This is a genomic window from Bacillus sp. AR13-1, from assembly GCF_008042285.1.
Taxonomy (GTDB): domain Bacteria; phylum Bacillota; class Bacilli; order Bacillales; family Bacillaceae_G; genus Bacillus_A; species Bacillus_A mycoides.
Window position 1 is genome coordinate 112,640 of sequence record NZ_QNUA01000006.1, and the last position, 57,671, is coordinate 170,310.

General features: G+C 36.4%; 60 protein-coding genes (1 of these 60 cut by a window edge). 48 read left to right on the forward strand and 12 right to left on the reverse strand.

Translation table 11 applies throughout. The features are described from left to right. On the reverse strand, positions 1-989 hold the 5' portion of the coding sequence (locus tag DN408_RS03335; RefSeq protein WP_078178463.1) for a zinc-dependent alcohol dehydrogenase family protein. It extends 4 nt beyond the left edge of the window; the window shows 989 of its 993 coding nt (coding positions 1-989); it begins with the start codon at positions 987-989; its stop codon lies off the left edge, out of view. A 361-nt stretch (positions 990-1,350) separates the two neighbouring features. Between DN408_RS03335 and DN408_RS03340 the strand changes: the two genes are divergently transcribed. The 4 genes from DN408_RS03340 (at position 1,351) to DN408_RS03355 (ending at position 4,339) form a co-directional block, all read left to right on the forward strand. Continuing rightward, the gene (locus DN408_RS03340; RefSeq protein ID WP_147739955.1) at positions 1,351-2,568 is read left to right on the forward strand and encodes a sensor histidine kinase; all 1,218 of its coding nucleotides are present in this window, start codon (positions 1,351-1,353) and stop codon (positions 2,566-2,568) included. After that, a complete protein-coding gene (locus DN408_RS03345) occupies positions 2,558-3,202 on the forward strand; it encodes a response regulator (protein WP_002087211.1) in 645 nt (214 codons plus the stop codon). The genes DN408_RS03340 and DN408_RS03345 overlap by 11 nt, the downstream gene beginning before the upstream one ends. A gap of 163 nt (positions 3,203-3,365) precedes the next feature. Then, positions 3,366-3,800, forward strand: coding sequence for a hypothetical protein (locus tag DN408_RS03350; RefSeq protein ID WP_147739956.1), 435 nt, complete (start codon positions 3,366-3,368; stop codon positions 3,798-3,800). A gap of 122 nt (positions 3,801-3,922) precedes the next feature. After that, the gene (locus DN408_RS03355; protein WP_147739957.1) at positions 3,923-4,339 is read left to right on the forward strand and encodes a hypothetical protein; all 417 of its coding nucleotides are present in this window, start codon (positions 3,923-3,925) and stop codon (positions 4,337-4,339) included. A 40-nt stretch (positions 4,340-4,379) separates the two neighbouring features. Here DN408_RS03355 and DN408_RS03360 read toward each other — a convergent pair whose 3' ends face one another. Beyond that, a complete protein-coding gene (locus tag DN408_RS03360) occupies positions 4,380-4,520 on the reverse strand; it encodes a YflJ family protein (protein ID WP_000273535.1) in 141 nt (46 codons plus the stop codon). A 152-nt stretch (positions 4,521-4,672) separates the two neighbouring features. On the opposite strand from DN408_RS03360, the gene DN408_RS03365 reads away from it, so the two are divergent. Further along, positions 4,673-5,035 (forward strand): hypothetical protein, encoded by a 363-nt coding sequence (locus DN408_RS03365; protein ID WP_002064091.1) that lies wholly within the window; start codon positions 4,673-4,675, stop codon positions 5,033-5,035. A gap of 27 nt (positions 5,036-5,062) precedes the next feature. Here the strand turns inward: DN408_RS03365 and DN408_RS03370 are convergent, their stop codons facing one another. Then, the gene (locus DN408_RS03370; protein ID WP_000539551.1) at positions 5,063-5,248 is read right to left on the reverse strand and encodes a YhzD family protein; all 186 of its coding nucleotides are present in this window, start codon (positions 5,246-5,248) and stop codon (positions 5,063-5,065) included. A gap of 353 nt (positions 5,249-5,601) precedes the next feature. Between DN408_RS03370 and DN408_RS03375 the strand changes: the two genes are divergently transcribed. The 3 genes from DN408_RS03375 to yhaM are packed head-to-tail and all read left to right on the forward strand — an operon-like array spanning position 5,602 to position 10,750. After that, positions 5,602-6,843, forward strand: a complete 1,242-nt coding sequence (locus DN408_RS03375; protein WP_016094616.1) for a metallophosphoesterase family protein — start codon at positions 5,602-5,604, stop codon at positions 6,841-6,843. Further along, positions 6,840-9,764 carry an ATP-binding protein gene (locus DN408_RS03380; RefSeq protein WP_147739958.1) on the forward strand — a complete coding sequence of 975 codons (2,925 nt, stop codon included), beginning with the start codon at positions 6,840-6,842 and terminating at the stop codon, positions 9,762-9,764. Before DN408_RS03375 ends, DN408_RS03380 begins: the two co-directional genes overlap by 4 nt. A 41-nt stretch (positions 9,765-9,805) precedes the next feature. Beyond that, entirely contained in the window at positions 9,806-10,750 is a 945-nt protein-coding gene (yhaM, locus tag DN408_RS03385; protein ID WP_002030183.1) for a 3'-5' exoribonuclease YhaM, read from the forward strand. A gap of 354 nt (positions 10,751-11,104) precedes the next feature. Here yhaM and DN408_RS03390 read toward each other — a convergent pair whose 3' ends face one another. Then, positions 11,105-11,284, reverse strand: coding sequence for a DUF4177 domain-containing protein (locus DN408_RS03390; protein ID WP_000272495.1), 180 nt, complete (start codon positions 11,282-11,284; stop codon positions 11,105-11,107). A gap of 643 nt (positions 11,285-11,927) precedes the next feature. Here DN408_RS03390 and DN408_RS03395 point away from each other — a divergent pair. The 19 genes from DN408_RS03395 to DN408_RS03485 all read left to right on the forward strand — a co-directional run bounded on the left by DN408_RS03395 (position 11,928) and on the right by DN408_RS03485 (position 28,787). Beyond that, a complete protein-coding gene (locus tag DN408_RS03395) occupies positions 11,928-12,872 on the forward strand; it encodes a ring-cleaving dioxygenase (protein WP_078178150.1) in 945 nt (314 codons plus the stop codon). 43 nt (positions 12,873-12,915) lie between these two features. Then, complete coding sequence (locus DN408_RS03400; protein WP_002186504.1) at positions 12,916-13,893, forward strand: ring-cleaving dioxygenase; 978 nt, start codon at positions 12,916-12,918, stop codon at positions 13,891-13,893. Positions 13,894-14,149: 256 nt separating this feature from the next. Continuing rightward, entirely contained in the window at positions 14,150-15,244 is a 1,095-nt protein-coding gene (locus tag DN408_RS03405; RefSeq protein ID WP_078178149.1) for a response regulator aspartate phosphatase, read from the forward strand. After that, positions 15,244-15,489, forward strand: coding sequence for a Phr family secreted Rap phosphatase inhibitor (locus tag DN408_RS03410; protein WP_063226412.1), 246 nt, complete (start codon positions 15,244-15,246; stop codon positions 15,487-15,489). Before DN408_RS03405 ends, DN408_RS03410 begins: the two co-directional genes overlap by 1 nt. A 239-nt stretch (positions 15,490-15,728) precedes the next feature. Then, on the forward strand, positions 15,729-16,601 hold the full coding sequence (locus tag DN408_RS03415; RefSeq protein WP_002186501.1) for an alpha/beta fold hydrolase: 873 nt from the start codon (positions 15,729-15,731) through the stop codon (positions 16,599-16,601). 77 nt (positions 16,602-16,678) lie between these two features. Then, positions 16,679-16,879, forward strand: a complete 201-nt coding sequence (locus tag DN408_RS03420; RefSeq protein WP_002087191.1) for a sporulation YhaL family protein — start codon at positions 16,679-16,681, stop codon at positions 16,877-16,879. A 212-nt stretch (positions 16,880-17,091) separates the two neighbouring features. Beyond that, positions 17,092-18,288, forward strand: a complete 1,197-nt coding sequence (locus tag DN408_RS03425) for an oxalate decarboxylase family bicupin (protein ID WP_050001273.1) — start codon at positions 17,092-17,094, stop codon at positions 18,286-18,288. A gap of 273 nt (positions 18,289-18,561) precedes the next feature. After that, complete coding sequence (locus tag DN408_RS03430) at positions 18,562-19,011, forward strand: helix-turn-helix domain-containing protein (protein ID WP_078178147.1); 450 nt, start codon at positions 18,562-18,564, stop codon at positions 19,009-19,011. A gap of 80 nt (positions 19,012-19,091) precedes the next feature. Further along, complete coding sequence (gene glpP / locus DN408_RS03435; protein WP_078178146.1) at positions 19,092-19,652, forward strand: glycerol uptake operon antiterminator GlpP; 561 nt, start codon at positions 19,092-19,094, stop codon at positions 19,650-19,652. 228 nt (positions 19,653-19,880) lie between these two features. Then, on the forward strand, positions 19,881-20,702 hold the full coding sequence (gene glpF, locus DN408_RS03440) for a glycerol uptake facilitator protein GlpF (protein WP_002125755.1): 822 nt from the start codon (positions 19,881-19,883) through the stop codon (positions 20,700-20,702). Between the two features lie 12 nt (positions 20,703-20,714). Then, positions 20,715-22,205, forward strand: coding sequence for a glycerol kinase GlpK (glpK, locus tag DN408_RS03445; protein ID WP_078178145.1), 1,491 nt, complete (start codon positions 20,715-20,717; stop codon positions 22,203-22,205). A 133-nt stretch (positions 22,206-22,338) separates the two neighbouring features. Beyond that, positions 22,339-24,021 (forward strand): aerobic glycerol-3-phosphate dehydrogenase, encoded by a 1,683-nt coding sequence (gene glpD / locus DN408_RS03450; RefSeq protein WP_002125759.1) that lies wholly within the window; start codon positions 22,339-22,341, stop codon positions 24,019-24,021. 115 nt (positions 24,022-24,136) lie between these two features. Then, entirely contained in the window at positions 24,137-24,469 is a 333-nt protein-coding gene (locus tag DN408_RS03455; RefSeq protein ID WP_061674045.1) for a PadR family transcriptional regulator, read from the forward strand. After that, positions 24,462-25,235 carry a VanZ family protein gene (locus DN408_RS03460; protein ID WP_078178144.1) on the forward strand — a complete coding sequence of 258 codons (774 nt, stop codon included), beginning with the start codon at positions 24,462-24,464 and terminating at the stop codon, positions 25,233-25,235. The genes DN408_RS03455 and DN408_RS03460 overlap by 8 nt, the downstream gene beginning before the upstream one ends. Positions 25,236-25,770: 535 nt before the next feature. After that, a complete protein-coding gene (locus DN408_RS03465) occupies positions 25,771-26,106 on the forward strand; it encodes a nucleotidyltransferase domain-containing protein (protein WP_078178143.1) in 336 nt (111 codons plus the stop codon). Continuing rightward, a complete protein-coding gene (locus DN408_RS03470) occupies positions 26,090-26,482 on the forward strand; it encodes a HEPN domain-containing protein (RefSeq protein WP_078178142.1) in 393 nt (130 codons plus the stop codon). Before DN408_RS03465 ends, DN408_RS03470 begins: the two co-directional genes overlap by 17 nt. Before the next feature lie 95 nt (positions 26,483-26,577). After that, positions 26,578-27,111, forward strand: a complete 534-nt coding sequence (locus DN408_RS03475) for a sigma-70 family RNA polymerase sigma factor (RefSeq protein WP_078178141.1) — start codon at positions 26,578-26,580, stop codon at positions 27,109-27,111. Positions 27,112-27,115: 4 nt separating this feature from the next. Further along, positions 27,116-27,523: a PadR family transcriptional regulator gene (locus tag DN408_RS03480; RefSeq protein WP_078178140.1), complete on the forward strand. Its 408-nt coding sequence runs from the start codon at positions 27,116-27,118 to the stop codon at positions 27,521-27,523. A gap of 7 nt (positions 27,524-27,530) precedes the next feature. Beyond that, positions 27,531-28,787, forward strand: coding sequence for an FtsW/RodA/SpoVE family cell cycle protein (locus DN408_RS03485; RefSeq protein ID WP_078178139.1), 1,257 nt, complete (start codon positions 27,531-27,533; stop codon positions 28,785-28,787). 6 nt (positions 28,788-28,793) lie between these two features. Here DN408_RS03485 and helD read toward each other — a convergent pair whose 3' ends face one another. The 3 genes from helD to DN408_RS03500 form a co-directional block, all read right to left on the reverse strand. Continuing rightward, complete coding sequence (helD, locus tag DN408_RS03490) at positions 28,794-31,130, reverse strand: RNA polymerase recycling motor HelD (protein ID WP_078178138.1); 2,337 nt, start codon at positions 31,128-31,130, stop codon at positions 28,794-28,796. A 294-nt stretch (positions 31,131-31,424) separates the two neighbouring features. Next, positions 31,425-32,288: a peptidylprolyl isomerase PrsA gene (gene prsA / locus DN408_RS03495; protein WP_016119763.1), complete on the reverse strand. Its 864-nt coding sequence runs from the start codon at positions 32,286-32,288 to the stop codon at positions 31,425-31,427. A gap of 447 nt (positions 32,289-32,735) precedes the next feature. Continuing rightward, positions 32,736-32,930 (reverse strand): hypothetical protein, encoded by a 195-nt coding sequence (locus DN408_RS03500; protein WP_000172693.1) that lies wholly within the window; start codon positions 32,928-32,930, stop codon positions 32,736-32,738. Between the two features lie 118 nt (positions 32,931-33,048). Here DN408_RS03500 and DN408_RS03505 point away from each other — a divergent pair, with 118 nt between their 5' ends. Continuing rightward, the gene (locus DN408_RS03505) at positions 33,049-33,384 is read left to right on the forward strand and encodes a YhaI family protein (protein ID WP_002087170.1); all 336 of its coding nucleotides are present in this window, start codon (positions 33,049-33,051) and stop codon (positions 33,382-33,384) included. Between the two features lie 5 nt (positions 33,385-33,389). On the opposite strand, the gene DN408_RS03510 is transcribed toward DN408_RS03505, so the two are convergent. From DN408_RS03510 to DN408_RS03520, 3 genes are all read right to left on the reverse strand, one after another. Further along, positions 33,390-33,947 carry an HTH-type transcriptional regulator Hpr gene (locus DN408_RS03510; RefSeq protein WP_002011118.1) on the reverse strand — a complete coding sequence of 186 codons (558 nt, stop codon included), beginning with the start codon at positions 33,945-33,947 and terminating at the stop codon, positions 33,390-33,392. 299 nt (positions 33,948-34,246) lie between these two features. Continuing rightward, positions 34,247-34,609, reverse strand: a complete 363-nt coding sequence (locus tag DN408_RS03515; protein WP_002011120.1) for a YtxH domain-containing protein — start codon at positions 34,607-34,609, stop codon at positions 34,247-34,249. Positions 34,610-34,818: 209 nt separating this feature from the next. Then, positions 34,819-35,253: an HIT family protein gene (locus DN408_RS03520; RefSeq protein ID WP_001016832.1), complete on the reverse strand. Its 435-nt coding sequence runs from the start codon at positions 35,251-35,253 to the stop codon at positions 34,819-34,821. A gap of 581 nt (positions 35,254-35,834) precedes the next feature. Here DN408_RS03520 and ecsA point away from each other — a divergent pair. The 10 genes from ecsA to DN408_RS03575 all read left to right on the forward strand — a co-directional run bounded on the left by ecsA (position 35,835) and on the right by DN408_RS03575 (position 46,157). Beyond that, positions 35,835-36,578, forward strand: a complete 744-nt coding sequence (gene ecsA, locus DN408_RS03525; protein ID WP_001292616.1) for an ABC transporter ATP-binding protein EcsA — start codon at positions 35,835-35,837, stop codon at positions 36,576-36,578. After that, complete coding sequence (locus DN408_RS03530; RefSeq protein ID WP_063226417.1) at positions 36,571-37,782, forward strand: ABC transporter permease; 1,212 nt, start codon at positions 36,571-36,573, stop codon at positions 37,780-37,782. Before ecsA ends, DN408_RS03530 begins: the two co-directional genes overlap by 8 nt. Before the next feature lie 13 nt (positions 37,783-37,795). Continuing rightward, on the forward strand, positions 37,796-38,503 hold the full coding sequence (ecsC, locus tag DN408_RS03535; protein WP_002011122.1) for an ecs operon protein EcsC: 708 nt from the start codon (positions 37,796-37,798) through the stop codon (positions 38,501-38,503). A gap of 295 nt (positions 38,504-38,798) precedes the next feature. Continuing rightward, complete coding sequence (locus tag DN408_RS03545; RefSeq protein WP_000216156.1) at positions 38,799-39,002, forward strand: DUF1657 domain-containing protein; 204 nt, start codon at positions 38,799-38,801, stop codon at positions 39,000-39,002. A 313-nt stretch (positions 39,003-39,315) separates the two neighbouring features. Further along, positions 39,316-40,683 (forward strand): APC family permease, encoded by a 1,368-nt coding sequence (locus tag DN408_RS03550; protein WP_078178137.1) that lies wholly within the window; start codon positions 39,316-39,318, stop codon positions 40,681-40,683. Between the two features lie 13 nt (positions 40,684-40,696). Beyond that, a complete protein-coding gene (locus DN408_RS03555) occupies positions 40,697-42,313 on the forward strand; it encodes an amidohydrolase (protein WP_147739959.1) in 1,617 nt (538 codons plus the stop codon). Between the two features lie 16 nt (positions 42,314-42,329). Further along, positions 42,330-43,187, forward strand: coding sequence for a carbon-nitrogen hydrolase (locus DN408_RS03560; RefSeq protein WP_078178135.1), 858 nt, complete (start codon positions 42,330-42,332; stop codon positions 43,185-43,187). A 117-nt stretch (positions 43,188-43,304) separates the two neighbouring features. Then, on the forward strand, positions 43,305-44,042 hold the full coding sequence (locus tag DN408_RS03565) for a (Fe-S)-binding protein (protein WP_078178134.1): 738 nt from the start codon (positions 43,305-43,307) through the stop codon (positions 44,040-44,042). 2 nt (positions 44,043-44,044) lie between these two features. Then, positions 44,045-45,475: a LutB/LldF family L-lactate oxidation iron-sulfur protein gene (locus DN408_RS03570; RefSeq protein WP_078178133.1), complete on the forward strand. Its 1,431-nt coding sequence runs from the start codon at positions 44,045-44,047 to the stop codon at positions 45,473-45,475. After that, entirely contained in the window at positions 45,456-46,157 is a 702-nt protein-coding gene (locus tag DN408_RS03575; protein WP_078178132.1) for a LutC/YkgG family protein, read from the forward strand. The genes DN408_RS03570 and DN408_RS03575 overlap by 20 nt, the downstream gene beginning before the upstream one ends. A gap of 193 nt (positions 46,158-46,350) precedes the next feature. On the opposite strand, the gene DN408_RS03580 is transcribed toward DN408_RS03575, so the two are convergent. Continuing rightward, positions 46,351-46,494 (reverse strand): sporulation protein YjcZ, encoded by a 144-nt coding sequence (locus DN408_RS03580; RefSeq protein WP_103458299.1) that lies wholly within the window; start codon positions 46,492-46,494, stop codon positions 46,351-46,353. 156 nt (positions 46,495-46,650) lie between these two features. On the opposite strand from DN408_RS03580, the gene DN408_RS03585 reads away from it, so the two are divergent. The 8 genes from DN408_RS03585 to DN408_RS03615 all read left to right on the forward strand — a co-directional run bounded on the left by DN408_RS03585 (position 46,651) and on the right by DN408_RS03615 (position 53,561). Next, complete coding sequence (locus DN408_RS03585; protein ID WP_078178131.1) at positions 46,651-47,235, forward strand: TetR/AcrR family transcriptional regulator; 585 nt, start codon at positions 46,651-46,653, stop codon at positions 47,233-47,235. 2 nt (positions 47,236-47,237) lie between these two features. After that, positions 47,238-47,408: a hypothetical protein gene (locus DN408_RS31295; protein ID WP_002011131.1), complete on the forward strand. Its 171-nt coding sequence runs from the start codon at positions 47,238-47,240 to the stop codon at positions 47,406-47,408. Between the two features lie 83 nt (positions 47,409-47,491). After that, positions 47,492-47,968: a PH domain-containing protein gene (locus tag DN408_RS03590; protein ID WP_078178130.1), complete on the forward strand. Its 477-nt coding sequence runs from the start codon at positions 47,492-47,494 to the stop codon at positions 47,966-47,968. Next, entirely contained in the window at positions 47,961-49,400 is a 1,440-nt protein-coding gene (locus DN408_RS03595; RefSeq protein ID WP_002186475.1) for a PH domain-containing protein, read from the forward strand. Before DN408_RS03590 ends, DN408_RS03595 begins: the two co-directional genes overlap by 8 nt. Positions 49,401-50,057: 657 nt before the next feature. Next, positions 50,058-51,053 carry a hypothetical protein gene (locus DN408_RS03600; protein ID WP_078178129.1) on the forward strand — a complete coding sequence of 332 codons (996 nt, stop codon included), beginning with the start codon at positions 50,058-50,060 and terminating at the stop codon, positions 51,051-51,053. A 249-nt stretch (positions 51,054-51,302) separates the two neighbouring features. Continuing rightward, a complete protein-coding gene (locus tag DN408_RS03605) occupies positions 51,303-51,599 on the forward strand; it encodes a hypothetical protein (RefSeq protein WP_002168952.1) in 297 nt (98 codons plus the stop codon). A 74-nt stretch (positions 51,600-51,673) separates the two neighbouring features. Next, positions 51,674-52,150: a PH domain-containing protein gene (locus DN408_RS03610; RefSeq protein WP_002186468.1), complete on the forward strand. Its 477-nt coding sequence runs from the start codon at positions 51,674-51,676 to the stop codon at positions 52,148-52,150. Continuing rightward, entirely contained in the window at positions 52,143-53,561 is a 1,419-nt protein-coding gene (locus DN408_RS03615; RefSeq protein WP_078178128.1) for a PH domain-containing protein, read from the forward strand. Before DN408_RS03610 ends, DN408_RS03615 begins: the two co-directional genes overlap by 8 nt. Positions 53,562-53,681: 120 nt before the next feature. Here DN408_RS03615 and hmoB read toward each other — a convergent pair whose 3' ends face one another. Beyond that, complete coding sequence (gene hmoB / locus DN408_RS03620) at positions 53,682-54,185, reverse strand: heme-degrading monooxygenase HmoB (protein WP_002011151.1); 504 nt, start codon at positions 54,183-54,185, stop codon at positions 53,682-53,684. Between the two features lie 127 nt (positions 54,186-54,312). On the opposite strand from hmoB, the gene DN408_RS03625 reads away from it, so the two are divergent. Continuing rightward, complete coding sequence (locus DN408_RS03625) at positions 54,313-56,430, forward strand: transglycosylase domain-containing protein (protein WP_002011154.1); 2,118 nt, start codon at positions 54,313-54,315, stop codon at positions 56,428-56,430. A 189-nt stretch (positions 56,431-56,619) separates the two neighbouring features. After that, a complete protein-coding gene (hemE, locus tag DN408_RS03630) occupies positions 56,620-57,666 on the forward strand; it encodes a uroporphyrinogen decarboxylase (RefSeq protein WP_002011155.1) in 1,047 nt (348 codons plus the stop codon). Positions 57,667-57,671: the final 5 nt, after the last annotated feature.

Here is a 57,671-nt window from a genome sequence, read left to right on the forward strand (position 1 = left end):
TAACTCGTCAAAAACACTTTCCCTTTCGTTTTCTCAGCAGACTGTACGACATCAACCGCACTTTTCACATCCGCTAAGTCATACGTAGAATGTACCGTCATAAAATATAATTGCTTATTTTCCACTAAACGAATTAAGTGATGAAACGTTTCTTGCCATTTATATGGTGACACTTCATTACTCCAATGTCGTAAATGAAATATATTCGCGTGCACTTTTGCTTTCGTGATAATCTCTGACCAGTTTACTTGTATACCTGATAGAAGGCCGATAGTTAAAAAGCACCCATTTGGACGTAAGGAGAAAGCTAATTCATTTCCATCCGGTCCCCCGATAGAATCAATCGCAGCATCTGCACCAAGCCCGTTTGTTAACTCCATAACTGTTTCATAAAGCGGGGCAGTGGAAGTATCTATTACATATTCGGCACCAAGCTGAAGTAATTCCTCTGTATGTTTACTATTTCTCGTAACTGCAATTAATCGGAAGTTTAAAATTTGTGATAACTGAGCAAAAAGATGACCAATAGCGGATCCACAAGCATTTACTAATAAAACGTCATTCTGTTTTAAGTTTAGCGTTTCTGTGCATGTGACCCACGCCGTAAGGGGATTAATATACATTTGCGCCGCTGTAAAATCATCGATGGAATCAGGAATAGGCACTACAAAGTCAGCTGACGTCTTCACATATTCTTGCCAAGTACCTTCTCCGCGTAACGGTAAAACCCGTTTACCGATAAGGTCTCTAGTAACGCCCGCGCCAACATCTTCTACAATACCAACACCTTCATAACCAGGAATGTTAGGTAAAGGGATTCTATGTGCATACGCTCCTGTTACGGGAATTAAGTCAGATGGATTAATCGGTCTAACTAACATACGAACTAAAACTTCATTATCTTTTAATGGTTCTATATTTTTATATTCAACCTGTAACACATCTTTTGGATTGCCAAACTCATGAAATTGAATGTGTTTTCCGTGCAAGATAAATGTTCCCCCTTAGTTTGATTGGGTTAATTATAGCATTTTTGGTTTAAATGATTATTTCATTAGCACTAAATAAAAGGGAACAGAAAGTCGGCGTTTATACTTTGAGGAGATTTTGATTGTGCAAACTTTTAAAATATACATTAATTATGTAGCATTGTATGGATTGCTGAATAATAATCTTACATAAACATCAATGCATTTCGATATACAATATTTCATATTTGTATTTGGTAATGAGGATGAAGAGGAATAAGTGACTTATCCCGCTATTTGTGGGAGTCGGGCTGTATGTAAAAGCCTTCACTTTATCAAAATGTAAGTTGCATCTTGTATAATGTAATAGTGGAGGTCAGATATGAAAAAAATAAGTTTAAATATAGATTTGGATACAAATGTATTGGAAGTGGTATTTATTCCAAGAAGGTTTATTATTTTATGGGTTACACTCGTATATATAGCTTCAATGCTTTTAGAATTTCGTAATAATATTTTCTCTATGGATAGTTTTTTCTTTACAATAGTCATTGTTATTCATACTATTTTTCATTGGTATGCGAGTTCATTAAAAAATAGGCAATTGTTGTACTTCTTTTTTGTACAACTTTTCATTGTGTTTTTGGCTGCGTTTATTGCAACAAATGCTTCGATAGCGATTTTTGTTGGATTAACTCCTATTTTAATCGCCCAAAGTTTATATGTTTATAACAATATATTTAAAGTAATGGCAGTTTTTACTCTTATGTATGCAATATTTTGTGCTGCAATTAGTATCAATTATGGTGTGAATAAATTAGCTATTCTTATCTCTATGTTTCTTTTAGTGTTAGCAATTATTATTCCTTTTTCTTATATTAATAAGCAGCAATTTGATGCACGTAATCGTATACAGAGCTATATTCAAGAGTTAGAGTCTGCATATATGAGAGTGGAAGAATTGACATTAGCTAATGAAAGGCAGCGTATGGCAAGAGATTTACATGATACGTTAGCGCAAGGTTTAGCAAGCTTAATTATGCAATTGGAAGCGATAGATGCCCATATGCAAAAAGGGAATACAGGACGATCTCAAGAGATTATGAAACAAACTATGATAAGAGCGAGACAAACTTTACATGATGCAAGGTCGGTTATTGATGATTTGCGTCATACTACTAATTCATTTAATGGAGCAGTAAAAGAAGAGATTCAACGTTTTTCTGAAGCTACGTCTATACATGTGAGATTTACTATCCAAAGTCCACCGTATATTTCAAGCGTAGTAAAAGAGCACTGCTTATATGTAATTAGTGAATGTTTAACGAATATCGCAAAACATTCGCAGGCAGCAGATGTAAATTTAAATGTTGAATATATCGATGATCTTGAAAAACTTACTATTGAAGTTGAAGATAATGGAATTGGTTTTGACACTAGATATATCGGTAAGAATCCTGGACATTATGGTTTAATTGGTCTAAATGAGCGTGTTCGATTGATTAAGGGAGAAATACATATATTGAGTGAAAAGATGAAAGGTACGAAAGTGTATATTCAAGTGCCTATAAATAAAGAAGGAGATAGCCATGAAACATAACGTATTAATTGTAGATGATCATTTCGTTGTAAGAGAAGGTCTGAAATTAATAATAGAAACGAGTGATTCATTTCAAATTATAGGTGAGGCTGCAAACGGAGAAGAAGCCCTTTCTTTCATAGAAAAGAAGAAACCTGATGTCATTTTAATGGATTTGAATATGCCTAAAATGAGTGGTTTAGAAACAATTGAGGCTTTGAATGAAAAACAAAACCATACGCCGATTATTATATTAACTACTTATAACGAAGATGAATTAATGTTAAAGGGAATTGAGTTAGGGGCAAAAGGATATTTGCTAAAAGATACGGATCGAGAGAATTTGTTTCGAACATTGGAAGCGGCTATTCGAGGTGAGATTTTACTACAACCAAATATTATGGAAAAGATAGTGAAGTATAAAAGGAAAGAAGTACATGCTGATAAGGTTGCAGAAAATAACTTAACGGTTAAAGAATTGTTTGTGCTGAAAGCTATTGCGCGCGGATATAAGAATAAAGAAATTGCATTTGATATGGGAATAGCTGAGCGAACGGTAAAAGCATATTTAACAAATATATACAATAAATTAGGTGTTAATTCACGGTCAGAAGCAGTAGCTGTATCTATTGAAAGGAAGTTAATTCATTTTTAAAACATTATATATGCCCAATCGTACATTATAGGCTTGCCCTTTTGTACGATTTTTTTATTTCTTTCTCATGTTATGCTTCAGAAAGTATGAGAGATTTAAGAACAATTTAATTGCATTACAATTATAGACGTTTCTAATGTAGGAAAGGAAGAAGAATAATTAAATGGAAACTTTGCTTTTAATTTCTGTATTAATTTTCTTTATTTGGCTGCAAAGCAAACAAAGAAAATTAAACTGGATAGATATTATAACTTTTCTCATGATGATAGGGATTATTACTTATACGGCGCCGCAACAAATGACTAGGGATTTACAAGCAGAGTTACTGGCAGTTACGCTTATTTCTTTCGCTATTGGTGTTTGGCAAGGTGGGGGAATTACAGTCTGTTATGAGGATGAAATTTTATATATTACAAATGGAAAACAGTATTCCATTTCATGGATTCTCTTAATAATTGGCAACATAATTATTATTAATATATTTGAAGGTGGATTTACATTTAATGGATCGTGGTTTCTTTTATGTGGTGTTGTCATTACATCTGGGGTGAAAAACAGTATTCTATGTGTTCTGTACAAATTAACAGTGCGAAATTGAATGGAAAACCAAAGCTATTTTCTTTTACCCCAACATAAAACGTATTGCTGTAAGTTCATTAAAAGACCGTAGTTGATAAAAAATGAGATGGAAGTATTGGAAGAATGGGGGAGTTAACGTAGATGTTTCTACCTATTACTACATTTGATAGGTTTAGTTGGCTGGGGAATGTTGCTTTCTCTTCAGAAAAGACTAGTAGGAATCGAGCGCTATCGAGGGCTGAAGAAAGCAATGTTAATTTGTGTGAAAATAAATGTAGAGATTCAGTTAATAATATTCATCAAAAAATAAATGTGGATGCTTTGGACTATAGTAATAATCGTATATTGGGCCGTGCAGAATCCCATTCAACAATTGTCATAACAAGTAGTGATATGTATGTTGGAAGCGGACGAGTTAATAAGTATGGAGAATTTAAAATATATACAAATGATTATCTGGAAGAGTATTTGGTACTAGAAATTCAGTTGATAATGGGCGGTTTCTATCAAGGAAGTATAACGGTAAAGTTAAGGGATGATGATTTCCTTTTTATTTAGTAAATAAAAAGGAAGCAACCGTAGTCGCTTCCTACATCTATTAAGCCGAAGCTTTCTTCATTCTCTCAAGTAAACTAGATAAAATATGTGTACGATAAGATTCTAGTTTTTTACCTTCGTAAGTACGAATCCCTAATTTTTTAAGTTCTTTTACATACCAACCTTTGCTTCCGAAATACATGTGATCGCTCCCCTTCAACTTTGTTTATTTGTCCTGATTGTACTTGGAGGTACGGGTAATATAATGAAGGAAATGAATTTCGCGCGAAAATGGTTAACTTTGTTGCAAAAGACATATATACTAAGGGTAGTATATAACGAGGTGGGCAAGACGTGATTATAGAGAAGCACGAAATTCAAATTGACCAAATTACGAGCGGTAAAGTGAATATCTTTACTTTCTATAGAAATAGAAAGCAAGTTGATGATCATTTTTTACGATTGCAAGAACCATCGCTTACAGCAAACTACTTCTTCCATTTTCATTTTGATGCAGAGAGCTTGCATCTTCTGCAGGAAGAGTTTCCGGGCGTATATCCGTACGACCGTAGTGACACGATTCACGACTGGACGGAAAAGATGAAAGCGGAATTGCAACATCAGATCCAAACAGGTAAATGGAATAAACGCGTACGTATCGGTAATCGCATTCTAGATGTGGTGTTTACGTGGTGTGACGAAGATATAGTAGAGTGAAAAAGAAGCGGATGACGCTTCTTTTTTTTAGCGCTGGAATAAAACGAGCTTACCTGCAGAAGATGTGCAGCGATGTGTTTTTTCATACAATCCTTTTTCTTGTAAAATAGATTCACCTTTTGCTTTCGCTTCTTTTTCAGTTGCTGCCTCGAATGATTCGTCTAATGCTTTTGAACCATCTTTTTCAAAGACTGTTAGAACGTATACTCCCATGAAAATTCCCTCCAATAATAAAAATCAGAATCTTATAACTATTTTGGCATAAATCACTAGAATATGCAAAGAAATATATGACATTGCGTGTTACAATAAAGTGAAACTTTAACTAGTGGGGAGTCTTTTCATCCCCACTAGTTATTAGCCTTCACCAATCGGGTATTTATGGGCAGTTTACTTTCAGATTGGCTTCTTTGCCTACTGCCCGTTAATACGGGGTAAAGTGAAACTTTAATCAGTGGGGGATTTTTTATTTCCTGCTTATTACTAGTTTTCGCCAATTGAGCATTTATTGTTTGTGTTCATGCGGATAAGATGAAACTTTTGAACTATAGAAAGGATCGTTATTTGTGAAACAAGTGAAGTTTATACATGCGGCTGATTTGCATTTGGATAGTCCGTTTAAAGGGATGGAGATGAATGTACCACAGTCTGTTTGGGAGAGAATGAAGCAGAGTACGTTTGAATCGTTCGAGCGTATTGTTGATAAAGCGATTCAAGAGCGCGTTGATTTCGTATTACTAGCCGGGGATTTGTATGATGCGGAGACGAGAAGTTTGAGGGCGCAAGTGTTTGTGCGTGAGCAAATGAAGAGACTTTCGCAGTACGATATTCCCGTTTTTATTATTCATGGTAACCACGATCATTTAGGGGGAAGCTGGGCAGCGATTGAGTTTCCGGAAAATGTTCACGTGTTTACGGAGCCTTATGTGGAAGAGAAGTCATTTTATAAAAATGGTGAGCTTGTAGCTTCTATTTACGGGTTTAGTTATTTGCAGCAAGCGGTAACGGATAATATGACAGCGCAGTATACGAAAATGAGTGATGCGCCTTTTCATATTGGAATGCTTCACGGAAGTGTGGAAGGGGATGCAGAGCATAATCGCTATGCACCGTTTCAAATTCGTGAGCTGAAGGAAAAGCAGTTTGATTATTGGGCTCTTGGCCATATACATAAACGTGAAATTTTATCAGAAGAGCCATGCATTATTTATCCAGGTAATATACAAGGGCGTCATCGTAAGGAGACGGGCGAGAAGGGTGCGTACCTTATTGAACTCACGAAACAAGGATCGCAGTGTTCATTTTTCCATACGGCGGATGTTGTGTGGGATGAGATAGAAGTGAATATTGATGGACTTGAAACTGTTGATGATCTTATGACGAGCGCGTCAAGTGCGATGAATGAATGCAGAAGAGAAGAGGAAGGTACGCTTTTAACTGTCATATTTACAGGACAGGGACCACTTGCTCCTTATTTGCGTGAAGACAAGCGCGTGGAAGAGATTTTTCATATTTTAGCAGCGGGAGAAGAGCGAAAAGACTTTGTATATGCGATGAAGTGGAAAAACGAGACGGTTTCTTTTGCGGAAATTGAACGTTTGAAAGAAGAAAATCATTTCGTCGGTAGTGTGCTGAAAGAGTTAGAAGCTTTCACAAATATGGACGGAGTGTTGCGCACCATTTGGACATCTCCTGTAGCGCGTAATAGCATTGAAGCTTTTACGGAAGAAGAGAAGAAAGAGATTCAAAAGGAAGCGGAAAATATTATTTTAGAGCAATTATTCCAGCAAGAGAGGGATAAAAAATGAGAATTGAAAAACTCCATATTTATGGCTATGGAAAACTAGAAAATGTGGAAATGGATCTGTCAATGCTGACGGTACTGTACGGTGAAAATGAAGCGGGGAAATCGACAATTCGCTCGTTTATGAAAAGTATTTTATTCGGTTTTCCGACGAGAGGACAGCGCCGTTATGAGCCGAAAGAAGGCGGGAAGTACGGCGGAGCGATGACTGTTCAAACAGAGAAGTACGGCCGTTTGAAAATTGAACGATTGCCAAAGACGGCAGTAGGCGCGGTGACCGTTTATTTTGAAGGCGGGAAAACTGGCGGCGAAGATATTTTAAACGATATATTAAGCGGTGTGAATGAAAGCTTATTTGATTCTGTTTTTTCATTTGATATGCATGGTCTTCAAAATATTCATCAGCTCGGCGAAGCGGATATCGGCAATTATTTATTTTCGGCCAGCGCAGTCGGAAGTGATGCGTTATTGCAGTTAGATAAAAAATTAGAAAAAGAAATGAATCAGCGCTTTAAGCCGAGTGGTCGTAATCCTGAAATTAACGTGTCACTGCAAGAGATGAAGAAAATTGAGGAAAAGATGAAAGAATGGCAAGGGAAAATTGGCACGTATGAAAAACAAGTCGAGCAGTTAAAAGAAAGTGAAGAGAAACTTGCTTCTGTTCGTGCGGAAAAAGAGTCAGCCGAAAGACGAAAGCAAGACTATGAAATATTAGTGGCGCTTGAGCCTCTTGTTATTGAAAAGAGTACGCACGAGAAAGTGTTAGAAAACGAGAACGGGCAGTTTCCTGTAAACGGAATGGCGCGCTATGAGGCGGTAAAGGCAAAGATAGAACCGCTCCAAGTACAAGTAGATTCACTTCAAAAAAAGATAGAAACAGTGCAATCAGAAATTGATTCCACAGAAATAGATGAAGCATTTTTACAAAAAGAAAGTTACGTAGAAGAACTTCGTATGCAGCATATGTCTTATGAAAATGCACGCCAAGAAATGCGTGATATGACGGGAAGTATTGCGAATATAAAAGAAGAAATCGCAGAACTACAGAAACAAATTGGCGCTACTTTTGAACAAGAGACTGTTCTTTCGTTTGATATAAGTTTAGCGACGAAAGAATTAATTATGCAAACTGTGCAAAAGGCGCGTGAATTAGAATCGCAAAAAGCACAACTAGATGAACGTTTTAAAACGGCTCAGGAGCAATTAGAAGAGCAAGAAGAAAATATAAGACAAATCAGCCAGCAAATGTTAGCTGATGAAGAAAAAAATACGTTAGTTGAGAAAGAAAAATCATTTCAGGATGCGGCATTTTTAGGAATGGGCGCAGAGAGAATGAAGCGCAAGTATGAGGAAAAAGCAGGGACGGCTATGCAAAAGAAAAAACAGTGGCAAAGAATTTGTCTTCTGTTACTTCTTATTAACACGCTTGTTTTATTCACGAGTCTATTTATAGATAACCGCGTGCTGTTATTTATTAGTGTGATTGTGTTTGTAGGGATTGTTTTAGCACTCGTTTTATATAAAGATCCTTCGGGTGGATTACAAGAAGAGCTTCTTACTCTTCAGCAAAGTGCTGGCGGACGACAAAGTGAAGAAGCGATGTCTGTTCGTTATCAGTTAGAAAAAGATGAAGAGATTCGTAAGCTATTTGAGCGTGAGTCGTATAAGTTGCAGCAAATGGAACGTGCTTATGATAAAGTCGTTTCATCTTATGAAGAATGGGAGAGAGAAACTTTCCAAATAGGAGAACAAGTAGGTGCGTATAAAACGCGCTATATGTTCCCTGAATTTTATACGTATGCACACATATTGCCAGCGTTTGAGCGTATTGAAAAAATGCAGCAATTATATCGTGAGCTAGATAAACAAGGCGAGCGGAAATCTTCATTGTATGAAATGATTTCGCACTTTGAGCATAAACTAGAAACTGTTATCGGTAGCACGGAGTATAGCAATTTGCATGAGGCGCAAAGTCGTATGCAAAATGAAAAAGAGAAGCGTCAAACTTGTAAGCAGCTGAAAGAGAAGCTGGCGGAATGGCAAGAAGAATATGAGTTCATGCAGCAGCAATTAAAACAACTACTAGTAGAGCGAGATGGGTTATGGCATATCGCAGAATCTACAGATGAAGAGATGTTTTTAGAAGCAGGAAAATTGGCAGAGAAACGTGAAGACGCGGATAAGCAAGTGGGGCGTTTATTACCTCAAATTGATTTGTTAGAACAGCGCTTAACGAGTTTGTCATTAGCTGAGCATTATGAGGCTGACGGTTATGATGAAAAATTAAAGCAAGAAATTACAGCCGCGCAAAACTGTCTGGCGCAAGAGAAAGAACTGACAGAGCGTATTGCGAAGCATCGAATAGAAATTGCGAATTTAGAAGAAGGCAGTACGTATGGTGATTTACTACATGAGTGGGAAATGAAAAAAGCGCAAGTGCGTGAACAAGTGAAGAAGTGGGCTGCATATGCGGCCGCAAAGACAGTATTAACGAAAACGAAGCAATATTATCATGAAGTGCATTTGCCGCGTATTTTACAAAAATCCGAAGAGTATTTCGTGTATTTAACAGGCGGGAGATATAGTAAAATATTCTCACCGTCAGAAGCGGAACCGTTCATTGTCGAACGTAACGATGGTATGCGTTTTTACAGTCATGAACTAAGCCAAGCGACAGCGGAGCAGTTATATTTATCATTGCGATTCGCGCTAGCGAAAACGTTTGAGCATGACTATCCATTTATTATTGATGATAGCTTCGTACATTTTGACGCGGTAAGGACGAATCGAACGATTGAACTTATAAAAGAAATTGCGAAAGATAGACAAGTTATCTTCTTTACATGCCATGCGCATTTATTAACGTATTTTACAGAAAATGAGATTATAAAATTAACACGTAAGCGTAAAGAAAATGAGTTGTAGTATGCTATACTAAAAGTAACTGATTTGGTGGAGGAATTCGAATGAAAAAGAAAATTGTAGAATATGAAGTTGGTGAACAAGTCGATGTTTTCTTGTTAATTAAAACAGCGACAAAAGGTCTCGCAAGCAATGGCAAGCCGTTTTTAACAGTAATCTTACAAGATCCAAGTGGAGATATTGAAGCAAAGCTATGGGACGTATCGCCAGAAGTTGAGAAACAATATGTAGCGGAAACAATCGTTAAAGTAGCTGGAGATATTCTAAACTATAAAGGACGTATTCAATTACGTGTGAAACAAATTCGTGTTGCGAATGAGAATGAAGTAACAGACATCTCAGACTTTGTAGAAAAAGCTCCAATAAAAAAAGAAGATATGGTTGAGAAAATTACGCAATACATATTTGAAATGAGAAACCCGAACATACAGCGTCTAACAAGACATTTGTTAAATAAGCATCAAAATGAATTTTTAGAATATCCAGCAGCGACGAAAAATCATCACGAGTTCGTATCTGGACTAGCTTATCACGTTGTATCGATGTTAGATTTAGCGAAAGCTATCTCGGCTCTGTACCCATCGTTAGATAAAGACTTACTATATGCGGGCGTTATTTTACACGATCTTGGTAAAGTATTTGAGCTATCTGGACCAATTTCTACGACGTATACGTTAGAAGGAAATTTACTAGGCCACATTTCTATCATGGTGAACGAAATTGGTAAAGCAGCAGAGGAACTACAAATCGATGCAGAGGAAGTATTAATCCTTCAGCACATCGTCCTTTCCCATCACGGAAAAGCAGAATGGGGTAGCCCAAAACCACCATTAGTGAAAGAAGCAGAAATTCTGCACTACATCGATAACTTAGATGCAAAAATGAACATGATGGACCGCGCATTAGGACGCACAAAACCAGGCGAATACACAGAACGTGTCTTTGCGCTTGATAATCGTTCGTTCTATAAGCCAACTTTCCATAATTAAGATTGTGAATAGAATGGCCTCATTAAGTGTTAAGAGCTTAGTGAGGCTGTTTTTGTATTGAAAATGAAATGAAATAGTTAAGAAGTAGGCATGGGTGTAACGAAGAACTAATAAAACATATCTTGCCACTAGAATGGGAGCATATCAACTTTTTAGTTGAGTAACGCCAGCATTTCAGAAAAAATACAATAAGCTGTCCATATGGGCAGCTTATTTACATAATTCTCGTTATTGGAAGTTGATTAATATTAGCTTATTTGTCTTATAAGTTAAATTGAGAACAATTAGATTCCCAAATATTTCAGTTCTTTTTGTATGTTATTCAAAGCAAATCCCTCTCGTTCTCGAAAGGGGTTATTTGATTCGTTCGAAGATAATCTCAAAATATTGCGCGTATCCTGCGATTGATGGTGCAAAGATTTGAACAAATTTCCAACCGTCTTCAGCATGTTCGGCAATAATACGCTTATAATCTTCTTTAGGTTCCCCTTTCCAGTTATTAACTTCGACTTTCACGAATTTGTAATCGTACATATCCTTTCCCCCTTTTCCTAATTGTACCATTTCGGAGAATCGATTTGTTATGATTTTTGGATGTATATGGTATTCGCATTCAGTTAATATAACGTAACATTATCGGTAGCAAGGACAAGGAGGAACCCTGCTCTCACAAGGGAACCTCCTTTTTACGTTCTATGGATCTATACATTTTTTTATACATTCCTATCCTGAAGGGGATTTTAAGATTTCTGTTTGTTACTGAATTAGCTGAAAAACTGTATAAAACCTTGCATACTTCTTAGCGTGTTTTTTAATGCTGGCGATATCCTACATCCATCAACTTATGAATTTTATAATGTCTCCAAACCAAGAATTTCTTGTGTTTTTAGTCCAAAATTTTATGCAATAAAAAAATATCTCGAATTTGAGATAAATAACTTGCTTTTCAATCACTTGAGTTGTAAAGTGATAGTAACGAAAGTGATTGAGTCATATGAAAAACATACACTCACTTGCTTTCGATTTACAAAACAAAGTAACTTATTCAGTAAAAACTAAGATGAATTTACAAAAACATAATGAGCATAAATTGAAAATCTAAAAACCATATTATTTGTGGGAAATGTTATTTTTTTAGTTATCACTTGACTAGTAAAACGAAATGGAGGAATAAACAATGTATGAAATTAAAGGGCATCATCACATTTCAATGGTTGCGAAAAATGCAAATGAAAATAATCACTTTTATAAAAATGTACTTGGTTTACGTCGTGTGAAAATGACGGTAAACCAAGATGATCCATCCATGTATCACTTATTTTACGGAGATAAAACAGGAAGTCCAGGTACAGAACTATCATTTTTTGAAATGCCTTTAGTAGGAAAAACGTACCGTGGTACGAATGCAATTACGCGAATCGGATTACTCGTTCCTTCAGAGGAAAGCTTACATTACTGGAAAGAACGATTTGAGAAATTTGATGTGAAACATAGTGAAATGACAACATATGCAAATCGTCCTGCTTTGCAATTTGAGGATGCGGAAGGTCTTCGTCTCGTGCTACTCGTTTCAAACGGAGAAAAAGTGGAGCACTGGGAAACGTGGGAGAAATCAGAAGTTCCAGCTGAACATCAAATTCAAGGAATGGGTTCAGTGGAAATGACAGTGCGTAGACTTGATAAACTGGCGAATACATTAACAGATATATTTGGTTATACAGAAGTTAGCCGAAGCGACGAAGAAGCGATTTTCCAGTCCATTAAAGGAGAAGCCTTCGGAGAAATCGTTGTGAAATATTTAGATGGTCCTACTGAAAAGCCAGGCCGCGGTAGCATTCACCATTTAGCGATTCGCGTGAAAAACAGTGAAGAGCTAGCTTATTGGGAAGAACAGGTAATACAAAAAGGTTTCCATTCTTCAGGCATTATCGACCGTTTCTACTTTAAAAGCTTATACTTCCGTGAATCAAACGGAATCCTATTTGAAATTGCGACAGATGGACCAGGATTTACAGTTGATGGAGATGTAGAACATTTAGGAGGAAAACTTGATTTACCGCCGTTCTTAGAAGATCAGCGAGCAGAAATTGAAGCGAAATTAGCACCTATTGAAGAGAAATAATAGAAGAGAAAATATAACTTTAAAACCATTGGAGGAATATAAAATGAACCAATTAAAAGGAATTCACCACGTTACAGCAATTACAAGTAGTGCAGAAAAGAACTATGAATTTTTCACTCACGTTTTAGGAATGCGTTTAGTTAAAAAAACAGTAAACCAAGATGATATTCAAACGTATCATTTATTCTTTGCAGATGATAAAGGTAGTGCAGGAACAGATATGACATTCTTTGACTTCCCAGGTGTTCCAAAAGGAGTACACGGTACAAATGAAATTTCAAAAACTTCATTCCGCGTTCCGACTGATGCAGCATTAGCGTATTGGGTGAAACGTTTTGATCGTCTTGAAGTAGAACATACAGGCATTAAAGAGCAATTTGGTAAGAAAACTCTTTCGTTCGTTGATTTTGATGATCAACACTATCAATTAATCTCAGACGAATTAGATAACGGGATAGAATCAGGTACACCGTGGCAAAATGGTCCAGTTCCATTAGAATATGCAATTACTGGCTTAGGACCTGTATTTATTCGTATCGCGAACTTTAGTTATTTCAAAGAGGTGCTAGAAAAAGTTCTATTATTTAAAGAGATTGATCAAGAAGGAGAGTTCTACTTATTTGAAGTAGGTGAAGGTGGAAACGGTGCCTCTGTCATTGTAGAACATAATACAGTTCTTCCTGAAGCACAACAAGGTTTTGGTACAGTGCATCATGCAGCATTCCGCGTAGAGGATCGCGCTGTATTAGAAGAGTGGATTGAGCGACTAAGTCGAGTTGGACTCCCTTCATCTGGTTATGTAAATCGTCACTTCTTCGAGTCATTATACGCAAGAGTTGCGCCACAAATTTTATTTGAATTTGCGACAGATGGCCCTGGTTTTATGGGAGATGAGCCATACGAAACACTTGGGGAAAAATTATCTTTACCTCCATTCTTAGAGCCAAAGCGTGAAGAAATCGAAAAATTAGTTCGTCCGATTGATACAGTGAGAAGTACGAAGGAATTTATTAAAGAGTAAAGATAGAAATAATAAGTAGAAGAGTAAGTAGTTTTAGCTGATAGCTGGAATTGCTTGCTTTTTTATTTGGTCTATAAAATTTTCTGAAAAATGTTTCTCAAGTTTTTAAAATAGAAATATTTGGTATAATTCATTTAAATTATAAATTTTCTGACAATTATTTTTCAATACATAGAAAAGGGGTGATAATATACAATTTGAATAATTGTATAAATATCCTAATTTTGTAAGTTTGGAGAAAAGGGGATGCGAAGGTATGGGAACAGATGTAGTAACGAAGGAGCAAATGAAACATTCTTTAGATAATTGGTATCGTGTAATGTTGCAGCAAAACATAGAGAAAGCAACGGAAATGAAAGAGGAGATTGATAGTAAGATTAGTGGTTTGGAAGTGGATCAGGAATTATCTTTGTATTTTACGTTATTAGATTTTAGATATAAAATGCTGACGGATTGGTTAAATATAAAAGAAAATAGTTTTGAAAGAATAGAATCTTTTGAAGTTCCAACTGAAGGATTTTTAGCATATTATTATCATGTTTTTAAAGGGATATATTGTACTTCAATGTCTAAATATAATGATGCGAAGGAAAGTTATGAAAAGGCAAATATACTACTGAAATACGTTTCGCACTCTTTAGAGAATGCTGAGTTTGATTATCGTATGGGTAATTTTTACTATCAGACGTATCAACAAGTTAATGCAATTGATTATTTGAGAAAAGCAAAAGAGGAGTTCAAAAAACATATAGGTTGCGAAATAAATATAGCGCTATGTGAAAATGCTTTTGGTCTGTGTTGTATTGATTTGAAAAATTACGAACTCGCGGAAGAAAGCTTTAATGCTGCTATGGATATTTTCCAAAAGGTAAATTATGAAAAATATATTTTAATGGTGCGTCATAATTTAGCCTTTTTGTATGCCAGTCAAGATTTATCGGAACTTGCAGTTCGTCATGCATCCGAAGTTACAAAAAAACAGCCGAAATTCTTTAAAGCGCTATTTGTTGAAGCTCGTGAATGTTATAAATTAGGACAATATCAATTGGTGGCAGATTTGATTGAAAAAGGTTTGGATATTTGTAAAGAGTTAAATAAGGAAGAGTTTCAATATCGTTTTATGATTTTGAAAAGTGTAAATGACAAATCACCTACATTAAGCTTAGAGCAAGTAGTTTTAGAAGGTATTTCTTATTTTGAAAAAGAAGAGCTATGGGAGTGTATACAGGAATACGCTGAAATGTTAGCCTTAAGGTTTTATAAAGAAGAGAATCACGATAAAGCAAGTCATTATTTTTACATGAGTCATAAAGCTCAAAAAAAATTATTAAAAAAAGGGGCGCTAAAATAATGAAAAAGATTCACTTTGGAATGTTGGGGATTGCATTAGTAGGTGCGTTATCAATTGGAGCTAATAGTTCATTTACAAATCAAGCATTAAATATAGGAGAAACAGGCGGAGCACCAGCAAGACCAGACTACGTTAATATAGGGGACACGGGAGGAGCACCAGCAAGACCAGACTACATTAATATAGGAGATACAGGTGGAGCACCCGCAGATAATAGAGGCGACGGCGGAGTAAGCCAACTCTAATAACAAAGAAAGGGACTTCAACATGAAGTCTCTTTCTTTGTTATTAGAGCATGTAGAGAAAAGAATTGACTTACTTTAAATATGTAACTATAATAGTTACAAAATAACCATCATTAATAGAAATGAGTTATATTTTTTTAATATAATTGTAACTAAAGTGGTTACAATTAAAAAAGAACATAAAACAACCAAATAATGTAAAACCTTTAAATAGCAACATGAGAAAGGAGACGGGGATTTTGAAACGGTTTAAGTTTTATATGATTAGCGGTATTGTTCTTGTTTTATTAATAGTATGTAACTTCGTTGATAAGCCGATTGCGAAGGTTGAAGAAGTGAAAGATACTGTGATGATGAGGCTGAATACGAAAGAGAGTATGGCGCAGATTGATGGGCAGACGATTTATTTTAAGCAAATTGGTGAGGGGAAACCGCCTTTACTTATGCTTCACGGGTTCGGTGGTTCTTCAGATGGGTTTAATGATATTTATCCGGAACTTGTAAAGGACCATACGATTATTGCGGTTGATATTTTAGGGTTTGGGCGTTCTTCTAAACCAATTGATTTTCAGTATTCGTTTCCCACGCAAGTGAATTTATATTATAAGTTAATGAAGAAACTCGGATACGATCAATTCGCAGTACTTGGTCATTCGATGGGCGGAGAGATGTCTCTAAATTTAGCGTATTTATATCCGGATGCAGTAACGCATCTCGTTTTAGCGGATTCTACAGGAATAGAGTCTTTCCAGCAAAAAGAAAGTTATGAAGTGCCGCCACTATCGACAGACTTACAAACTGTAACAGAGATTACGGATTATAATAAAAATGAAGTGAAAAATAGTCGCGATGATAAAGAGCATTATGATCAGCTTACGAAAATGAGAGAGCGCCGCATTGCGATGGAAGCAGATAAAATTAAGGTACCGACTTTAATTATATGGGGACGACACGATAAGAGTGTTTCTTGGAAAAATGGTGAACTGTATCATGAGCTATTTGCAAATAGTACGTTCCATATCATTGAAAAAGGATACCACGCACCGTTTCGCCAGGAGCCAATCGAGTTTATGGAATATGTACAAGCGTTCTTCGCGAAGAATCCACAATAAAATTTTAAGCATAAATCCACTTCTTTCCTCATAAAGTGAAACTAATAAGGCTTGTCTAAGGAAAGGGATGAACGAAAGTGGAAACTTTACCATGGTGGATTTATCTTGTAATCATTGGGATCGTATTGAGTGGCTACATGGTTTTATATACTTCGAAAAAAGAGCAAGAGATGGATAATGATTTTATCGAAAAAGAAGGCGAAGTATATATGAAGCGCTTAGAAGAAGAACGAGAGAAACGGAATCAGGATAGTGATAAAGATTCGGTATTGCTTTAATAGAAACTTGTAAAGAAGAGAAAGGGATTTCTCTTCTTTTTTATATGTTAGTTTGCTGGATACTCCCTTTTAAATTAAGATCGCATCAAGATTTAGCGGATTGTTAAGGCAGAACCCCTTGTATCCATAGTCACAGTAACCATCCAAAGCCCAATTCATACACTATGATGGAGGCTTTTTACTTAATAATCGGATGAAAAAGGAGTGTAATGATGAAAAAACGTACTGTTAATGAAGCGGGAGGGAGTATACCACAGCCAATCCGTAGCGATGGAGCTGGTGCGATAGATTCTGGACCTCGTAATGTTATGCGGGATATTCAAAATCCGAATATGCTCGTTCCGCCTATAACTGATGCTGGCTTAGTTCCTAACTTGAAATTTTCGTTCTCAGACACTTCTATGATTTTAAAACACGGTGGGTGGTCCCGGGAGATTACTGTTAGAGAACTTCCGGTTTCGACTACGATTGCTGGTGTAAATATGAGTTTAACGGCCGGAGGAGTACGTGAACTCCATTGGCATAAACAAGCAGAATGGGCATATATGCTTTTAGGAAAGGCACGCATAACTGCCGTTGACCAAGAAGGGCGAAATTTCATTGCTGACGTTGGTCCAGGTGATCTTTGGTACTTTCCCCCTGGCATCCCGCATTCGATTCAAGGATTGGAACATTGTGAATTTCTGCTCGTTTTCGATGATGGACATTTTTCTGATCTATCTACTTTAGCTATTTCTGACTGGTTTGCACATACGCCAAAAGAAGTGTTGTCGGCTAACTTCGGAGTGCCGGAAAGTACTTTTCACTCCATTCCTTCAGATCAAGTTTATATTTATCAAGGGGAGGTACCGGGTTCGCTTGAAAATCAGGAAGTTCAGTCGCCAGAAGGAGAAGTTCCTTTAACATTTAAACATGAACTGTTAAAACAAAATCCGATTAAGACTCCTGGTGGTAGCGTCCGAATTGTAGATTCTACGAATTTTCCTATTTCCAAAACAATCGCAGCAGCGCTCGTTGAAATTGAGCCTGGTGGAATGAGAGAGCTTCATTGGCACCCGAATAATGATGAGTGGCAATATTATCTTACCGGGCAAGCGAGAATGACGGTGTTTCTTGGAAATGGTACAGCTCGTACATTTGATTATAGAGCTGGTGATGTCGGATATGTACCGTTTGCGACTGGACACTATATTCAAAACACAGGCAATGAAACATTATGGTTTTTAGAGATGTTTAAAAGTAACCGTTTTGAAGATGTATCGTTAAATCAATGGATGGCACTGACTCCTAAAGAAATAGTGGAAAGTAATGTACATGTTGGCCCGCAATTGATGGATTCTTTACGTAAAGAAAAGTGGCCTGTTGTGAAATATCCGGGTTTTTCTTATAAACCGAAAACGGATGAGTAAACATGGATATATGCGTTATTCTTTCTGGAGAACTATAGGAAGGAATGGCGTATTTCTTATGTCTAGTCCTGTCTTTACTAGTATTCGTTATTTGTATTATTGTTCGGGAAATTATTATAGAAGAAAAGCATATGAAATCGACATGGCATAGAGTATGAAATGGCGCCATTTTAAAGTGTAACGCACAAGTTGCACAGGTTACGCAATGATAACTAGCTTTACTCTTCATCATTTATTTGACCATACTAGACGTAGAGAGGTGATAAGAACAGTATGATTTTTAGTGAACGTTTAAAAGAGGAACGAGAAAAACGAAATTGGTCGCAAAATGATTTGGCTGAAAAAATTCATGTAAGTAGGCAGTCTGTTTCGAAATGGGAGACGGGAAAGAACTATCCGAGCATTGAAATTATTATTCATTTAAGCGATCTGTTCGGTATTACGATTGATGAATTGCTGAGGAGTGACGAAGAGTTGACGCAGAAAGTAATTGAGGATAGTAAGCAATTGGCGTATCCAAAATGGAAGGTGTTTTTCGATAGTCTATTTATGATGGGTGTATTTTTGTTTATTACAAAAATCGTTGTATGGGCGTTAAATAAGTTTGCAGGAGCAAGCATTACAATTGTCGCAGATGCACCATATGTAATGAATTTTTTACCGCTCCTATTAATGGTTGTAGGTGGCATGGCTTCTGATAAGTTGAAGGAAATATATAGGTAATGAAAGAAATTCCCCACACTAGCTGTTCTTTCCACTTAAATTGTGTACTATAAAGGATAGATAGGAAGGGGACGTTTAGAATGGAATTTCATGAGCAAAAGATTTTGCCGGCAGTGAGGCAAATTAAAGATTTGGAAAAGCTATTACATAGTTCGTATGAGTATATTGTTATTTTAGATATTCATGTCGGTCAATTGAAGAGTGTTGTGTCACTTGCGAAGCAGTATAATAAAAAAGTATTTTTACATGTTGATTTGATCCATGGATTACAAAGTGATGGGCATGCGACGGAGTTTTTATGCCAAGAATATAAACCGTACGGGTTATTATCGACAAAGGCGAGCGTAATTATGAAGGCGAAGCAAAAAGGTGTCGTCTCCATTCAACGCATCTTTTTAATTGATTCTAGCGCAATGGAAAAGAGCTGTAATTTGCTAGAAAAGACGAAGCCGGATTATATAGAGGTGCTTCCTGGTGCGTTAACAGGTGTGATCGCTGAAGTGAAAGAGCGTACAGGTGTACCAATTTTAGCAGGTGGTTTTATTCGAACGGTAGAAGACGTTGAAAGAGCGTTAAATGCTGGTGCGACAGCAATTACGACATCGAAAAAAGAATTATGGAAACATTACCAAAAAAAGTGACGAAAATGTGAAAAAATTCTGTTGACACCGCTTTCATTAAGGGTTAACATTATAGACAAGTTAATAAACGTGACGGAGAAAAGAAGAGATCCACATTTTATTGTTTCTATATATATTATATAGAAGCATGTAAGCTGTGGATCTTTTTCTTTTGAAAAAAAACGAATGGCCATTCATTTTACCTCTATCACTTTTCGAAAGCATTTAAATTGATTGTGGAGGGATTTTATGTCAGCATTTTTAGGGGAATTAATAGGGACTGCGTTGTTAATCTTACTTGGTGGCGGCGTTTGCGCTGGTGTAAGTTTAAAGAAATCGTTTGCGAAAGATTCTGGTTGGATTGTAATTACAATGGGTTGGGGTCTAGCGGTTGCTATGGCAGCGTATGCAGTTGGATCAATTAGTGGGGCACATTTGAATCCGGCTTTAACGATAGGACTTGCTTTTAAGGGAGCGTTCCCATGGAGTGATGTACCTATGTATATCGCAGCACAAATGATTGGGGCAATTATCGGGGCAGTTCTTGTATATTTACATTACTTACCACACTGGAAAGAAACAGAAGATCCAGGAACAAAGTTAGGTGTATTTGCAACAGGTCCAGCAATTCCGAACACATTTACAAACCTTTTAAGTGAAATGATTGGAACATTCGTTTTAGTATTTGGTATATTAGCAATTGGAGCAAATAAATTTGCAGATGGTTTAAATCCATTTATCGTAGGTTTCTTAATTGTAAGTATTGGTTTATCATTAGGTGGAACAACAGGATACGCAATCAACCCGGCTCGTGATTTAGGTCCGCGTATTGCACACTTCTTCCTTCCGATTGCAGGAAAGGGCGGTTCAAACTGGAAGTATGCATGGATCCCAGTAGTTGGTCCAATTCTAGGTGGATCACTTGCAGGATTATTCCATCAAGTTGTATTTGAAGGAAAACAAAATTCAGCACTTATTTATGTGATTATTACAACTGTGATTGTACTAACAATCTCTTATATGACAAGTAAAAAAAGTGGAGCTACTACAAATAGTAGAAAAGTAGCATAGGGGGAAACTGATATGAAAAAATATATTCTTTCATTAGACCAAGGAACAACAAGCTCACGCGCAATTCTTTTCAATAAAGAAGGAAAAATCGTTCATTCAGCTCAAAAAGAGTTTACACAACATTTTCCAAAGCCAGGCTGGGTTGAGCATAATGCACAAGAAATTTGGGGATCTATTTTAGCAGTTATCGCAACTTGCTTAAGTGAAGCAGATGTGAAGCCAGAACAAATCGCTGGTATCGGTATTACGAACCAACGTGAAACAGCGGTTGTATGGGATAAAACGACTGGAAAACCAATTTATAACGCAATCGTATGGCAATCTCGTCAAACAGTTGAAATTTGTGATGAGTTAAAAGAAAAAGGTTATAGCGAGATGGTTCGCGAAAAAACAGGTCTTTTAATTGATGCATACTTCTCTGGTACGAAAGTAAAATGGATTTTAGATAACGTTGAAGGTGCAAGAGAAAAAGCAGAAAACGGCGAGTTATTATTCGGAACAATTGATACGTGGCTTGTATGGAAATTGTCTGGCGGTAAAGCGCACATAACAGATTACTCAAATGCATCACGCACATTAATGTTTAACATTCACGACTTACAGTGGGATGATGAGCTTCTAGACATTTTAACAGTACCAAAGAGCATGCTTCCAGAAGTACGTCAATCATCTGAAATATATGGAGAAACAATTGATTATCACTTCTTCGGTCAAAATGTACCGATCGCAGGTGTAGCTGGTGACCAGCAAGCAGCATTATTTGGACAAGCTTGTTTCGGTGAAGGTATGGCGAAGAACACTTACGGAACTGGTTGTTTCATGTTAATGAACACAGGCGAAAAAGCAGTAGCTTCTGAGCATGGCCTATTAACAACAATTGCATGGGGTTTAGATGGTAAAGTGAATTACGCATTAGAAGGAAGTATTTTCGTAGCTGGTTCTGCAATTCAGTGGTTACGTGACGGACTGCGTATGTTTAAAGATGCGAGCGAGAGCGAAGTGTACGCTAGCCGTGTTGAATCAACTGAAGGTGTATACATAGTACCGGCATTCGTAGGACTAGGTACACCGTATTGGGATAGTGAAGTACGCGGCGCTATGTTTGGTGTAACACGCGGTACGACGAAAGAGCATTTCATTCGTGCAACGCTAGAATCTTTAGCATACCAAACGAAAGATGTACTATGCGCAATGGAAGCAGATTCAGGTATTGAACTGAACACATTACGCGTTGATGGCGGGGCAGTTAAGAATAACTTCTTAATGCAGTTCCAAAGTGATATGTTAGACGTTCCTGTAGAGCGTCCAGTGATCAATGAAACGACAGCTTTAGGTGCAGCATACTTAGCAGGTCTTGCGGTTGGATATTGGAAAAACCAAGACGAAATTAAAGCACAGTGGCATATGGACAAACGCTTTGAACCAACGATGGAAGCGGAAACAAGCGAAGAGCTATATGCTGGATGGAAAAAAGCAATTGAAGCAACTAAAGCTTTCAAATAATCATAAACAGTGTTATAATGATGACAAGTTAATAATTCGGTAGGAGATTTGGAGAGACCACAACACGCTATAGAGGCGAAATCTATAGCGGAGCTTGTGGTCTCTTTTTTCGTTATCAAAGGGAGGAATTACCATGAAATTTTCAAGTAAACAACGTAAAGACGTATTAAATGGAGTAAATAAACAAGAGTTAGATGTGATCGTAATTGGTGGAGGTATTACTGGTTCTGGTATTGCATTAGATGGGGCAACACGCGGTTTATCAACGATTGTGTTTGAAATGCAGGACTTTGCAGCAGGTACATCAAGTCGTTCAACGAAACTTGTACACGGCGGTTTACGTTATTTAAAACAACTTGAAGTAAAAATGGTAGCAGAGGTGGGGAAAGAGCGTGCGATCGTATATGAGAACGGTCCCCATGTAACAACACCGGAGTGGATGTTACTTCCGTTCCATACAGGCGGCACGTTCGGGTCATTCAGTACATCAATTGGTCTTCGTGTATACGACTTCTTAGCAGGTGTAAAACGAAGCGAGCGCAGAAAGATGTTTAACCGTGAAGAAACGCTAAATAAAGAACCTCTTGTAAAACAAGAAGGATTAAAAGGCGGCGGTTACTACGTAGAATATCGTACAGACGATGCGCGTCTTACAATTGAAGTAATGAAAGAAGCGATTGAACATGGTGCGAAAGCTGTTAACTACGCAAAAGTAGACAGTTTCTTATATAAAGATGGAAAAGTATGCGGTGTACGTGTAATCGATTTACTAGACGGAGAAGTGTATGAAGTTTACGGTAAGAAAATTGTAAATGCGGCTGGTCCTTGGGTAGATACACTTCGTGAAAAAGATAACTCTAAAAAAGGGAAAGTACTTCAGTTATCAAAAGGTGTGCATTTAGTAATTGACCAAAAACGGTTCCCATTAGGGCAAGCAATTTACTTTGATACACCAGATAAACGTATGGTGTTCGCGATTCCTCGCGAAGGAAAAACGTACGTAGGTACAACAGATACGTTCTATGATAAAGACGCAGCTGTACCACACATGACAACAGAAGATCGCACATATATCATTAATGCGATTAATTACATGTTCCCAAGCGTGAAAATTACAGAAAAAGATGTGGAATCAAGCTGGGCTGGTGTACGTCCGCTAATTTATGAAGAAGGTAAGAATGCATCTGAAATTTCTCGTAAAGATGAAATTTGGACTTCTGAATCTGGTTTAATTACAATCGCGGGCGGTAAATTAACAGGATACCGCAAAATGGCTGAAATGGTAGTAGACTACGTAACGAATCTATTACAAAAAGAAGGCCATAGCGCATATAAGAAGAGCGATACGAAACATATGCCAATCTCTGGTGGTCATGTAAGTGGTTCACACGGATTCCCGGCATTTGTTGCGAAAAAAGCAGGCGAAGGTACGAAATATGGTTTAACGACAGCACAAGCGGAAAAATTCGCGAAATTCTACGGCTCTAACGTTGACGTACTGTTTGACTTAGCGAAAAAACATAAAGACGAAGCGAAAGAATACAACATGCCGCTAGACGTTCTAATCCCACTTGTATACGCAATGGATTACGAAATGACAGTGAAACCAGTTGACTTCTTCGTACGCCGCAGAGGCGCTGTATTCTTCAACATCCACTGGGTATACGAGTGGAAAGAAGCAGTAATCAACTACATGGCTGCGAAACTAGGCTGGAGCAAAGAAGAGCAAATGAAATACACAGCTGAATTAGAAAAAGCATTAAGCGATGCTGTAATTCCTGTAGATCAACAAGAGCAGGCGGCTGCGTTAGCGTAAAATAGAGAACCACCTGAAGGGGAGCCTTTAGGTGGTTTTTTTTATGGGGTATTATTTCAATTGTGTTGCATAACGACATATGTTGTTATACGATGTGTATAAGGAGGTGGTATTGTTGGACAAAGAAATATTGAAGGGAAGTATAGATATTTTATTACTTTCTATCATTGCAAAACGTGATACATATGGATATGAAATAGCCCAAAGTTTAAAGGATGCAAGTGAAGATTTGTATAGTATGGGGCAGGGAACTTTGTATCCAGCTTTAAAGCGATTAGAAAAAAAGGAATTTCTTGAATCTTATTGGAATCAATCTGAGAATGGGATGAAAAGGAAATTTTATACTATTACAAGTAAAGGGAAAAAAGAATTGCAGAAGAAAGTGAACTCTTGGGAGCGTGTAACATCATTAATTCAAACTTGTCAGAAAGGAGTTATTTATGAGTGAATTTGATGAGTATATTAAGTCCATTTTAGCTTATTCAGAACTTAGTAATATTGAACAGGATGAGCTATTTCTAGAAATATATGATCACTTGAACAGCTTGAAAGAAGAATATATGGAACAAGGTATGAATGAAAAAGAAGCGGTGTATAAAGCGATTCAAACTTTTGGCGAATCAAAAGTTATTGGTTTAGGGATTAATCAATCGGTATACGAAGTTCCTAGACCATTAAAGATATTATCAAAAATTTTATGTATTCCTTATATAATGATTTGTTTTATTGTCTTTTTGGGAACATTTATTTCAAATTCAACATTTGACTCTATTCGTAGTTTGACAGGTGGAACTGTCTATCATCCTCTTGAATTTTGGCAGCAATTTTTACATATATCTGATTTAGAAACGTTATTGCAGCTTTTTGGAATAACACTTTGGCAAGTTAAAGATTTTATTGCGCATCCAGGTCCTTGGGGGAACTCAACGTATTGGTTAACTGTTTTGCAACATATAATATTGGTAGTTCCATTTGGATTTTTCGTTCCAGTGTTGATCAATAAAGTGACGAACTATAAGAAAGCTTGTAAGTGGTATGTTATGACCTTTCTTGTTTGGGAGTTATTACATTTACTAACTTTATCTGATGTTTTTGATGTGTGGCGGATTGCTATAAATATACTCGGTGCATCGATAGGATATCTTTTATTTATAAGCATGATACAAATGGATAATAAATTTAGGGTTATGCGCAAGAAGATATTTGAAAATTAACTTGCTATCATGTAGTTAAAATTATATAAATTAGTTCGGTGGTAATAGAGTATCACTGAAAACATAGGTATTATGTAGTGAGCCGATTTTTTATACTCGTAATAGGTGTTTTTAGTTGTTTATTTATTCATACTGTTATGAAACTGTTGCGTAATCTGTCTTTATTGGCGCCATAAATGATGATAGCGTCGGAATGAAATACACAGCTGAACTAGAAAAAGCGTTAAGCGACGCTGTAATTCCTGTAGATCAACAAGAGCAGGCGGCTGCGTTAGCTTAAAAATAAACCGCGTGAGGGAGAGTCCTCATGCGGTTTTTTGTTTTATTATATTTGTACAGAGTGTACTGAAATTAACTGAGTGTAGATTTTTGTTGCTTAACAGGATATGGATACGAAAGGTATAATAAGTATTATTATATCGTTTGAATAACTAAACAATTGTAGTAGTGTATTAGAGTTGAAATGAATCAATTTATTAATTTGCTTCTACAGTTAGGGTTTATTGAGAAGGATTAATTTAAAGAGGTGAATGGAATGAATACTAATGTTCAAAAAGAGTTAAATCAATTAGTAGATAAAATGACTTCCTCTCTTTCTGATGTTAATAAAATTATTTTATTTGGGTCTCATGCTTACGGTATGCCTAATGAGGATAGTGATTTTGATTTGTGTGTAGTGGTTGATGGTATTGGTAAGAGGAAAAGAGAAGCCTTAAAGAAATTGAATTTAAGTATATTCGATGTAATGAAAACACCGGTCGATTTACTTGTTTACGGTTCTGAAGAATTTAATGAGAGTTCTGGTAATCCTGTAACAATGGAATACAAGATTGCTGAAGAAGGTAAGGTATTGTATGAAAAATTTCAGTGAGGCAAATTTATGGTTTGAAATTGCAGATTCAGATCTTAGAGCTTCTAATCATTTATTGTCTTTAATGCCTATTCCTTTTGCAATTATCTGTTATCATTGTCAACAGTGTGCTGAGAAATATCTAAAGGGGTATTTAACGTTTAAAGGAACTCATCCGCTTAAAACGCATAATTCATTGCTGTTAGCAAAGGAATGTGCTGAATTTAATATGGAGTTCAATGATTTAATAGATGATTGTGCAGAGTTAAATAGTTATGCGATTGAAGTCAGATATCCTTATTTTGAAGAACTTAATAAAACAGACGTATCGCAAGCTATAAAAAGTGCGGGGAATATTAAAAGTTTTGTTTTAGAAAAATTAAATAGTAGAGGATGAACAAAACGGTATGGACATTTCCAACCGTTTTTTTATGAATTTATAAAACTTTTCCATGGCGTGCGTCGTCTAATAAATGGGAAGGAGGAAATGATGTGGATGAATTAACGGTAGAAGCGTTTGAAATAGAAGATAAGGAACTCCTTATCGATGAAATAATGAACAAGTATGGACAAGAAGTCTTACAGCTTGTGTATTCATATGTGAATAATAAAGAAGTCGCTGAGGATTTAACGCAAGATATATTTGTGAAATGTTATAAATCTCTTCATACATACAAAGGGAAATCGAATGTGAAAACGTGGTTGTGGAGAATTGCGATTAATCAATGTAAGGACTACATAAAAAGTTGGTATAACAAAAAGGTGATCGTGACAGAGGATGAAGCTGCTTATATTGGGGTTCAAAATGATAGTGTCGAACAAACTGTTATTCAAAATGCGAAGGACCGTGAACTGGCTTCTGCAGTAATGAATTTACCGATAAAATATCGAGAAGTCATTTATCTATTTTATTATGAAGAACTATCAATTAAAGAGATTTCTATTGTAATAGAAGTGAAAGAAAACACGATAAAAACGAGACTGAAAAAAGCGAAGGAGCTTTTGAAGAAAGGATTGGAGGAATAATCAAATGGAAGATCGATTAAAAGGCCTGCGAAAATCAATGGAGAATACAACGTTTAAACATTTGAGTTTTTCTGATCAACACCGAAAGCGGGTGCGCGAAAAAATCAATGCATCACACGAAAAGGAAGAGGACATCTCGTTAGCCATTTTACAACTCCTCAGTAATGAAAAAACAGGATACGAATTGTCACAGCTACTACGAGGGAGAGGGATTCGAAAATTCGAAGGAAATGAAGGTTTTTTATATACTGTATTACATCGTCTAGAACAGAATCGTTTTATCCAATCAAGTTGGGATCATTCAGGAGCTAAATATTATCAATTAAATGATAAGGGAAGAAAGATGCTGCGAAAGGCAGAGAAAAATGCTACGAAGGTACAATTTATATTAAAAGGCTTAGTACAGGAGTGAGGCGAAATTGAATAAAAAAGGGGAGCGTTTTGTAAGCGAAGTTACGAATCATATTAAATCAAAAGAAGCAAAGAGCTTTGTAGCAACTGAACTAGATTTTCACTTAAAACAGGCGAAGAGCACATGGATAGAAAAAGGGTTAAGTGAGGAAGTTGCTGAAAATAAAGCGGTGGAACAAATGGGAAGTCCGATTAAATTAGGGCGGGAGCTTAACAAACTACATAAGCCGAAGGTGGATTGGTTCTTACTTATTTTATTAGTGGCTGCTATGGGGTTAGGGTTTTTGCCAATAATAGCTCTTGGGCATACGAACGATTTATTAATGAACAAAGTAATTTTTGTTATTCTCGGCATTGCAACAGCTGTTGGGATCATGCTACTTGATTATCGGAAGTTAGAGAGGATCGGGTGGCTGTTTTATACAATCGGTGTACTTATCTTGTTAATGATAAAATGCTTTCCGACTGGTTACGTGATTGGGGAAGCAATAATAAAAATTGGCCCCATCAAAATTGACTGTTTAATGACGATACCATTCTTCTTTCTAGCTTGGGCTTCTTTTTTCAATAATAGTAGGTTAAAGTTTATGCATCTTCTCATGTTGTACGTATTTTCTTTATATCTATTTTCAACTATATCAATTCTTTTACCAATTTTCATCTATATTACGATGGTATTCGTTATGCTTTGGTGGAGTAAGCTAGGAAAGAAAACGGCATGGCTCATTACAATGTTACCAATTTTACCCTTTATTATTAGGGATCTATTTTCCTGGTCTGCTGTAAAAGAATACCGGATAGCTAGAATTTTAGGATTTATAAACCCAGCGCATGATCAATGGGATTTACGTTTACAAGAGGCGATGTCTTCAGCAGGTTGGTTCGGTACATATGGAAATATAAAGTCTATCCCTGCTGCCCATACTGATTTTGTATTCGCGAGTTTGACTTACTATTATGGATATGTACTTGCGCTAGTTCTTGTCTTGATTCTTTCTCTTTTTGCAGTGAGAATAATGACCATATCGTATAAAACAAATGATGGTTATGGTAAATTGCTACTCGTTGGTGGAGTAACCCTTTTTGTGGTCCATTTCATTTGTAACGTTGGCATGATCCTCGGGATATTACCACGTGTTGCTATATCATTACCTTTTATTAGTTATGGATTAGTACCAACTCTGTTTCATGCATTTATAATGGGGATCGTGCTAAGTGTATATCGGCGTAAAGATATTTCATTTAGAATGAAAAAAACACCTTGATAAAAATCAAGGTGTTTTCGTTATACATTTAAAACTCTCCGAAGCAGCCCCTGTTACAAAAGGACTAACCTCACCAACGCTATAAAGCTGCAATTCATGCATCGCGCGTGTACAAGCAGTGTAGAACAATCTACGTAGGCTCTCATCGCTGTATACATCTTTAGAAGCATCGTAAATAATAACAGCATCAAATTCGATACCCTTCGCTAAATAAGCAGGGATAACGACGATGCCTTGCTCGTACTCGGCTGAGTTACTTTTCACAAGTTTAATATTCTCGATATGACTGAGTGCCTCGTATGCAGCGGCACTTTCAGCCGCGGATTTACATATAATTGCGATCGTATTGTGCTGTTGCTTTTGTAGTTCAGCGACTTTAGAAGTGATACGATCATGCAGTTCGCTGTAATCAGAAACTTTAGTCACTGTAGGTTTCTCGCCGTCACGTTCAAAGGCGTTAATATTCTTTCCTTCCGGTACGAGATAGCGTGTGAATTCAATAATCGGTTTTGTTGATCGATAGCTACGAGTTAAGTTGATGCCGTTCGTTTCATCTGGTCCGTATAAGCTAGTAAGTGTATTGAAATTAACTGTTTCACTCGCATGAGCAAATATCGCTTGGTTAAAGTCTCCGAGTACTGTCATTTTTGCGGCAGGGAAGAGACGTTTTAAAAACTCGAACTGAAACGGAGAATAATCTTGTGCTTCGTCTACAAGTACGTGTTTAATCGATCTGTTCGTTTGGAAGCCTTCAATTAATTCTTTTAAAAGTAAAAATGGAGTCGCATCCTCATAATGTAGCTTTCCTTCATCAAGCATGTTCACAGTTAATGAGCAAATTTCGTCCCATTCTTTAGGCTTTTCGCCAGTAACCCATGATGCATCTGTGAAGAGTTGTTTATATATGCCTGTAAAATTGATAAAACGTAGCGTTTGAACGCCTTTACGTAACGGTTTTAATTTTTTACGGACAATCATACGTCCGAGTACTTTCGTTTCTTTTTCATAATCATTAAAGGAGTTGTCATCAAACTCGCCTTTTTTCTGTAAGTATTTATAAGCTTTTTGATATTCATCTTTACTAAGTAGTTCAATTTCTTCTTCTACCCAAGGCTTTTTCAGTTCTGTTTTTTCAATTGTGTCTATTTGTTTGTTTAGCCAATCCGTTAACTTCTCAATTCGATTATGGAAGCGGAGGGAGGAGTCAGTGTTGTAAAATTGTTCTGTAATTTCTTTAGCAGAAGCAATTAACTTTCCTCTAAATTTCATTCCTCTAAATAGCATGCCTGAAGATTCAAGGGATTGTCTGTACGCTCTAATCATCTCGAAAAATTGAGTGGATGCTTTAAATCGAATGCTCGCATTTCGAGTTTTATAGGTAGGGCTATTCGTTTCAGTTAACATATATTCTAATTGCTCATAAGGGTCTTCAACGTCAAATGCCTTACTGAGTCTATGGTTTAAATATTCTTGGAATGTCACTTGCTGCATATTTTCTTCACCGAGTTCAGGTAGTACGTTAGAAACGTAGCTGTTGAACATAGAGTTAGGGGAGAAGAGAATAATTTGATCTGCTTTTAACCATTCGCGATATTTATATAGTAAGTAGGCGATTCGCTGCAGGGCAGCTGACGTTTTACCGCTACCAGCAGCTCCTTGAACGATAAGTAGTCGCCCTTCATCGTGACGGATAATTTCATTTTGCTCGCGCTGAATAGTAGCAACGATACTTTGCATATGTTTGTTTGTTCCTTTTCCGAGCGCTTGTTGCAGAATTTCATCTCCAATTGTGAGGCTCGTATCGAACATGGAATCAATCTCGCCATTCTGAATAATATATTGTAATTTCTTCTCCACATTGCCGCAGATTACGCCTCCTGGTGTGCTGTATTCAGCCGGTCCTGGTGGATAATCGTAGTAAACACTTGAAATTGGTGCGCGCCAATCGTATATAAGAAAGTTTTCTCCACTTGCATCGGTAAGTGTAGCCACCCCGATATAAATTTGTTCTGCGCCAGATTCGCCTTCTTCTTTGAAATCAATTCGTCCGAAGTAAGGTGCTTTATGCATACGTCTTAATGCGGCAAGTCGATTAAAGGTGTGCTTATGGGTAATTTGTGTTACGGCTAGTGACTGAGCTTGTTGTCTTAAGTTGATAACTGTTTCAAGATAATCGTCAAAAGTATCAGTGTTAACTTTAACATCATCCCAGAAGTGTTTACGAATGTTGATTACTTCTGCCCGGCGTCTGCCAGTGTCGCTTTCCAGTTTATCAATTTGCTCCGTAATCGTTTCTATTACGTTATCCAATCGTTTTTGCTCTTGATCAAGTTTTTTGTTCATACGTAAGCACTCCTTTAAAAGTGAAAAATAGAGGTTGACTGAAGATGTGTTTTGTTGTACAATTAAGATACGGATAAATACATTCTTTTGTTTTTAACGAATGCGTTTCTGTACTAATTTAACATAGTTTTTTAATTTAATCAATGATAATAAGATAAACCTTGGTTTCGTGCTACACGAAACCAAGTTTTTTTTTGGTTGAATGGAGTAAGGTGAGGGAGTACATCAATTTATCGGCAAAAAAACTACTACAAAATAAAAAAGCTTGGGGCTACCCAAGCTTTTTTCACTTCATTATTTCTTTGCGTCTTTTTTAGCGTCAGCTTTTGGTTCTTCGAAAAGATCTTTCAAATCTTTATCGTCAACTTTTACGTCAGCTTTTTTGATTTCTTTCATCATAAGATCGTTCATGAATTCGCCGTCTTGTGCTTTCTTCGCAACTAACTCTTTTTTCAGGTCAGCTTTTGATTGCTCAAATGATTTTTCTGGTTCTTTAATGTCTGTTACTTTAATGATATGGTAACCAAATTGTGTTTTTACAGGCTCGCTTACTTCATCTTTTTTCAGTTTATAAGCAGCATCTTCGAATTCTTTAACCATTTTACCATGTTCGAAGAATCCTAAGTCGCCACCTTTTTCTTTTGAAGCAGTATCTTCAGAGTATTGTTTCGCTAACTCTTCGAAAGATTTACCTTGTCCAAGTTCTTCTTTAACCTTTTTAGCAGTCGCTTCATCTTTTACAAGAATGTGGCTTGCCTTAACTTGAGGCTTGTAGTTATCTTTTAATTCTTTATCAGTGATTGTTTTCTCGATAGCTTGTTCTTGAGCTAATGAAGCGCGAACGCCATTTTTAACTGTTTCTTCTTTAAGGCCTTGTTGTTTCATTAGTGTATCGAATTGGTCACCGACTTGCTTTTTCATTTCATCGAACTTTTTGTCTACTTCTTTGTCATCGACTTTGTAGTTTTTAATAAGTACTTTTTCCATAACCATGTTATTTAGTACTTGTTTACCAGCTTGTGTCTTCATTTGATTGTAGAACTCTTCTTTAGTGATGTCACCAGCTTTAGATGTAACAATTTTGTCTGATGATGATGTTCCACATGCTGATAATGCGATTACACTTGTTGCGGCTAAGGCAAGCATAGCTTTCTTCATTCAATAAACACTCCTACTATTATGTATTTTTAATTTATCCCATACGAATGAAGAAACGCCTTATGATAGGTTATTTTCGTTCATAAGAACCTGATTAAGTCTCACTGATGTCTTTGCTTTTTTTATATGTAAAAGCACGCTTAACAGGGCTTACCGAGGCTTTAGGATAAAGTTTAGATGCGTGTCGTTTATTTCATAGTATAAGCAATATGTACAAAATTTAATATATCATATTTCGACGGGTTTTCCTATTGATAAAGAAATTTTAACCAGTTTGTGTCAGATTTTGAAAGGGTACCATATTGGGCGCATGTCGCATATACAGAAAAGAGGAGGGGATGGGGGATGAATTCAAAACTTATTTTATTACTTGTACTGTTTATTTTATTAGTTATAGTAGGTATAATTTGCTTATAGAGGAAAAAAATGAGGAAGGGGCTTCCTTCCTCACTTTCCATGAAATATAATTTCTACATAACTAGAAATTAATAGAATGGTAATACATACATTAATAACTCGAAAGACACCGGGCTGGCGGCTCGCAGATATTTGTTTTCGCTCACACAGTGTATGTGTCATGAAATTCGTGTAAAATATAACAAGAAGTGCGAATGCAACAAAAACAACGGTTATAAGAGTCATGAGGCGAGACCTCCTTTTGGCTAAAATACATATACTTTATATATTGTATCATACGATATTTTGTTCGTGTTACAAAATTCAGAAATAGAAGACTTTGTGTTAGGAAGCGAGGGAGAAAATGGACGTTGTAAGAAGACTAGAACAAGCTGAATACTACGTAGACCTACTATTTAAAATGATTGATGAAGAAAAGTGTCCATTTTATTCTTTAATCATAAAGAAAAAAGCTCGTAAAAAAGACATTGAACGTATACTAAAACTTTGTGAAAGGCTGAACGAACAATATGTAGTGGAGAAAGCAGAAGGCCTTCTATTGTTTGATGCGCTATTAGATCAATTTGAAAAAGCGCTTCCACATCAGCTCGAAGTACACGAAACTGCGGAAGCGCTAGCAAAACAGGGCTTATTTGTGCCACTTATGAATGAATTCTTACGCATGATTGCGAAAGGATAAATAGATTATTTCTTAACTAATTTTTGATCGGTCTCAGTAAAGTTCTCCTCAATATTCTCTAATGATTTCTCAAAAATATCGATGAAGTCCTGTCCGTAAATATTGCGAAGGATCGCAATAAGTTCGATATTTTCTGGGAACTTACCGTAAAAATTACGAAGTTCAAGTGCACCATTAAAAACAGAATTATTTTCAGGGTCATACTCCTCCATTAAGCGAAGTAGTAATTCTTCCCCTTTGTCTGTAATTTCAATGTACGTATTTCGTTTATCATCTTCTTTTTTAGAGAATACAAGATAGCCGCGTTCTTCTAGCTTTTTAGAGAAGTTAAACGCCGTTGATACGTGCATAACTCCAAACTTAGCAATCTCAGAAATAGAAGCCCCTTTTAAATGATAAGCGATTGATAAAATATGATGCTCGTTAATGTTTAAATCGTAAGGTTTAATCCATTGTTGCCAATCTTTCTCTACGCATTTCCATAACGCTTTCGATAATTGAGCAATACGTTGGCTGAAAATCATCGCTTCTTTTACCGAGTAATTTTTTTCTCCACTTTTCATTTACTCACCCACTTTAACATTCTTTTTTCATTATTATCTATTATGCCAGTAAAATAAAAATTAATAAAGTCTTTTTGTGAGAATTGTGAAAATTTTTCGGAAAAATAACATTCTATACAAATCATGCATAACTATGGAAGCGTTTTATGAGTCGAGAATACATGTGTTGTCTTTACATGTTAAGGGATAACATATATTGTAAATGCATAAAAACACGGCATATCTATGTGATATGCCGTGTTAAGGTCAATTCGTATGAAAAATATTTGTTATATGCAAAAAACTAAGCAGGAATATGTTTACGCTTTTTCTGGAACGGCTTCTTGTAGTTTCTCAATTGACTTTTGAATGTCTAAAATTTCTTTTTCGATATGTCGTTTGTTTTGAGAAATATCTTGTTTCCAGTTAGAAAGCGTGTCATGCATATCGTCTTTTAGTTCTTGGAATACTTCTTTACCTTCTGAAGCAGTTTCAACGATTTGACGCTTTAATAACTTCGTATCAGCTGTAATATCAGCTAATGTTTTTTTAATATCAGTTCCTTTTTCTTTCAGCTTACCGCGCATAGCTTTACCAGAAGAAGGAGTTGAGAAAAGAACGGCTAGTCCAGCAACTGCTCCGCCGCAAAGTACACCTGTAATAAAGGATTTAGCTTTTGACATAAAAGGAAACCTCCTTATTTTTCGTTCGTATTCATGATGTATAAAAGTGTGCATATCTTTAAGACAAGGGGAAGAAAAGTGAGCTTTTCTCTCTTGTACATGCTATGCACAAAAAAATTATACCCCCGGCATTTTTTGTCAAGAAAGAAGCCATACAATAAATGCCAGAGGAATAGGCTTATTATGTATTACTTCTTATTATAGTGGCACTATTTCACACTATTTGCAATTGTACTTGCGATGTTTTGTAAATTTTCCATTGTGTATTCATTTTGGTGTGATTTCCAAACAGCACCGAAACCATCGTTTTCACCGTAGCGTGGAATTAAATGAAGGTGGAAGTGGAATACAGTTTGTCCAGCTTTCTCGCCGTTATTGTTAAGTAGGTTGAAACCAACTGGATTAAATTCTGCTTTCATTGCATTTGCGATTTTTGGAACGACAGCAAAAATATGTGATGCGATTTCTGGCGTTAACGCAAAAATGTCTTGTTTGTGTACTTTCGGAATAACAAGAGTATGTCCTTTTGTTACTTGACTAATATCTAAAAATGCAAGTACATGTTCATCTTCGTATACTTTTGAGCAAGGGATTTGCCCGTCAATGATTTTACAAAAAATACAATTGTCCGCTGTATGATTCATCGATCTCATCCTTTCAAATAGTCTTAGCCGTATTTTACCATAATTACATAGGAGAACAAACACGAAAAACAGGAAGCTGACTCAGCTTCCTGTTCTCTGAAGATGGATTGAAAAAGCATTTTTTATAATTTACGGTTCGCAGACACCTCATTTATTTAAGAAATGCACGGTAAATCGGCTAAAGTTTCTGCCGTAGACACCCCATTTTCAAGTGAAATGAATTGCAATCTTTTTTTAAAATGAAATTGTTTATTTTTTAAAACAGTATATGCTCTTTCGGAGACACCCCGTTTCGAAAATGAAACAAATTATCTGGTTATGTGTAAATTTCATTGTCCAACTTGGACACCCCATTTCATGATGACTTCACTATGTTGTTGTACTCATCAATTGGTGGTTGCTTTTTCAATGTGTTCCTTCTTCACTAATTATGATGTCCGCTTTCGTAAAAATATATGCCAAGAAATTTAAATTTTTTTTTGAAGACATCGATACTATGTAGTGCACCATGATTTTTGGTAAGATGAATATATACATTTCTTACAAAAGTGAATGAATATAAATGAAGAAAGTGGTGTCGTATGAGCGAGTTATTGCGTGTAGAAAATGTTACAGGAGGATATACGAAACGACCTGTACTGCAAAATGTTTCGTTCTCTGTTAATAAAGGCGAACTTGTCGGCTTGATCGGTTTAAATGGAGCCGGGAAAAGTACGACAATTAAACATATCATCGGTTTAATGGAGCCGAAAAAAGGAACTGTCACAATTAATGGGAAAACAATTCGTGATGATATGACAGCGTATCGTTCTAGTTTCTCCTTCATTCCAGAAACGCCAGTATTATATGATGAGTTAACGTTAGAAGAGCATTTGAAATTAACAGCGATGGCGTACGGTGTAGATGAAAAACAATATGAAGAACGCGTAGGACAACTATTACAAGAATTTCGCATGAAAAATCGCTTAAAATGGTTTCCGTCTCATTTCTCAAAAGGGATGAAACAAAAAGTGATGATTATGAGTGCATTTTTAGTTGAACCATCACTTTACATTGTGGACGAACCTTTCGTGGGGCTTGATCCGTTAGCGATTCAATCACTTCTTCAAATGATGGATCAAATGAAAAAGAGTGGTGCGGGCATCTTAATGAGTACACATATTTTAGCGACAGCAGAGCGCTATTGTGATTCATTCATCATTTTGCATCAAGGTGAAGTGAGAGCGATGGGAACATTATCAGAACTTCAATCCGGGTTTAATATGCCTGGTGCAACGCTTGATGATATTTATATTGCGTTAACGAAGGAAGAAGATTATGAATAGCACAGCGTTATGGAAAGAACGATTTCGGCACTTTCTAAAAGAAGTTCGTACATATAGTAAATATGTATTTAATGATCATTTGAAATTTATTTTCGTATTTATCATCGGCGCAGGAGCGTATTATTACCAGCAATGGTTACAAACGTTAACACCTTCGTTTCCGACAGCGATTGTTATGGCAGTCTTACTTGGCCTCGTATTAACAGCTGGGTCAGTCCAAACGTTATTAAAAGAAGCAGACCTCGTGTATTTGCTGCCAGTTGAAGAAAAGTTAAAGCCTTACTTTACGAAGGCATTTCTCTTTACGTTTATGATTCAGTTATACATAATCGCAATGGTAGCCGCTGCGCTTGCCCCGTTATACTTCCAGCAAATGAAACAAACAGGTGCCAATTACATATGGATTGTAATCGCGTTTGTCATTGTAAAAGCGTGGAATTTATTCGTAGCGTGGGAAAAATCATTTTTAACAGATCAAAATGTACAAAGAGCGGATTGGTTTATTCGTTTTATTTTAAACGGCATATTTGTGTACGTCCTTGTAGAACGTACTTCAGTCATTTTTACCGGTGTGATTGTCTTTTTAATGGCGCTATACCTTGCTGTTATGCATCAAAAGGTGAAAGGGAAGCCGCTGAACTGGGAGTATTTAATTTCTGAAGAGGGTAAAAAAATGATGCTGCTGTACCGCATTGCGAATATGTTCGTTGATGTACCAGCGTTAAAAGAGAGAGTATCACGTAGGAAATGGCTTGATTTCATTCTTTCGATGATCGGTGAGAAACGTACATATTTATACTTATATACGAGAACATTTTTAAGATCGGGTAACTATTTCGGATTATATATGCGTTTACTCGTTCTTGGGGGAATTATTCTTTACTTTATCCCATTTTTATATGGACGTTTTATCGTAAGCTTTGTTTTCTTATACTTAATCGGCTACCAGCTCTTAACCCTTTGGAAACATCACCGTATGAAAGTTTGGCTTGATTTATATCCGGTAGGGGGAGACGAGAAGAAGAGAGATTTCCTTACTTTATTAAATGCGATTCTTATCATTGGTAGCGTTGTATTTACAATTATATTTGCACTTGCGACGAAAGATTTCGTAATGACCGGCATTTTATTTGTCGTAAGCATATTATTTAGTATTGGTTTCGTTTATCAATACGGTGCAAAGCGCATTGAGCGTTTAAACTGAAAGGAATGAACCTATGATTACATATGAAGAGAAGGTTATAAAAGAATTGGAGCAGTGGAAAGCTACATTCATGAAAGATTCTTCTATGATGACACGGTTCTCTAAAAAAGTGCAGGTGAAAGTGCAACAACTAGTGCCCGCGAAAGTGCAAAAGGTACTAACAGAAACGATTCGGATGATGGTGCAAACAATTAGCGCTGGATCAAACTTCATAAAACCGAAGCTAAAAGAAACGAACTGGTCACTGCAAAGAAGAGACGATGAAGTACGTAAAAAAATGGATGAGTACAAAAAAGTTGCAGCGGCAGAAGGGGCAGGAACAGGAGCAGGTGGTATTCTCCTTGGCCTTGCCGATTTCCCGTTATTACTTACTATTAAAATAAAATTTTTATTTGATGCAGCAACATTGTACGGATTTGATACGAGTAAAAAAGAAGAGCGCCTTTTTATTCTTCACGTTTTCCAGCTTGCTTTTTCAAGTGACGATTACCGAAAAGAAGTATGGAAAGCGATTGAAACGTGGGATACAGAAGAAGAAAATCATATGGACTGGGAAAAGTTCCAAACAGAATACCGAGACTATATCGATTTAGCAAAAATGCTTCAACTCGTTCCAATCATCGGTGCCCCAGTCGGCGCATATGCGAACTATCAATTACTGCAAAGACTCGGAGAAGTGACGATGAATTGTTATCGTATGCGCTTGCTTAATAGAAATTAATTTGTTTAACAAAAAGCATCCTAAATGTGTAATTTAGGGTGCTTTTTTCTTTTTAGGAGTATCGCCCCATCACCGTCAAGCTAAGAAAAGCAAATACCTAAAAACAAAAAAATTGACATCTCGAGGAGAAAATGTACATTTTTTTGGTTTGGGGCTTTATAAAATTCTTAAGTTAATGACTGTGTGGCACTATCACTATCCCTTCTATAAAGATAACCAAAATTTAGAAATCATGTTTTAGTAGAAAATAGCTATTCTAAATAGTGAATTCATAATTATAAGGAGGAATTTAATTATGACAGTAATTACTAAGCTTAAACAAACTATTTCTGGATTAAAAAGTGCTCAAGCATGTTTAGAAGGATTTGTTCTTGATACTGACAATCAGCAAGCAAAACAACTGTATCAAAATGCAGCTCAGCAAACGCAGACCATTATTGATTCTTTAGAACCACGTGTTCAGGAGGTTCAACAAGATGAGCCCCAGTATAATCAATAAAGTGCAGTAACCCTCAGATTTTTTGCAGAGGTCTTATCATAGTTGGATTTATATATCTGGGGTTCTGACGTATACCCATCAAGCTAAGCTTATATAGGTTTAATTTCACGCGAGATTTTTTCTTTTTTTGATATTTCTGGCGCATGGAAAGTATGCAAGTATTCATAATTTATGCAGAAACGGATATTTTCCCGTGGGGAATTTATCCGTTTTTTTTTGCTTTATAACATGAGAAAATAATGATTTTCCCATATGGTAACAAAATGGAACAAAAATTGCATAGATAAGTTGCAAAGATGAAGGGGGTTGAAAAGTGAAAGATGACATTCAGTTAAAGCGTTCGTTGACTTTTTTTCAACTTGTATTGCTAGGTTTAGCCTATATGGCACCATTAACGGTATTTACTACGTTTGGCGTAGTGGAATCTTTATCAAAAGGAGTGATACCAACAGCCTATATACTTGCGCTATGTGCGATGTTATTTACAGCATATAGTTATGGACAAATGACAAAAGCGTATCCAATTTCGGGATCAGCTTATACGTATACACAAAAGTCATTAAATCCAGGATTAGGTTTCATGGTTGGTTGGGTAATTTTAATGGATTATTTGTTTATCCCCATGATTAACTTCCTCATTATTTCACTCTATTTATCAGAATATCTGCCTTCTATTCCTTCTAGTATATGGATTATTGCGATGATTATAATTGTGACAGTAATTAATGTTGTAGGGACAAAAGTAACGATTACAATGAATATGATTTTTTTAGGGTTCCAATATATCGTATTGATAGTTTTTTGTGCTCTATGTATTCATTCACTTCTTAATGGAATAGGAGAGGGAACATTATTTTCATTAAGACCGTTTATGAATCCAGATTCTTCAATAATTGCAGCATTTTCAGGGGCATCTGTACTTTGTTTATCCTTTTTAGGGTTTGATGCTTTAACAACTTTTGCAGAGGAAACAATTCAACCAAAAAGAACTATTCCAAAAGCGATTTTCTTTGTCATTTGCTTTTCAGGAATGTGCTATATTGTCGTCTCATATCTAGCACATCTAATACATCCAGACTATTTGGCATATAAAAGTTTAGATACGGCAGCTGCTGAAATCGCTAGAATGATAGGCGGAAATTTATTTAATGCTTTGTTTCTTGCAGGAATGGTTGTAACTTCATTCACATCCGCTTTAGCTTCTCATGCTAGTGTTTCGCGTATTTTATATGCAATGGGGAGGGACTCTGTACTACCAAAATCATTTTTTGCCTATATACATCCGCGTTTTCAAACGCCTATCAAAAATATTATTTTAGTGAGTATTTTTGCTTTGGTGTCACTATTTACTGACCTAGTTACAATTACATCTTTTATTAACTTCGGTGCATTGATTGCTTTTACATTTGTGAATATTTCCGTCATTGCACATTATTTTATTAAACGGGGACAAAGGTCATTAAAATCTACGATTCTCTATTTGTTAATACCGCTAATTGGTGCATGTATAACAATTAAATTGTGGAGTGATTTAGACAAGATGTCTCTCATACTGGGAGGAATATGGACCATTATGGGTATTGTGTATCTTCTATATATAACAAAATTCTTCCGTGTTCAACCACCACAGATGAATTTTGATGAATTGCCAAAAGAAGATGGACAAGAAGTATCTATTTAGAGGGGGGAGAATTATGAGAAAAAAAGCGGATATGATTTTAAGTAGTCATGCTGTATTTACAGGTATAGGAGAAAAACCTATCTCGGCATCAATTATTGTTAAGGATGAAAAGATTATTGCTCTTGTTCCGAAAGAAGATATTCATGGTTATGTAGATGCTGACACAATTGTACGTGATTTTGGAAATCAGCTTATTATGCCTGGATTTCATGATTTCCATATTCATTTAATGTTAGGAAGTTTAGTAAGTGAGGGAGTACAGTTAATTCATGCGCGTTCAGCTAGAGAAGTTGGAAAGTTTGTAAAGGAATTTGCTGAACGAAATAACGAGATAAATTGTGTGATTGGAAGCAGTTGGGAACAGAACTTGTGGGAAATTCATGAAGAGCCACATCGGATGATATTGGACGAGTATGTTGCAGATCGACCAGTGTTTTTATACCATGCTGAATTTCATAGTGTTTGGTTAAATAGTAAAGCACTTGAAATGGCAGGGATTAATAAAGAAACAAAGAGTCCACCATATGGAGAAATCGTCAGGGATCGAAATGGTGAGCTAACAGGAGTCTTAAAGGAAAATGCAGTGGGGTTAGCAACTAGCGTATTGCAGTTTAACTCTAAACGAAATAGGACATTGCTTCAAAAATTTTTAATAGAAGCTGCGAAATATGGAGTAACCTCTGTGCATGATTTATTGAGGATACCAGAAATGGGCGTGGAAGAAGTCGAGTTATATGAAGAATTTGAAAAAAAAGGAAAGTTAACAACGAGAATTCATTTTGTTGCTCCACTTAATGGAGATTTAAACTTAGCAAAAGCTTTAAAGGAAAAATACAAATCTAGTATGGTTCAATTTTGCGGGTTTAAACAATTTATTGATGGAGTAACAACTAGTTATACGGCATATTTACTTGAACCATATAATGAAGAAATGACAAGGGGTCATACTACATACCCACCAGAAATCATAAAAAAATGGACAGTAGCGGCTGATAAGGAGGGCTTTCGCGTAAGATTTCATGCAATAGGAGATGGAGCTGTACGTTTAGCGTTAGATGCTTTTGAAGAGGCTGAAATACAGAATGGAAAAAGAGATGCAAGGCACGCAATTGAGCATGTCGAAATGATTCATCCCAATGATATTGAGAGGTTTCAAAAATTAGGGGTGTTGGCGTCTATTCAGCCCGAGCATATGAACCTTACAAGTCGAGAGGTATATAGAAGGTTAATTGGATCAGAAAGAATGCAATACAATTACTTGATGAAAACATTAATGGATGCTGGGACAACGCTTGTATTTGGCAGCGATTATCCTGTTGTTACAATAAACCCGTTACCAGAAATTTACCGAGCTGTAACAAGGCTGGATGATGAAGGTGTGGAATGGAATTCGCAAGAGAAAATATCGTTAGCGGAAGCGTTACGAGCATACACGTATACTCCTGCATATGCCTCATTTCGCGAAAATGAACTAGGTATAATAGAAGAAGGGAAGCTAGCTGACATAGTTGTATTAGATCGGAATTTGTTTACTGTACCGGTGGAAGAAATCAAAGATGCTAAGGTTACTTTTACAGTGGTAAATGGAAATATAGTTTTTCAGAATGAAAAAGAAAGTATGAAGAATTAATGGGGGGAAGATGAGAATGAGTGAAGTGACAATTGGGCTAGTTCAATTAGCGTGTAATGAGAATATCAAGGGGAATATAGAAAGAACAATAGCAAAGGTAAAAGAATCAGCGGAAAAGGGAGCACAGATTATTTGTTTACAGGAGTTATATCATGCTGAATACTTTGCTCAAAACGTTTCGGTTCGTAATTATGAACTGGCAATTCCTTTTGAACATGAAGCATTACAAGCGATGCAAAGGTTAGCGGAAGAACTTCATGTGGTTATAATTGTTCCTTTTTATGAATGGGTGGCACAAGGGGTTTATTTTAACAGTGCAGCAGTGTTTGATGCTGACGGTAAATATTTAGGAACAACACGTAAAAATCATATTCCAGATGGACCGAGTTACCATGAAAAATATTATTTCACACCAGGAAATACAGGGTATCCAGTATATAGTACAAAGTATGGGGAAATAGGAATCGGGATCTGCTGGGATGAATGGTTCCCTGAAGTAGCACGAATTTTGACATTAAAAGGAGCAGAAATATTATTTTATCCTTCTGCAATTGGCTCTGAACCAGATTATCCAGAATTATCAACAAAACCAGTTTGGACAAAAGCTATTTCAGCTCATAGTATTCATAACGGTGTATTTGTAGCAGCTGTAAATCGAGTTGGGAAAGAAAAGGACATGTGTTTCTATGGAGGAAGTTTTATCAGTAATCCAATGGGAGACATTGTTTGTTCTTTAGGAAAGGAGGAAGGAATACTCATCCGAAAAATTGATACAAAGGAAATTAATGAAGCACGTAATCTATTGCAATTTTTAAGAGATCGTCGCACGGACACATATGCGCTAATTTTAGAAAAAGAAGTTCTAAACAGATAAAAAAGATTCTCAAATTTGAGAGTCTTTTTTTGTTTCTATTCATATTTTTCATCTTTTTACCAATAATATACAAATAGAGTTACTTGAGATTACTTTACTGTATTTAGGGGTGCAAATATGAAAGTATCAATTTTTATCACTTGTGTGGTAGATGTTTTTTATCCAGAGGTCGGAAGTGATGTCGTCGAAATTCTTGAAGATTTAGGCTGTGAAGTTGATTTTCCTAAAAGCCAAACTTGCTGCGGCCAACCTGCCTATAATAGCGGGTATTTGAAAGAAACAAAAACAGCTGCAAAGCATATGATTGAAACCTTTGCTAGTTCAGAATATGTTGTGGCACCATCGGGTTCGTGCGCGATGATGGTTCACGAGTTTTCTAGCTTATTTTCTGAAAGTGAAGCGGATTGGAAGAAAAAAGCTACTGAACTTGGAAATAAAACATATGAATTCACACAATTTCTTGTGGAAGTATTAGGGAAAGAAGACTTAGGTGCAGAGCTTCATAAAAAAGCAACGGTTCATACATCTTGTCATATGAGCCGATTAATGGGGATTAAGGAACCACCGCAAAAACTATTAAAGTGTGTAAAGGGACTGGAAGTTGTTTCATTGCCGCATAATTATGATTGTTGCGGATTTGGAGGGACATTCTCGGTGAAAATGCCAGAAATCTCTGAGCAAATGGTTGAAGAAAAAGTAAAGCATATTATGGAAACCGGTGCGGAAGTGTTAATTGGGATGGATTGTAGCTGCTTAATGAATATAAAAGGACGTTTAACACGCAATGGTTATCCAATTGATGTAAAACATATTGCTCAAGTATTAAATGAAGATCGAAAACAAGGGGGGATATAGAGATGGGAATGAAAATTGGGAACGATCCCTTTCATAAGCGTACTAAAACAGGCATTGGGGATCAATTTATGCGACAGGCTGTCAGGAAAGCGCAAGATGGTCTGAGAATCAAGAAATTAAAAGCTACTGAGAGTCTTGGAAACTGGGAAGAATGGCGAGCTTTAGGAGAAGAAATTCGAAAGCATACATTAGAAAACCTTGATTATTATTTATATGAGCTGAGTGAAAATATTGAGAAAAACGGTGGTTTCGTTTATTTCGCAAAGACTGCAGAAGACGCAAGGGAATATGTAAAAGAGATTGTAAAAAAGAAAAACGCGAAAAAAATTGTGAAATCAAAATCGATGGTAACGGAAGAGATTAGTTTAAATGAAGCGATTGAAGAAGCTGGAGCGGAAGTGTTAGAAACAGATCTTGCTGAATTTATTCTACAAGTGAACGACCACGATCCTCCATCACACATTGTTGTTCCGTGTCTTCACAAGGATAAAGAACACATTTGTGAAATATTTAAAACAAAGTTAGATTATACTGGAACATCAGATCCTACGGAAATGGCGAGGTTTGTAAGATCGTATTTACGTGATGATTTTTTTGCAGCGGATATAGGGGTGACTGGATGTAACTTTGCTGTTGCAGAGTCGGGATCAATTTCTATCGTAGCAAACGAAGGAAATGCAAGACTTACTACGACACTTCCGAAAACGTTGATTACAGTTATGGGGATGGAACGTATTGTTCCGACATGGGAAGAGCTTGATGTTTTAGTAACACTTCTATGCCGAAGTTCTGTAGGACAAAAGTTAACAAGTTATATTACAGGATTAACTGAGCCTGGCGGAACAGATGGACCTGAGGAATTTCATTTAGTCATTGTTGATAATGGTCGTTCCGATATTGTAGGAACAGAATTCCAAAGTGTCCTTCAGTGCATTCGTTGCGCGGCATGTATTAATGTGTGTCCTGTATACAGGCATATTGGTGGACATGCATATGGCTCTATTTATCCAGGACCAATTGGAGCTGTGTTGACACCGCTTTTAGGGGGATATGATGAATATAAGGATTTACCTTACGCATCTAGCCTTTGTGGTGCTTGTACAGAAGCGTGTCCAGTGAAAATCCCGTTACATGACTTATTAATTAAACACCGCAGCCGCATTGTAGAAGAAAAACAATCACCTGTAGCTTGGAACGTGGCTATGAAAGGTTTTGAAAAAGCGGTGAAGAGTCCTAGACTATTTTCTTTTGCAGCGAAGAGCGCTCCGTATGCATTAAAACCTCTTGCAAAAGGGGATAAGATCGAGCGTGGAATTGGGCCGTTAAAAGCTTGGACGGATGCGAGAGATTTTCCAGTTCCGAAAAAACAACCGTTTCGAGAGTGGTTTGAAAAACACGAAAAGGAGAACAATGATGGCCATCCAAAATCGTGAGGAATTTTTACTCCAGTTATCAGAAAAGCTTGGTAGGAAACGTCCAGAAGCAGTGGAAAAACCGAACTGGTCTTTTTCCCCGCAGTGGACTGTTTTTGACGGACTGGCGCAAGACGAACTTGTATTAAAGTTAATAGAGCACTGCGAAGTCATTCATACAGAAGTAAAGCGAACAACAAAGGGAAATCTTGTTGAAACATTGGGGTCTTTTATAAAAGAATGGAATATCAAATCTGTTATATGTTCGAATGATGAGCGCTTTAATGAGTATGGTCTTACGCCATGTTTCAGCAATAAAGGTACAACACATTTTCGTACATGGGGATTAGAACATAAAGAAGAGGACATAGCATTTGCGAAAGCTGCTGACCTTGGCATTACGTTCAGTGATATGACTTTGGCAGAATCAGGAACCGTTGTACTATTTAATGACGGGTTAAAAGGAAGACATGTGAGTCTTCTTCCGGAGTCATATATTGCAATCGTTCCTAAAAGTACGATTGTACCAAGATTAACCCAAGCTACAAAACTGATTCATGATCAAAATAAAGCGGGAGAAAACTTGCCGGCTTGTGTGAACTTCGTTTCGGGTCCATCAAATAGCGCGGATATTGAAATGAACCTTGTCGTAGGTGTGCATGGGCCAATTAGAACAGGGTATATTATTGTGGATGATCAATAACGATTTACGTGTGCGAGTTGGAAATATAGATGAAGCATTATAAGAATACTGAAAATAGAAAGCGCTGGCTGTTAAATATAACCGGGGCTTTCTATTTTGTGTGCCCTTACTGGTGAAGAAACCTTAAGAAGGAAAATTTTAATCTCTGTTTCAGTTTTCTACGCTACTATAACTAACTGAATTGTGTCTTTTCTTAGAAGCTAAACACACTATAACTAGCTCCAATTATAATGAATACGATAAAGAGCAGAATGATTAATAAAAGCCCACTACTACCGCTCTTACCATCTTTGCCATCTTCACCGCCGCCGCTACCACCTTTACCGCCAGATCCCATATGAAAATCCTCCTTATCGTTATACATTGTTTTTACTTTATATTTTTCTAGGTTCATGAAGAAGTTCCTTTTAAAACTCTAATTAACTTGCAAATCATTAATTTTCATTTTACAATTTATTTACCGACCGGTAAGTAAAAATAGAAGAGGTACAGTATGACAAAAAATTTACAAACATCGCAGCACATTGTAGATGCATCATTTAAACTAATGGCAGAGCACGGCATTGAGAAGATGAGTCTTTCAATGATTGCGAAAGAAGTAGGTATATCAAAGCCAGCTATTTATTATCATTTTCCGTCTAAAGAAGCGCTAGTTGATTTTTTATTTGAAGAGATTTTTTCTGGATATTATTTCGTCAATTACTTCGATAAAGAACAATATACGAAAGAAAACTTTGCAGAAAAGTTAATCGCAGATGGTTTACATATGTTATCGGAGTATAGAGGTCAAGAAGGCATATTACGCGTTATAAATGAATTCATCGTAACTGCGACGCGAAATGAAAAGTATCAGAAACGCTTATTTGAAATACAAGAAGAGTTTTTAAATGGATTCCACGATTTATTAAAGAAAGGTGTGGAACTTGGTGTTGTGTCACAACATGCAACTGAAGAAAACGCGCATACATTAGCGCTCGTTATTGATAATATGAGTAATTACATATTAATAGGGTTCGATTTAAAGTATAAAGAAATTTGGATTCGAAATGTGAAAAACGTAATGAAGGAGGGGGAATAAAAATGAAAATGCAGAAAAACTGGTGGCTCGGTTTCCTTGGATTTGTGGGAGTGTATAAAATTCCAGGTATGATTGAAGCTTTCCAAGCGGATAAAGGTTGGCTCGCATTAATTAGTTTAGTTTGGCTCCTTTGGTTCGGATATTTTATTCCTGAGAAAAAAACGGATAAATAATAAATTTTCAATTTTATGTAAAGTTATGTAAAATATAGATTGAGACAATTCATATATTAGATTAATAGATTTGGAGTGGTTACATGGATCCATTGAAAAATGAAATTCATCCTGACATGGTCAAGGTGTGGAAAGTTCGTGCTGTAATTGAAGAAGGGATCGGTATTCTCGTCATTTTAGCTTACCTGTTCCTTATGATAAAGTTTGATTGGTGGGCGTGGATTTTGTATGTGATGGTTGGGTTAACAGTTGCGCTAGCACCATTTTCGTATTTTGTATTCCCGAAACTACGTCAGTGTTATTATAGCTATCAATTAAATGAAGAAGAGCTTGAAATTCAGCACGGTCTTTTCGTAGTAAAGCGCGTATTAGTACCGATGATTCGTGTACAGCACGTGACAATTGAACAAGGGCCAATTATGAGAAAACATGGATTAGCAGAATTACATATTGCAACGGCAGCAACTTCTCACAGCATTCCAGGCTTAACGATGTATGAAGCAGAAATGTTAAAAACGAGAATCGCAGAATTAGCGAAAGTGAGTGATGAGGATGTATAAGAGGCAGCATCCCATTACGATGTTATTAGAATTAAAAATAACAGACTTTATACCATTACTTATTTTCATGTTTAGTTTAAATGGAAAGTTTCCATTTTGGTATTTAATTCCCGCTGGATTCGGTTTACTCACCGTCTTTTCAGCGTTTGAAAAATGGTATTACACAACATACTGGGTTGAAAATAACGTATTACATGTTAAACAAGGGCTCTTTGTGAAGAAGGAGAGCTACTTAAATAAAGAACGTGTCCAAACGATTAATACAAGTTCAAACGTGTTATATCAAATGCTCGGTTTAAAGAAAATTCAAATAGAAACAGCTGGCGGAGGCGATGATGCCGAAGTAAGCCTAGCTGGTATTACAGAAGATGAGGCGAAGGAGCTTATTTCCTTACTAAATGAGCCAACTCCAGAAGTAAAAGCAGAAGAAACATCAGAAGAAGTAGTAGAAAAAGAAGTTATGACAGAGGAAAAGCAAGCGACAGAGTACAAATTAACTTTGAAAGAAATTTTATTAGCATCTGTTACATCCGGTCAATTTGGATTATTATTCTCATTAATCTTTTTCGTGTATCACCAAGTAGATGAGTACATTCCGAAATGGATAAAAAATAGCGTAGAGTCGTATGTAATGGATCATGATATATACGGCTGGATTTACATGGTAGCTATTTTACTCGTCCTTTCGTGGATTATATCTACAATTGGTTACGCGTTAAAACATGGTAATTTCACAGTAAATCGAAAAAACGATGAAGTGCGTATTTCTCAAGGATTACTTGAAAGGAAAGAACTTGTACTAAAGTTACACCGCATTCAAGGGATTACGATAAAAGAAGGTATTTTCCGTCAGATGTTCGGTTATTGTGCTGTGCAAGTCGAAGTCATTCAAAGTAAGGGATTGGGAGAAGAGAAAGACAAAGTTACGCTGCATCCGATTATTCGAAAAGATCGTGTGCAAGAGTTACTCGCTCATTTACAATTGCCATATGAACTGAATACAAATATTACTGCATTACCAAAAGCAGCCTTGCGCCGTTATTTAATTGATAGTTTCATTTTCTTCGCAATGCTAGCAGTCCCGCTTACTGGGATAAGCATATACTTTGAAAAGTATTTCATCATGTGGGCGTTGTTACCGCTAGCTATCCTCATCTTTACACTTGGATACGCAACATTTAAAACAAATGGTTACGGTGTAAACGGAGAACAAATTACGATTATACATCGTAGTATTGGGAAACATACAGGACTTGTAAGAAGAAGACACGTCCAATCAATTGAAAAAACACAATCATATTTCCAGCGCCGAGCGGATTTATGTACGTATACGTTTTCTAGTGCATCATCGAATTATAAACTAGAGCATACGAGAGTAGAAGATGCGGAGAGAATGCAGGATTGGTATAAGAAGAGAATAAGTGAGGATTAATTTAAAAAAGCTTGCCTATTATTGAAGTGCACCCCAATTGTTAGACCGTGTCTAACAATTGGGGTGCACTTCATAATTAGTAGGCTTTTTTTATTAGCGTATGAAATTCTTGTTTCAGAGTACTGTTTACTTTTCAACTGGATGACAATGAGGAAAGATCCCCTGTATGCTTTTATGGAGAATCCGTATTTACACTAAGGGTTGGTATCTTATTGACGCTTAAAATATAGATGTCGGAAAATAATGTAAAAAAACTATTGTATGTTTAAAAACCTCATGTTACATTTGTGTTACAAGAGAGTTACGAATCGTGACTTTTGTTACAGTTTGTTTTCTATTGATTTTCGGTATGTTACAGATTATAGTTCGTATTCCAATTAGCTGAGAATATTTAAAGCTGAAGAAATAGCAAACTATAAACGAAAAATGATTTTTCTATGTGTATAAGAGTGTGTGTAGTAAAGATTCTGAGTAAGGGGCTTTATTAAAATTCCTTTCTGTCTTAAAAGAAGAAGAAAACCAACTACCAACTATTTAGGAGTTTTAAGTAATGATAGTAAATGAAATGTACAGTACATATTTACTTTCAGTCTAATTACTACACAGACTTTTATACATATGATGTTATTGTTTTAGGTATATATAGGGGGAGAGAAAATGAGAAAGTTATTAACGGTAATTGGACTTACGTTTTTAATGCTAGCTGGATGTAGTAATGGGGATTTTGACAAAGCAATGGATGAAGGGAAGACCGCGTTAACGAATAAAGAATATAAAAATGCTTTATCATCATTTGAACGAGCATTAGATGAGAAAAAAGATGATTCAGATGCAACGGTGCTTGTAGAACAAACGAAAGTAATGATTGAAGCAGTGAAGTTAAAAGAAGAAACAAAGGTAGAAGAATCAATCAAGTCATTTGGAAAAGTAGAGAACATGAAGAATGGAAATAATACGCTTATAAAACAAGCCAAGGAAGAACGAACAGCATTAGTAGCGATCTTAGAACAAAAAAAGAAGTATGAAGAGCAACTGACAAAAAGCGAAGAGTTAATAAGTAAGAAAAATTATGCAGAAGCGAAAGAGATGTTAAATAAGGTAGTTTTAGAAACAAAAGATAACAAGAACCTTGAAGAATATAATAAAAAGGCTTTAGGATTAATCACTAAAATTGGTGAAGAGGAAAAAACTGCAAAGAGTGTAACGACAGCAGCGAAGGCACAAAAAAATGATGCAGTAACGAGTCAAAAGGTAGCGACAGAAAAGAACCAAAAAGCAGAGACAGAAAAAAATCAAAAGGCAGTAACAGAAAAGAACCAAAAAACAGAGACAGAAAAAAATCAAAAGGTAGTAACAGAAAAGAACCAAAAAACAGAGACAGAAAAGAATCAGAAGGTAGTAACAGAAAAGAACCAAAAAGTAGAGACAGGAAAGAATCAAGATGCATTTACTTTTGAGAAAGCTAAAGAATATATCAAAAAAGAATATAAAGAAGAATATAATTACACGCTAGAGGATACGCAAGTAGAAAATGGAAAGAAATATTATCAAATTAGAGTGCGTACGACATATAAAATAGAAGGTGCAGCTGGAGCAGGATTTACTGGAGTATTCAAGGTGTTCGAAGATGGTACAATTGTTGAAATGCACTAAATTGATGAAAAAGGTATCCTCAAAGTATTTGAGGGTACCTTTTTAGCATAAAAAAAAGCATCTAGCAAAAGTACTAGATGCAAATAAAAACACAAGGGAAGACAAAATTCTTCCCTTTTCCCGTAAGTAATTATATCAAAAAAATTATAAAAAACTAGCTTTATTTTTTATATAATTGATGTGTAAAGCTATGAAATTATAAGATTACACTGTTTTCATAGTGTTTTATTGAAAAAAGGAGCTGCGTATATGATTAATTTTAAACCAGAAAATTTAAACCAACTATTAAAAGTGATGTTAATTAGTGCGAATAAGTCTTATGATGCGATTAAAGATTATGAATTTACGGGGGAAGCAGTAGTATTCCGTGTAGACTTCGAATATATTGACGTTTCTCTAATGATTATAGATATGTTAGGAAGAACTGCTTCTAAATTTAACATTTTGCCATACGCTCGCCCTAATACGAATGAGATAGATTACATTCAGTTTCAGGTGTATTCCATTAATGAAGGGAATTTTAAAGAAATGCTCGACACAATGTAAGAAACTATAATTTTACAAAACTGTATATAACAACTAATATATAATTAATAAATTCATATAATTGGAGTGATGAGATGCAGCCGTTAGAGAGGGAGATTCATTCTAATATGCTAAAAGTGTGGAGAATTCATGCTTTAATTGGGGCGGCGGTTATACTAGCAGTCGTAATTGCGTATTTCTTTTTTATGATTAACTTTAACTGGTGGGGCTGGTTGTTTGGATTGTTAGTGACAGGAGCAGTTATATACATACCACTCGACTATTTTGTATTTCCAAATTTACGTCAACGTTATTATAGTTACAGATTAAATGAAGAAGAGATTGAGATTCAAAAGGGAATGTTCGTTGTAAAACGCGTACTTATTCCGATGATCCGCGTGCAGCACGTAACGATTGAGCAAGGGCCAATTATGAGAAAGTATAATTTAGCAGAATTACATATTTCAACAGCGGCAACTTCTCATAGTATTCCAGGTTTAACGAAAGAAGAAGCAGAACAGTTGAAAAGACAAATTGGAGAGCTTGCGAAAGTGAGTGATGAGGGTGTATAAGAGGCAACATCCGATCACGATATTGTTAGGTATTCGAATTGCGACTTTGTTGCCTTTTATTTTTCTTGTTTTATTTCGTTCAGATGGTGAAGTAAAACCTTGGTATTTCTTACATCTTGTTCTTTTGTTTGTATTATTTATTATGGCTATTTTTTCAGCTGTAAAATGGTATTTCAAAGTATACTGGGTTGAAAATAATATTTTACATATAAAACACGGTGTTTTTGTGAAGAAGGAAAGTTATTTAAATAAAGATCGTGTGCAAAACATTAGTACATCTTCTAATGTCATTTATCAAATGCTTGGGCTTACGAAATTAAATATAGAAGTAGCGGGCGGCGGTAGTGAGCCGGAAGTGATGTTAGCTGGTATTAAAGAAGATGAAGCGAAGGAACTGATTGCCTTATTAAATAAAAAAAGAAGCGCTGCGAGTGAAGAAGTACCCATGGCAGAAGAAAGTAAGACGATTTATCAGTTAACGATGACAGAGATTTTAGTAGCTTCCATTACGTCTGGTAGATTCGGATTAGTGTTTTCTGGATTACTTCTTATTTACACAGAGTTTAATCAATTTCTTCCAGAATGGCTCATAAATAAAGTGGAAGCGTATGTGATGGATAACGGTGTATATGAATTAATCGTTATGGCCGCGATTTTAATGGCGGTTTCGTGGGTCGTTTCGACAGCTGGTTATGCGCTAAAATATGCGAACTTTAAAATAGAGCGAAACGGAAATGAAATTCGTATTGTGCAAGGGTTATTTGATAAGAAAGAGTTTGTCTTAAAGCTCCACCGCATTCAAGCAATTACTGTGAAAGAAGGAATTCTCCGCCAGCCTTTCGGTTATTGCTCTGTCGAAGTGGAAGTCATTCAAAGTATAGAAGCGGCAGGGAATGAAGTGATGTTACATCCTTTTATGAAGAAAAAAGATGTACAGCAGCTACTTGCCTATTTACAGTTGCCGTATGAAATAGAAGAGGAAATCGTTCATTTACCGAAGGCTGCATTACGCCGTTACGTCGTAATGGGCTGGATTACAAGTGCTGTGCTCGCTGTGCCAATCGCTGGTGCGAGTATATATTTTAAACAACATACTGCGTTGTTCGTTCTTGTACCGCTATTTATTGTATTTACAATACTTGCATACGCTAGATATAAAAGTGGTGGATATATGATACGAGACAATCAGTTAGTAATGGTGCACCGAGGTCTCGCGAAATATACAGGGATCGTGCGAAGAAGGCATATTCAAGTGGTCGGATACAATCAATCTTATTTTCAAAAGAAAGACGAGTTATGTACAGCTGCTGTAGCGGTGGCGGGACATGGTTATGAAGTGAAGCATATGCGAAAAGAAGACGCGCTTCGCATATATAATTGGTATAAAGAAAAAGGAAACACCGGTGTGTAATGGTGTTTCCTTTTTTGTGTGTCGTCATTTGTCGATAAGTCGATATATTTCGAGTTGCGCCGATATATTCGAAAAATCGCCTGTATAATTTCACATACCGTTGACTCCGAACTCCGAAAATTAAACTAACACATCAAAAGTAGTTACGAACGACGGGCGAGAGAAAATGCTTTTTTGCTGTTCTGCATGTGGATGCGCCTGAGCCTGTGCTTGTCCTTCTGCTTGTGCAGGGCGTTTTTTATGAGCGTTTTCGAATGAACGTGATTCTGTCCAGTCTTTAAAGTTTTGCTCAGTTTCCCACATCGTTAAGATGACATATGTATCATTACTTAATGGGCGAAGAACACGGATTGCTTGGAAGCCAGGCTCATTTTCGATTAGACCAGCACGGTTTTTAAAACGGTTTTCAAATACAGGGCGACCTTCGTCTGTTACAGAAATGTTGTTACAAACGATGTAGCCAGATTGTCCTTTAAATTCTCCAACAGCGTCTAATACGTCATACTGAAGTGTCGATTCTACAGATTCTTCAGTATTTTCTTTATAAAACATATCTTTTTCGTTATTTTTTGCAGTGAAATGTGCTTGTTCTAGAGGTGTTTCGTATGAAATAATAGCCTTCATTTTAATGCCCCCTTTATGGTTTGTCTCTATTATATCAATTCTCTTAAAAAACTTCGAAGATTATATACATAAAGATACTTCTTTTTCAAATAATAAATGTACCATCATTTGGAAAGAAGGCCGATGTATGAAGAAAGCAAAGTGGACTTTATTAGGCGGGGTAGCAACGTTCGTAGTAGCGATTGTACTCTATAAACTTATTGTGTTAACTGGTGGCTATATGATGGATGAAAAGCAGCTTGTTTTCCACTCTTCATCACGTATCGTTGACCAGAAAGGAAAAGAAATTACGAAGTTATATGTAGAAAATAGAGAGCTCGTGCCGATTGAAGAAATTCCAAAGTACGTGCAGCAAGCATTTATTGCTGTGGAAGATTCTCGTTTTTATGAGCATCAAGGAATTGATTACCCTTCTATATTTCGGGCGCTTTATAAAGACGCGTTAGCTGGAGAGAAGGTAGAAGGCGGTAGTACGATTACGCAGCAACTAGCTAAAAACGTCTTTTTAACTCGCGAAAAAACATTTACGCGCAAATTGAAAGAGGTCGCAATTTCTCTTCAATTAGAGCAAAAATATACGAAGCAGCAAATTCTTGAAATGTATATGAACCATATTTATTTCGGTCATGGGGCATATGGTATTCAAGCGGCAGCAAAGTTGTATTTTAATAAAAATGTAGAAGATTTAACAGTGGAAGAGGGAGCTATGCTTGCAGGGCTTCCGAAAGCGCCAAATGGCTATTCACCGTACTTATCCCTAGAAAAGAGTAAAGGGCGCCGTGATCTTGTTTTGTCACTTATGCATAAACAAGGCTATTTAACAGCGGAAGATAGTGTTCGTTACCAAGGGAAAACAATCGCTCTTTATAAAAATTCAGATGAACGTGAACTCGCATATATGCCGTATATCGATATGGTTATAGATGAAGCGGCGCGTTTATATGGTTTATCGCATCAAGAAGTACTGCGCGGAGGATATACGTTTGTCGTACCGATGGATGAAAAAGTTCAAAAGGTAGCATATAACCAGTTTCAAGATGCGAGAAATTTCCCTGGTAAAGAAAACGGGGCGCAAGGTGCATTTTTATTAATGGATAATCAGACTGGCGGAATTAAAGCCGCGATTGGCGGAAGAGAGTATGTTCCGAGAGGGCTTAATCGCGTTTTTGCAAAGCGGCAGCCTGGTTCTGTTTTAAAGCCGCTTATCGTATATGGACCTGCACTTGAGACGAAGAAATATAATCCATATTCTTTATTAACGAATGAAAAAAGTTCGTTTGAAGGTTATGAACCTCGAAATTATAATCATGAGTATACGAAAGAGATGACGATGTACGATGCGGTATTAGAATCGGCAAATGTGCCAGCTGTATCTTTATTAAATGAATTAGGGGTAGATGAGGGAAAGCAATATTTAGAGAAAGGGAATGTTCATATTGCGGACTCAGGTTTAAGTACAGCACTTGGCGGGCTGAAAAATGGTGTGTCTCCATTTGATCTTGTCAAAATGTACCGATCTTTTTTAGCAAACGGGAATATTATCGAACCGCACGTTATTGATAAAGTATTAAATAGACACGGGGCAGTCATTGGAGAGTCATCAAAAGCTGAAACGAAAGTCTTTTCAAAGCAAACGGCATGGTATATGACAAAGATGCTTGAAGGAGTTGTGAAAGAAGGTACGGCGAAAGCTGGCGTATATAATGGAGCTTTAGCTGGAAAAACAGGCACAACTTCATTGCCGAATGATGACAATGGTGCGCGTGATATGTGGTTCGTTGGATATACACCGAATTTAGTAGGTGCAGTTTGGATTGGCTATGACCGCACCGATAAAGAGCATCAATTACAAGATGGAAATGCATCTGCAACGATGTTATTTAAAAAGATTTTAACGAAAGCAAACATACAAGATAAAGCGAGTTTTCATAGGCCAAAAGGTGTTGAAACAATTGGACTGCCAATTCGTTTAGATAAGATTCAAAACGTGGAAGCAAAACTAGCATTTAGTCCTTTCGGTTTATTTGCAATGAAACTAAGCTGGACGCCGCTTCCTGATGAGCGAATTATGTATCGGATTTATAAAGTTGAAAAAGGAATTCATACTCACGTTGGAACGGCAAAAGGAACGGGGAAATATGAGGAGAAGTTTATTAATATATTCTCAAAACCAAGTTTTTACGTTGTGCCATATAACACACAAACGAACCGTGAAGGAGAAAAGTCAAAAGTAGCTAAACCGTAGTTTTTCTCTGTGCTATAATAAGAATGTTGTGAAAATAGTAAACGTTTTTACGAACGTTTGTGTCAATTTAATGAACAACGTACATAATGTTATGCATTTTGTTTTTACAAGCTGTATAGTAAAAAAAGATAAATATCGGAATAGAGCATATTTAAAGAAAAAGCATTGGTAAGGAAGGGAGCTAGGGTCTTGGTAAGAACTATAAATGAGACATTTTTAAAAGCATGTAGGGGGGAACGTACAGAGTATGTACCAGCATGGTATATGCGTCAAGCAGGTCGTTCACAGCCGGAATATAGAAAGATAAAAGAGAAATATTCTTTATTTGAAATTACACATAATCCAGAGTTGTGCGCTTACGTTACAAAGTTGCCAGTTGATCAATATAACGTAGACGCAGCAATTCTTTATAAAGATATTATGTCACCACTACCTGCAATTGGTGTTGATGTGGAAATTAAATCTGGCATTGGTCCAGTTATCGATAGTCCAATCCGTTCTTTACAAGATGTAGAAAAATTAGGGGAAATCAATCCAGAAGATGACGTACCTTACATACTAGATACAATTCGTTTATTAACGACAGAAATGTTAGATGTACCGTTAATCGGTTTTTCAGGAGCTCCATTTACGTTAGCGAGCTATATGATTGAAGGCGGTCCTTCTCGTAACTATCATAATACGAAAGCGTTTATGTATGCAGAGCCGAAAGCTTGGTTCGCTTTAATGGATAAGCTTGCAGATATGGTTATTACATATTTAAAAGCGCAAATTAACGCAGGAGTAAAAGCGGTTCAAATTTTCGATTCTTGGGTTGGAGCAGTAAATGTAGCGGATTACCGTATATTTATTAAACCAGCGATGGAGCGTATTTTTGCAGAAGTTCGCCCGATGGGTGTTCCAATGATTATGCACGGCGTAGGTGCTGCACATTTAGTGAATGAATGGCACGACTTACCGCTTGATGTAGTAGGTTTAGATTGGCGCTTACCGATTGAAGAAGCACGCGCACGTGGTGTTCACAAGGCGGTACAAGGAAATATGGATCCTTCATTCTTATTAGCACCTTGGCCTGTTATTGAAGAACATGTAAAAGGTATTTTAGATCAAGGGATGAAGCAGCCAGGTTATATCTTTAACTTAGGTCACGGCGTATTCCCAGAAGTAAATCCAGATACATTAAAACGCTTAACTACATTTATTCATGAGTACTCTAAAGAACAGTTAGCGAAGTAAAGGAG

Excerpts from the sequence above, each read along its gene's own strand:
- DN408_RS03340 (WP_147739955.1), top strand. The coding sequence starts at position 1,351 with ATGAAAAAAATAAGTTTAAATATAGATTTGGATACAAATGTATTGGAA.
- DN408_RS03345 (WP_002087211.1), top strand. The coding sequence starts at position 2,558 with ATGAAACATAACGTATTAATTGTAGATGATCATTTCGTTGTAAGAGAA.
- DN408_RS03350 (WP_147739956.1), top strand. The coding sequence starts at position 3,366 with ATGGAAACTTTGCTTTTAATTTCTGTATTAATTTTCTTTATTTGGCTG.
- DN408_RS03355 (WP_147739957.1), top strand. The coding sequence starts at position 3,923 with ATGTTTCTACCTATTACTACATTTGATAGGTTTAGTTGGCTGGGGAAT.
- DN408_RS03360 (WP_000273535.1), bottom strand. The coding sequence starts at position 4,520 with ATGTATTTCGGAAGCAAAGGTTGGTATGTAAAAGAACTTAAAAAATTA.
- DN408_RS03370 (WP_000539551.1), bottom strand. The coding sequence starts at position 5,248 with ATGGGAGTATACGTTCTAACAGTCTTTGAAAAAGATGGTTCAAAAGCA.
- DN408_RS03380 (WP_147739958.1), top strand. The coding sequence starts at position 6,840 with ATGAGAATTGAAAAACTCCATATTTATGGCTATGGAAAACTAGAAAAT.
- yhaM (WP_002030183.1), top strand. The coding sequence starts at position 9,806 with ATGAAAAAGAAAATTGTAGAATATGAAGTTGGTGAACAAGTCGATGTT.
- DN408_RS03390 (WP_000272495.1), bottom strand. The coding sequence starts at position 11,284 with ATGTACGATTACAAATTCGTGAAAGTCGAAGTTAATAACTGGAAAGGG.
- DN408_RS03395 (WP_078178150.1), top strand. The coding sequence starts at position 11,928 with ATGTATGAAATTAAAGGGCATCATCACATTTCAATGGTTGCGAAAAAT.
- DN408_RS03400 (WP_002186504.1), top strand. The coding sequence starts at position 12,916 with ATGAACCAATTAAAAGGAATTCACCACGTTACAGCAATTACAAGTAGT.
- DN408_RS03405 (WP_078178149.1), top strand. The coding sequence starts at position 14,150 with ATGGGAACAGATGTAGTAACGAAGGAGCAAATGAAACATTCTTTAGAT.
- DN408_RS03410 (WP_063226412.1), top strand. The coding sequence starts at position 15,244 with ATGAAAAAGATTCACTTTGGAATGTTGGGGATTGCATTAGTAGGTGCG.
- DN408_RS03425 (WP_050001273.1), top strand. The coding sequence starts at position 17,092 with ATGAAAAAACGTACTGTTAATGAAGCGGGAGGGAGTATACCACAGCCA.
- DN408_RS03430 (WP_078178147.1), top strand. The coding sequence starts at position 18,562 with ATGATTTTTAGTGAACGTTTAAAAGAGGAACGAGAAAAACGAAATTGG.
- glpP (WP_078178146.1), top strand. The coding sequence starts at position 19,092 with ATGGAATTTCATGAGCAAAAGATTTTGCCGGCAGTGAGGCAAATTAAA.
- glpF (WP_002125755.1), top strand. The coding sequence starts at position 19,881 with ATGTCAGCATTTTTAGGGGAATTAATAGGGACTGCGTTGTTAATCTTA.
- glpK (WP_078178145.1), top strand. The coding sequence starts at position 20,715 with ATGAAAAAATATATTCTTTCATTAGACCAAGGAACAACAAGCTCACGC.
- glpD (WP_002125759.1), top strand. The coding sequence starts at position 22,339 with ATGAAATTTTCAAGTAAACAACGTAAAGACGTATTAAATGGAGTAAAT.
- DN408_RS03460 (WP_078178144.1), top strand. The coding sequence starts at position 24,462 with ATGAGTGAATTTGATGAGTATATTAAGTCCATTTTAGCTTATTCAGAA.
- DN408_RS03465 (WP_078178143.1), top strand. The coding sequence starts at position 25,771 with ATGAATACTAATGTTCAAAAAGAGTTAAATCAATTAGTAGATAAAATG.
- DN408_RS03470 (WP_078178142.1), top strand. The coding sequence starts at position 26,090 with ATGAAAAATTTCAGTGAGGCAAATTTATGGTTTGAAATTGCAGATTCA.
- DN408_RS03480 (WP_078178140.1), top strand. The coding sequence starts at position 27,116 with ATGGAAGATCGATTAAAAGGCCTGCGAAAATCAATGGAGAATACAACG.
- helD (WP_078178138.1), bottom strand. The coding sequence starts at position 31,130 with ATGAACAAAAAACTTGATCAAGAGCAAAAACGATTGGATAACGTAATA.
- prsA (WP_016119763.1), bottom strand. The coding sequence starts at position 32,288 with ATGAAGAAAGCTATGCTTGCCTTAGCCGCAACAAGTGTAATCGCATTA.
- DN408_RS03500 (WP_000172693.1), bottom strand. The coding sequence starts at position 32,930 with ATGACTCTTATAACCGTTGTTTTTGTTGCATTCGCACTTCTTGTTATA.
- DN408_RS03505 (WP_002087170.1), top strand. The coding sequence starts at position 33,049 with ATGGACGTTGTAAGAAGACTAGAACAAGCTGAATACTACGTAGACCTA.
- DN408_RS03510 (WP_002011118.1), bottom strand. The coding sequence starts at position 33,947 with ATGAAAAGTGGAGAAAAAAATTACTCGGTAAAAGAAGCGATGATTTTC.
- DN408_RS03515 (WP_002011120.1), bottom strand. The coding sequence starts at position 34,609 with ATGTCAAAAGCTAAATCCTTTATTACAGGTGTACTTTGCGGCGGAGCA.
- DN408_RS03520 (WP_001016832.1), bottom strand. The coding sequence starts at position 35,253 with ATGAATCATACAGCGGACAATTGTATTTTTTGTAAAATCATTGACGGG.
- ecsA (WP_001292616.1), top strand. The coding sequence starts at position 35,835 with ATGAGCGAGTTATTGCGTGTAGAAAATGTTACAGGAGGATATACGAAA.
- DN408_RS03530 (WP_063226417.1), top strand. The coding sequence starts at position 36,571 with ATGAATAGCACAGCGTTATGGAAAGAACGATTTCGGCACTTTCTAAAA.
- ecsC (WP_002011122.1), top strand. The coding sequence starts at position 37,796 with ATGATTACATATGAAGAGAAGGTTATAAAAGAATTGGAGCAGTGGAAA.
- DN408_RS03545 (WP_000216156.1), top strand. The coding sequence starts at position 38,799 with ATGACAGTAATTACTAAGCTTAAACAAACTATTTCTGGATTAAAAAGT.
- DN408_RS03555 (WP_147739959.1), top strand. The coding sequence starts at position 40,697 with ATGAGAAAAAAAGCGGATATGATTTTAAGTAGTCATGCTGTATTTACA.
- DN408_RS03560 (WP_078178135.1), top strand. The coding sequence starts at position 42,330 with ATGAGTGAAGTGACAATTGGGCTAGTTCAATTAGCGTGTAATGAGAAT.
- DN408_RS03565 (WP_078178134.1), top strand. The coding sequence starts at position 43,305 with ATGAAAGTATCAATTTTTATCACTTGTGTGGTAGATGTTTTTTATCCA.
- DN408_RS03570 (WP_078178133.1), top strand. The coding sequence starts at position 44,045 with ATGGGAATGAAAATTGGGAACGATCCCTTTCATAAGCGTACTAAAACA.
- DN408_RS03575 (WP_078178132.1), top strand. The coding sequence starts at position 45,456 with ATGGCCATCCAAAATCGTGAGGAATTTTTACTCCAGTTATCAGAAAAG.
- DN408_RS03580 (WP_103458299.1), bottom strand. The coding sequence starts at position 46,494 with ATGGGATCTGGCGGTAAAGGTGGTAGCGGCGGCGGTGAAGATGGCAAA.
- DN408_RS03585 (WP_078178131.1), top strand. The coding sequence starts at position 46,651 with ATGACAAAAAATTTACAAACATCGCAGCACATTGTAGATGCATCATTT.
- DN408_RS31295 (WP_002011131.1), top strand. The coding sequence starts at position 47,238 with ATGAAAATGCAGAAAAACTGGTGGCTCGGTTTCCTTGGATTTGTGGGA.
- DN408_RS03590 (WP_078178130.1), top strand. The coding sequence starts at position 47,492 with ATGGATCCATTGAAAAATGAAATTCATCCTGACATGGTCAAGGTGTGG.
- DN408_RS03595 (WP_002186475.1), top strand. The coding sequence starts at position 47,961 with ATGTATAAGAGGCAGCATCCCATTACGATGTTATTAGAATTAAAAATA.
- DN408_RS03600 (WP_078178129.1), top strand. The coding sequence starts at position 50,058 with ATGAGAAAGTTATTAACGGTAATTGGACTTACGTTTTTAATGCTAGCT.
- DN408_RS03605 (WP_002168952.1), top strand. The coding sequence starts at position 51,303 with ATGATTAATTTTAAACCAGAAAATTTAAACCAACTATTAAAAGTGATG.
- DN408_RS03610 (WP_002186468.1), top strand. The coding sequence starts at position 51,674 with ATGCAGCCGTTAGAGAGGGAGATTCATTCTAATATGCTAAAAGTGTGG.
- hmoB (WP_002011151.1), bottom strand. The coding sequence starts at position 54,185 with ATGAAGGCTATTATTTCATACGAAACACCTCTAGAACAAGCACATTTC.
- DN408_RS03625 (WP_002011154.1), top strand. The coding sequence starts at position 54,313 with ATGAAGAAAGCAAAGTGGACTTTATTAGGCGGGGTAGCAACGTTCGTA.